At 51.1% G+C, this 57,671-nt stretch carries 44 protein-coding genes (1 of these 44 running past the window's edge); 17 read left to right on the forward strand and 27 right to left on the reverse strand.

Annotation, left to right across the window (positions count from 1 at the left end; genetic code table 11):
• From ABLV12_RS12605 to galF, 16 genes are all read right to left on the reverse strand, one after another.
• The coding region (locus tag ABLV12_RS12605) for a sugar phosphate nucleotidyltransferase (protein WP_348867072.1) at positions 1-350 on the reverse strand (350 nt) is incomplete at its 3' end.
• Between the two features lie 213 nt (positions 351-563).
• The gene (gndA, locus tag ABLV12_RS12610) at positions 564-1,970 is read right to left on the reverse strand and encodes an NADP-dependent phosphogluconate dehydrogenase (RefSeq protein WP_023321280.1); all 1,407 of its coding nucleotides are present in this window, start codon (positions 1,968-1,970) and stop codon (positions 564-566) included.
• A 414-nt stretch (positions 1,971-2,384) separates the two neighbouring features.
• A complete protein-coding gene (locus ABLV12_RS12615; protein WP_049102270.1) occupies positions 2,385-3,644 on the reverse strand; it encodes an oligosaccharide flippase family protein in 1,260 nt (419 codons plus the stop codon).
• 288 nt (positions 3,645-3,932) lie between these two features.
• The gene (locus tag ABLV12_RS12620) at positions 3,933-5,081 is read right to left on the reverse strand and encodes a glycosyltransferase family 4 protein (protein WP_196551266.1); all 1,149 of its coding nucleotides are present in this window, start codon (positions 5,079-5,081) and stop codon (positions 3,933-3,935) included.
• Positions 5,082-5,315: 234 nt separating this feature from the next.
• Positions 5,316-6,566, reverse strand: coding sequence for a hypothetical protein (locus ABLV12_RS12625; RefSeq protein ID WP_049102272.1), 1,251 nt, complete (start codon positions 6,564-6,566; stop codon positions 5,316-5,318).
• 39 nt (positions 6,567-6,605) lie between these two features.
• Positions 6,606-7,733, reverse strand: a complete 1,128-nt coding sequence (locus tag ABLV12_RS12630; protein WP_032728457.1) for a glycosyltransferase family 4 protein — start codon at positions 7,731-7,733, stop codon at positions 6,606-6,608.
• Entirely contained in the window at positions 7,730-8,593 is an 864-nt protein-coding gene (locus ABLV12_RS12635; protein ID WP_032728459.1) for a glycosyltransferase, read from the reverse strand. Before ABLV12_RS12635 ends, ABLV12_RS12630 begins: the two co-directional genes overlap by 4 nt.
• On the reverse strand, positions 8,586-9,104 hold the full coding sequence (locus ABLV12_RS12640) for a serine acetyltransferase (RefSeq protein ID WP_049102274.1): 519 nt from the start codon (positions 9,102-9,104) through the stop codon (positions 8,586-8,588). Before ABLV12_RS12640 ends, ABLV12_RS12635 begins: the two co-directional genes overlap by 8 nt.
• Positions 9,097-10,329, reverse strand: a complete 1,233-nt coding sequence (locus ABLV12_RS12645; protein ID WP_348867075.1) for an O-antigen ligase family protein — start codon at positions 10,327-10,329, stop codon at positions 9,097-9,099. The genes ABLV12_RS12640 and ABLV12_RS12645 overlap by 8 nt, the downstream gene beginning before the upstream one ends.
• Before the next feature lie 46 nt (positions 10,330-10,375).
• Positions 10,376-11,803: an undecaprenyl-phosphate galactose phosphotransferase WbaP gene (gene wbaP / locus ABLV12_RS12650; protein WP_348867076.1), complete on the reverse strand. Its 1,428-nt coding sequence runs from the start codon at positions 11,801-11,803 to the stop codon at positions 10,376-10,378.
• Between the two features lie 80 nt (positions 11,804-11,883).
• Positions 11,884-14,049 (reverse strand): polysaccharide biosynthesis tyrosine autokinase, encoded by a 2,166-nt coding sequence (locus tag ABLV12_RS12655; protein WP_032728465.1) that lies wholly within the window; start codon positions 14,047-14,049, stop codon positions 11,884-11,886.
• 17 nt (positions 14,050-14,066) lie between these two features.
• Positions 14,067-14,501, reverse strand: a complete 435-nt coding sequence (locus ABLV12_RS12660) for a protein tyrosine phosphatase (protein ID WP_071996427.1) — start codon at positions 14,499-14,501, stop codon at positions 14,067-14,069.
• Positions 14,501-15,640, reverse strand: coding sequence for a polysaccharide export protein (locus tag ABLV12_RS12665; RefSeq protein ID WP_032728467.1), 1,140 nt, complete (start codon positions 15,638-15,640; stop codon positions 14,501-14,503). Before ABLV12_RS12665 ends, ABLV12_RS12660 begins: the two co-directional genes overlap by 1 nt.
• Before the next feature lie 73 nt (positions 15,641-15,713).
• Positions 15,714-17,153 (reverse strand): capsule assembly Wzi family protein, encoded by a 1,440-nt coding sequence (locus ABLV12_RS12670; protein WP_196551262.1) that lies wholly within the window; start codon positions 17,151-17,153, stop codon positions 15,714-15,716.
• Positions 17,154-18,157: 1,004 nt separating this feature from the next.
• Entirely contained in the window at positions 18,158-18,787 is a 630-nt protein-coding gene (locus ABLV12_RS12675; protein ID WP_032728473.1) for a phosphatase PAP2 family protein, read from the reverse strand.
• A gap of 459 nt (positions 18,788-19,246) precedes the next feature.
• The gene (galF, locus tag ABLV12_RS12680) at positions 19,247-20,143 is read right to left on the reverse strand and encodes a UTP--glucose-1-phosphate uridylyltransferase GalF (protein WP_016809217.1); all 897 of its coding nucleotides are present in this window, start codon (positions 20,141-20,143) and stop codon (positions 19,247-19,249) included.
• A gap of 986 nt (positions 20,144-21,129) precedes the next feature.
• On the opposite strand from galF, the gene ABLV12_RS12685 reads away from it, so the two are divergent.
• Complete coding sequence (locus tag ABLV12_RS12685) at positions 21,130-22,716, forward strand: TerC family protein (RefSeq protein ID WP_160887805.1); 1,587 nt, start codon at positions 21,130-21,132, stop codon at positions 22,714-22,716.
• Positions 22,717-22,890: 174 nt separating this feature from the next.
• Here ABLV12_RS12685 and asmA read toward each other — a convergent pair whose 3' ends face one another.
• The 4 genes from asmA to alkA form a co-directional block, all read right to left on the reverse strand.
• Complete coding sequence (asmA, locus tag ABLV12_RS12690; RefSeq protein WP_335270562.1) at positions 22,891-24,738, reverse strand: outer membrane assembly protein AsmA; 1,848 nt, start codon at positions 24,736-24,738, stop codon at positions 22,891-22,893.
• 27 nt (positions 24,739-24,765) lie between these two features.
• A complete protein-coding gene (dcd, locus tag ABLV12_RS12695) occupies positions 24,766-25,347 on the reverse strand; it encodes a dCTP deaminase (RefSeq protein ID WP_004103714.1) in 582 nt (193 codons plus the stop codon).
• A gap of 90 nt (positions 25,348-25,437) precedes the next feature.
• Entirely contained in the window at positions 25,438-26,079 is a 642-nt protein-coding gene (udk, locus tag ABLV12_RS12700) for a uridine kinase (RefSeq protein WP_004103715.1), read from the reverse strand.
• A 114-nt stretch (positions 26,080-26,193) separates the two neighbouring features.
• Positions 26,194-27,042, reverse strand: a complete 849-nt coding sequence (gene alkA, locus ABLV12_RS12705; RefSeq protein ID WP_348867094.1) for a DNA-3-methyladenine glycosylase 2 — start codon at positions 27,040-27,042, stop codon at positions 26,194-26,196.
• 135 nt (positions 27,043-27,177) lie between these two features.
• Between alkA and yegD the strand changes: the two genes are divergently transcribed.
• The gene (gene yegD, locus ABLV12_RS12710; protein WP_348867078.1) at positions 27,178-28,530 is read left to right on the forward strand and encodes a molecular chaperone; all 1,353 of its coding nucleotides are present in this window, start codon (positions 27,178-27,180) and stop codon (positions 28,528-28,530) included.
• Positions 28,531-28,622: 92 nt separating this feature from the next.
• Here the strand turns inward: yegD and ABLV12_RS12715 are convergent, their stop codons facing one another.
• Positions 28,623-29,909: a citrate synthase gene (locus ABLV12_RS12715; protein WP_004113987.1), complete on the reverse strand. Its 1,287-nt coding sequence runs from the start codon at positions 29,907-29,909 to the stop codon at positions 28,623-28,625.
• 888 nt (positions 29,910-30,797) lie between these two features.
• Here ABLV12_RS12715 and ABLV12_RS12720 point away from each other — a divergent pair.
• The 4 genes from ABLV12_RS12720 to ABLV12_RS12735 all read left to right on the forward strand — a co-directional run bounded on the left by ABLV12_RS12720 (position 30,798) and on the right by ABLV12_RS12735 (position 34,606).
• On the forward strand, positions 30,798-32,690 hold the full coding sequence (locus ABLV12_RS12720; RefSeq protein WP_348867079.1) for a sensor histidine kinase: 1,893 nt from the start codon (positions 30,798-30,800) through the stop codon (positions 32,688-32,690).
• The gene (locus ABLV12_RS12725; protein WP_004103720.1) at positions 32,687-33,385 is read left to right on the forward strand and encodes a response regulator transcription factor; all 699 of its coding nucleotides are present in this window, start codon (positions 32,687-32,689) and stop codon (positions 33,383-33,385) included. Before ABLV12_RS12720 ends, ABLV12_RS12725 begins: the two co-directional genes overlap by 4 nt.
• A gap of 356 nt (positions 33,386-33,741) precedes the next feature.
• Positions 33,742-33,882 (forward strand): small membrane protein, encoded by a 141-nt coding sequence (locus ABLV12_RS12730; protein ID WP_004200439.1) that lies wholly within the window; start codon positions 33,742-33,744, stop codon positions 33,880-33,882.
• 106 nt (positions 33,883-33,988) lie between these two features.
• Positions 33,989-34,606: a positive transcription regulator gene (locus tag ABLV12_RS12735; RefSeq protein WP_004103721.1), complete on the forward strand. Its 618-nt coding sequence runs from the start codon at positions 33,989-33,991 to the stop codon at positions 34,604-34,606.
• 298 nt (positions 34,607-34,904) lie between these two features.
• Here the strand turns inward: ABLV12_RS12735 and ABLV12_RS12740 are convergent, their stop codons facing one another.
• Together ABLV12_RS12740 and ABLV12_RS12745 are read right to left on the reverse strand one after the other, a co-directional pair.
• On the reverse strand, positions 34,905-36,179 hold the full coding sequence (locus ABLV12_RS12740) for a dicarboxylate/amino acid:cation symporter (protein ID WP_004113990.1): 1,275 nt from the start codon (positions 36,177-36,179) through the stop codon (positions 34,905-34,907).
• A gap of 226 nt (positions 36,180-36,405) precedes the next feature.
• Positions 36,406-37,524: a succinylglutamate desuccinylase/aspartoacylase family protein gene (locus tag ABLV12_RS12745; RefSeq protein WP_016809223.1), complete on the reverse strand. Its 1,119-nt coding sequence runs from the start codon at positions 37,522-37,524 to the stop codon at positions 36,406-36,408.
• A gap of 14 nt (positions 37,525-37,538) precedes the next feature.
• Between ABLV12_RS12745 and ABLV12_RS12750 the strand changes: the two genes are divergently transcribed.
• Positions 37,539-37,994, forward strand: a complete 456-nt coding sequence (locus ABLV12_RS12750) for an Lrp/AsnC family transcriptional regulator (RefSeq protein ID WP_064372571.1) — start codon at positions 37,539-37,541, stop codon at positions 37,992-37,994.
• Here the strand turns inward: ABLV12_RS12750 and ABLV12_RS12755 are convergent, their stop codons facing one another.
• The 4 genes from ABLV12_RS12755 to ABLV12_RS12770 form a co-directional block, all read right to left on the reverse strand.
• A complete protein-coding gene (locus tag ABLV12_RS12755) occupies positions 37,995-38,720 on the reverse strand; it encodes an ABC transporter permease subunit (protein WP_004103727.1) in 726 nt (241 codons plus the stop codon).
• Entirely contained in the window at positions 38,717-39,409 is a 693-nt protein-coding gene (locus ABLV12_RS12760; RefSeq protein ID WP_004103729.1) for an ABC transporter permease subunit, read from the reverse strand. Before ABLV12_RS12760 ends, ABLV12_RS12755 begins: the two co-directional genes overlap by 4 nt.
• 64 nt (positions 39,410-39,473) lie before the next feature.
• Positions 39,474-40,247: an ABC transporter substrate-binding protein gene (locus ABLV12_RS12765; protein ID WP_016809226.1), complete on the reverse strand. Its 774-nt coding sequence runs from the start codon at positions 40,245-40,247 to the stop codon at positions 39,474-39,476.
• Positions 40,248-40,275: 28 nt separating this feature from the next.
• A complete protein-coding gene (locus tag ABLV12_RS12770) occupies positions 40,276-41,037 on the reverse strand; it encodes an amidinotransferase (RefSeq protein WP_348867081.1) in 762 nt (253 codons plus the stop codon).
• A gap of 383 nt (positions 41,038-41,420) precedes the next feature.
• Between ABLV12_RS12770 and ABLV12_RS12775 the strand changes: the two genes are divergently transcribed.
• The 10 genes from ABLV12_RS12775 to yegQ form a co-directional block, all read left to right on the forward strand.
• On the forward strand, positions 41,421-42,674 hold the full coding sequence (locus ABLV12_RS12775) for an MdtA/MuxA family multidrug efflux RND transporter periplasmic adaptor subunit (protein WP_032745151.1): 1,254 nt from the start codon (positions 41,421-41,423) through the stop codon (positions 42,672-42,674).
• Positions 42,674-45,796: an MdtB/MuxB family multidrug efflux RND transporter permease subunit gene (locus ABLV12_RS12780; protein WP_004103737.1), complete on the forward strand. Its 3,123-nt coding sequence runs from the start codon at positions 42,674-42,676 to the stop codon at positions 45,794-45,796. The genes ABLV12_RS12775 and ABLV12_RS12780 overlap by 1 nt, the downstream gene beginning before the upstream one ends.
• A complete protein-coding gene (gene mdtC / locus ABLV12_RS12785) occupies positions 45,797-48,874 on the forward strand; it encodes a multidrug efflux RND transporter permease subunit MdtC (protein WP_004114006.1) in 3,078 nt (1,025 codons plus the stop codon).
• Between the two features lies 1 nt (position 48,875).
• Positions 48,876-50,291, forward strand: a complete 1,416-nt coding sequence (locus ABLV12_RS12790; RefSeq protein WP_325906140.1) for an MFS transporter — start codon at positions 48,876-48,878, stop codon at positions 50,289-50,291.
• Entirely contained in the window at positions 50,288-51,817 is a 1,530-nt protein-coding gene (gene baeS / locus ABLV12_RS12795; protein WP_348867083.1) for a two-component system sensor histidine kinase BaeS, read from the forward strand. The genes ABLV12_RS12790 and baeS overlap by 4 nt, the downstream gene beginning before the upstream one ends.
• Entirely contained in the window at positions 51,814-52,536 is a 723-nt protein-coding gene (gene baeR, locus ABLV12_RS12800) for a two-component system response regulator BaeR (protein WP_004103744.1), read from the forward strand. Before baeS ends, baeR begins: the two co-directional genes overlap by 4 nt.
• Positions 52,537-52,734: 198 nt before the next feature.
• Positions 52,735-53,931: a cytoplasmic protein gene (locus tag ABLV12_RS12805; RefSeq protein ID WP_348867084.1), complete on the forward strand. Its 1,197-nt coding sequence runs from the start codon at positions 52,735-52,737 to the stop codon at positions 53,929-53,931.
• Entirely contained in the window at positions 53,931-54,647 is a 717-nt protein-coding gene (locus tag ABLV12_RS12810; protein WP_004103748.1) for a DUF1266 domain-containing protein, read from the forward strand. Before ABLV12_RS12805 ends, ABLV12_RS12810 begins: the two co-directional genes overlap by 1 nt.
• 11 nt (positions 54,648-54,658) lie before the next feature.
• The gene (locus tag ABLV12_RS12815; RefSeq protein ID WP_201506118.1) at positions 54,659-56,770 is read left to right on the forward strand and encodes a DUF4034 domain-containing protein; all 2,112 of its coding nucleotides are present in this window, start codon (positions 54,659-54,661) and stop codon (positions 56,768-56,770) included.
• Between the two features lie 115 nt (positions 56,771-56,885).
• Positions 56,886-57,671, forward strand: partial view of a tRNA 5-hydroxyuridine modification protein YegQ gene (gene yegQ, locus ABLV12_RS12820; protein ID WP_004114016.1) — the 5' portion only. It continues 576 nt past the right edge of the window; 786 of the gene's 1,362 nt are visible here — the first part of the coding sequence; it begins with the start codon at positions 56,886-56,888; its stop codon lies beyond the right edge, outside the window.

The raw sequence follows: 57,671 nt of genomic DNA on the forward strand, positions 1-57,671 counted from the left end.
TTGATGATGTGGTCCGCTGCCAGGACAAGCATCAGCGGGTCATCGCCATTCTGCGTGGCCTGCAGCGCCGCGAGGGCGATGGCCGGTGCCGTGTTGCGGCCCACCGGCTCAAGGATGATATTTTTCGACAGTTTACCGAGCTGTCTCAGCTGTTCAGCCACCAGGAAGCGGTGCTCTTCATTGCAGATAACCATAGGCTCATGGGTATCCAGACCGGAGAGGCGCGAGATGGTTTCCTGCAACATGGAGTTCTGCCCGTACAGTCGGAGAAACTGTTTTGGATAGAGTTCACGGGACATCGGCCACAGGCGGCTACCGGTGCCACCCGCCATAATCACAGGAAGTAACATGATAAAATCCTTAATAAAATGAAATATTAAATATGACGTTATGGAAGTAATGACTTCTTCTTTTGCAAATTATGACAAAATTGCAAAAGAAGAAAGATTAAAAACATTTTGGATGGAATATAAATCTTATATTTTCTAATAAAAACTGAAATTAGATTCCGTGTTACGCAATTAAAAAACAACCTGGCTCTTGCCAGGCTGTTTTATCACGAATTAATCAAGCCATTCAGTATGGAATACGCCTTCTTTATCAGTACGCTTATATGTATGCGCGCCAAAATAATCACGCTGCGCCTGAATCAGGTTAGCAGGCAGTACAGCGGAACGATAGCTATCGTAGTAGGCAATAGCCGCAGAGAAGGTTGGAACCGGAATACCATTCTGCACAGCGTAGGCAACCACATCGCGAAGCGCTTGCTGATAATCATCGGCGATCTGCTTGAAGTAAGGCGCCAGCAGCAGGTTGGCAATACCCGCATTCTGCTCATAGGCATCAGTGATCTTTTGCAGGAACTGAGCACGGATGATGCAGCCTGCACGGAAGATTTTAGCAATCTCGCCGTAGTTCAGATCCCAGTGGTATTCATCAGACGCAGCACGGAGCTGGGAGAAACCTTGAGCGTAAGAGACGATTTTGCCCAGATAGAGAGCGCGACGAACTTTCTCAATGAACTCTGCTTTATCACCAGCAGTCTTCGCTTGCGGCCCGGTAAGAACTTTAGAAGCAGCAACACGCTGGTCTTTCAGGGAGGAGATATAGCGAGCAAAGACTGACTCAGTGATAAGCGATAGCGGTTCGCCCAGATCCAGAGAACTCTGGCTTGTCCATTTACCGGTACCTTTGTTTGCTGCTTCATCAAGGATCACGTCAACCAGGTATTTACCCTCTTCATCCTTTTTGGTGAAGATGTCTTTGGTGATGTCAATCAGATAGCTGCTCAGCTCACCTTCATTCCATTCAGTGAAAGTTTGTGCAAGCTCTTCATTAGAAAGCGCCAGGCCACCTTTCAGTAAAGCGTAGGCTTCAGCAATAAGCTGCATATCGCCGTATTCAATACCGTTGTGAACCATTTTGACATAATGACCAGCACCATCCGCACCGATATAGGTTACGCACGGCTCACCGTCTTCTGCAACTGCGGCAATCTGCTTGAGAATTGGCGCAACCAGCTCATAAGCTTCTTTCTGACCACCAGGCATGATAGAAGGGCCTTTAAGCGCGCCCTCTTCACCGCCGGACACACCGGTGCCAATGAAGTTAAAGCCTTCTGCAGAAAGTTCGCGATTGCGACGAATAGTATCCTGGAAGAAGGTGTTACCACCATCAATGATGATGTCACCCTTATCCAGGTAAGGCTTCAGAGAGTCGATGGCACTGTCAGTGCCTGCACCCGCCTTCACCATTAACAGGATACGGCGTGGAGTCTCGAGTGATTCAACAAACTCTTGCACAGTATAATGTGGGACCAGTTTCTTGCCGGGGTTCTCGGCAATTACTTCTTCAGTCTTTTCACGGGAGCGGTTGAAAACGGAGACGGTATAACCGCGGCTCTCGATGTTGAGCGCAAGGTTACGCCCCATCACTGCCATACCGACAACACCGATCTGTTGCTTGGACATTACATACTCCTGTCAGGTGTGGTAACAGCGACATATGCGTCGCTGTTTAAAGCATATTACATGAAGCATACATTAAGGTATAGAAATTATGCAATCAAGATGAAGCAACTAATAATAGTTAAATAATCTCCGCCTATGACTCAATATAATTAAAACATCCATATCAAGAATTAATATAGTATTTAATAACAAGGGTAAAGTAGTACACCCGGTGCTAATAATATATTTTTATACTAAGCCGTGGAAAAGGTAAAGCGCTCCGGGCAATTAATGCTTGAAAACCTCTAAATACTTAAGATTAATAGAAGGTCGTGCTGAATGAGAATAATTAAAGAAGCAACGCTCCATAAAATTTGCAGGTCAAATTCCATGCAGTGATAGTTACCTACAAGTTTTAATAGCTCTATTCAAGATTCATTTCAGTGAGGCGATTTTCTTTAAATTAAAAGCTCCTTTGTGTACTTTAAAGATAATACCATTATTGAAAAAATAATTCATTACAGTTAAAGACAGAAACTCAACAATTAAAACACTATAAGCAGCACCATACACACCAAAGAAATATACCATAACTGTTGAAATAGGTATACTCAACGCCAACACAATGAAAGTCTTCTTCGATAAATATTTATAGCCAGACAACTTTACAATATATCTATTGGATATAAAACCCATTGCAGTTATAACAGTCGATATACATAATATGATTATAATGCCGTACGAATTAATGTATTGCTCCCCATAAAGCAATAAAATCACTGTTTTACCAAAAAAATAGAAAAAAAGTGGAAACACTGACAAGATAATAAAGACAAATGATAGTAGACCTGATGTTTTATCTAAGGCTTTCAATTCGTCCTTTTCAGAATATATCTTAGAAAGAAAAGATATTGCAAGAGCATTACCTATGAAAACCCATGCAGTTCCAAGCGTTAGAGCAACAGAATAAATACCAAGTTCATAGCTACCATTAAAATATGAAAGAGTAAACTGATTGACTCTCGAGTAAAGAGTCATCGATACTGTAGATATTACTAAGGGTATCCCGGTTGTAAAAAGATACTTGTTATAACGCCATTTATGTTTTGCTTTAACTACATAAACTCTTGGCGTATATATGAGCCGTATTAAAAAAGGAATTAAAGTTGTTAGAATTATTGGTATAGCTAAAAAATATACAGGCCACTCAAAAAAAGCAATAATATAACGTAATATTAAACCAAAGATTAAACCTACAACGTTAGCAATAGTGTTGAACTTCGAATTTAGAGTTGCGTCATTGTATATAGTGAAAACGTCCATAGACGTAAAAAAACATGCGATACATACAGAGATCAAGAATACATAATTGATAAAATCACTTTTATCATAAAAAAAACATAGTACAATGAAAGACAATATTAAATATAACCCACCACGTATCAGAAAAGTTGAGTAAATTAATTTCAGACCAGATAAAACCTTCTCTGACACTCGCTTAAAAATAATGTTATCGCATCCTAGCTGAGCTATTACTTGAATAACTTGGAATATAGCAATAGCTAAAGCTAGTTGACCAAATCGAAAAGGACCGATGTATTTCGCAACAAATGAAGTAACAAAAAACAAGCCAAATAATGTTACTATTTTTTCAGACATCATCCAAGCCGCGTTAATAATACTATTTTTTTTCATTGAGATCCTTCTTAAATAAATATAAATACGTCGACCATAAATTGGGCTCACATAACAGTTAAACAATCTTGCAGACTTAAATACCTAAAACTATATTAATTAATTGAATCGAGCCCAAATATTACATATAGAACGTTTCAACATAAAGGCTTATTGGCTTTAGACACTACCAGCAAATTACATTAAGAAAGACACCTCAAGTATTGCATATAAAAACTATCAATAGCATTTATATTAACCCACATAAGAATAATAAAATTATAGAGTTAGGATAATTTGAATTATGAGTTACTGCTCCCTTCTCAATTTGAATAAATCGTACTTGCCATTAATATAATTTGATATTTCCCCATTAAATCTTTCGACTGAAAATTTCTCTGCATTAAACCTACAATCATGATGATGAAAATTTTCGACATTATTATCAAAAGTATTAACTGCCTTAATTATATCTGCAACAGTTTGTTCATGGAAAAATAATCCAGTTGGTTTTTCAACGCCGAGAGGACGAATTGTTTCCAGCGCACCACCTTTACCATAAGCAATAACTGGAGTCCCGCAGGCTTGAGCCTCTACAGGTATAATACCAAAATCCTCTTCTGCAGCGAAAATAAAAGCTTTAGCATTACGCATATATTCCTGCATAACAGCATCAGATTGATACCCTAATATTTCAACATTTGCTTTAGCTTTATTTTTTATTTTTTGCATTTCTGGACCGTCACCAATAACAATAAGTTTTCGATTGGGCATTTCAGAAAAAGCTTCTACAATCAAATCAATTCTTTTATAAGGTACCATACGAGATGCAGTAAAATAATAATCATCTTTATTTATATTTAGCTTAAATTTATTCACATCGACAGGAGGATAAATCACATCAGCCTCTCGGCCATATACTTTTTTTATACGTCGAGCAATGAATTGGGAATTTGCAATAAAATGATCTACACCATTAGCTGTCCGGCAATCCCACAATCTTATTTTATGTAAAAGCACACGTGCGATGAATGATTTAATGCCCTTATCTAGACCTGCCTCTCTTAAATACTGATGTTGTAAATCCCATGCATAACGAATTGGGGAATGTACGTAGCTTATATGCAATTGATCAGGGCCGGTCAATATTCCTTTGGCCACTGCGTGACTGCTAGAAAGAATAATATCGTGTTTTGAGACATCTAATTGTTCTATCGCAAGCGGCATAAATGGTAAATATCGTTGGTAGTTACTTTTTGCTTTAGGTAATTTTTGAATAAATGTTGTTGTAGCTTGTTTATTCATGAACCGAGTTCGCGACTCATCGGAAAGAAAGTCAATAACAGAATAAAGATCGGCCTGCGGAAACAATTTTATAAACTCAGCAATAACTTTTTCCGAGCCTGCATAAGTTACTAACCAATCAGCAACAAGTCCTACGCTAATATTTTGTGACATAAACACCTCTATAAATAATCTTCTATAAAAAAATAACTTTTATTTTATAAGTTTGTTGTCTAGCACTTTTCCAACATGCTGCTATTTTAAGAAAATCCACTCCTATCAATAGCCATATAACAATTAGAGTTTCGAACATAAATCAAGAAAAGCAGCAGGTGATTTTAAACCTAAAGCAATTCATTGCGATCGGTATAGTAAGCGACTTTATTAATAAGAAGAATTGAAAGTTAATTAAAGATTTACTCTAATAAAAAAAACATTCATGAGCTCATCCCAATCTTCAGGAGAGTTATCTTTATCAATAAATATTCGAGTAACACCTTTTTCATATGAGTAATGTGACTGATACTGCTTACCCTTTGATGAAATTAAGGTTACATCTCGCGGTTCTTTTTTTGTTACAAGAGAAAAATTCAATTTATCATAGCTATTTACACTATTTATTAGCACAGCTATAATTACTCGTCTTTCACTAATTTTCACCCCAAAATAATAATCATCTGAATCTAATGAACTTTTCATATTACTTTTTACTTCTTGATTTGCCAAATCACCAGAAGCATACAAGTCATTTAATAAAACAAGCTCATTACCATTTTCTGTAAGAACTGTAGTTCTGTTTTTTAAAGTTGTAGTTAAGCCATACTGTTTTTGTTCACGACTGGCCCATGCAGGATACCAAAATAACTTATAAGTATCCGATGAAGTCCAATTATGGCTAAGTGCCCAACTCATTATTCTAAGATAAGATGATAACAAATTTTGAGGCTTTGATGAGAATCCTAATTCAGTTTGCCAAATACCTTCCACTCTATTTGTTCTGAGATATTTATCATATAACTTAATATATGATTTATGATCTCTATAATGAAAATCAATTATATCAGTGTATTTTATTGCATCTAATTTATCCAAAACATAATCAAATTCATTTAAAGTATTGGATAAAGGCCACCCACCAAATACTACCTTACCATTATTTTCTCGTATGATTTTTGCTGCAGGAATATAGATTTTATTTACAAAATCCTCATTATTTCCTAACCAAAATTTAGCCTTCAACGTAGGCTCATTCCAGACTTGGAAAAAAGTGATATTATATGGATGCGCACGATAACGTTTTACCGTAGATGCAACAAAATCATTCCAAGAAGAAGAATCAAGAGGTGGTGACCCAATTTTACCTTTTACACTTTTGTTCCAATCGGGAACATATGCCAGTATTGGCAAGACATCGTATCCTAACTTCTTTGCAGCAATAATTTCATCATCATATTTTGCGTAATTATAATGTCCCTTCACCGATTCAATGTCACTCCATGGAACATCGATTCTAATAATACTTATCCCTTGTTTTTTCGAAAGTTCTGCAGAAGAAATGCCATTAGAGCCATTTAGATCGCTAAATGTTACTGCAGATGCTTGCTTGCTTAAATAAAGTGCCTGTAATATAAAAAACAACAGGACTGAGAATCTTGCCATCTGCTTTCCACCTTTGAACTTTGAATTGATCTCTAAGAATTATTCAATATATACTTTCCGGATGTTTTCTTTATATACATCGTAAGAAAAATCATTTGGATTACTTAATTTATTCATTCCTCTCATTATAGCCGCCTGTGTAATAACTTGAGAAAGATCATTACCCTCAAAATCAAATTTATAGTAATATAATGACTCTTCAGCCATCTCAGCTAAACCTCCATAATTAGGAACAATGATAGGTAAGCCAGCAGCGGCAGCTTCAACAATTGAAACAGGAGCATTTTCAAGCCATATAGAAGGCAAAACAAATATGTGGTATTTTGATATTTCTGTGATAAGAGTACCTCTATCAATAAAACCGTGAAAAATAACTTCTAAATCTTTTCTACACTTGAGGGACTTAATTGCATCTGCTGATTCACCTGCCCCATAAATATGGAAATGAATTACTTGTTTGGTTTCTTTATTTATCTTTTTTATAAATTCTACCAATCCTTTTTCAGGAGTCAATCGTCCCACATATACGATATGAATACAATCATCTTTTAATAAAGGTTGCCTCTCAACATCAGCTATAAAAACAGGATTCCTTATAACCTTTATTGGCTTAGCAATGTCATAATTTAATAAGGTAGTCTTCATAAAATGACTTGGTGAAATGATCAGATCAATCACTTCCGTTAAATTTAAAAATTTGTAGCATAACAGATGTTGCATGACTTTAAGGAACGAATGTGCATATGATCGATGGTCAAACTTTCTGAAAATATTCAATTTTTTTTTATTATAATCAAAGTTATATCTTTTATTATTTCTAAAATATTGAAAACCACTATTGGGACAAATTATATGGAAGTCATGAGCTGTAAATATGACTTTAATTTTGAAATTTCTTCTATATTTTTTTAAGGCATATAAAATAGATGGGGACAAGTAATGATAATAGTTATGCAAATGAACAACATCCGGTTTAAAATCATTCAGCTTTTGAAGGAATTTAACGTAGTAATCCCTAGAGAATATGTAGGAAGTGATAGATGTTTTCTCTTGTGAGATAAATATATCGTTATGGTATCCAAGTTCTTCAGAAACTTTTATTGTATCTCGCAGTACAGCCTCAGCGCCACCACCTTCATAACTATCAGAAACATGCAACACTTTCATTTTGAGACCTTGTAAATTTTTTCTTTTATGTCGGGAAATTTTTTCTTTAGTTTATATTTACAAACTAAAGCTAATATAGAAAGGCTAAAATTGTTAAATAAGTCGACAAGACTTATATCAACATTTCTATTAATTTTATCTTGTACAAAAAGATTTCTGAGGTTTTCTTTGGATAGAATATCCTTATGTTTTTCAATAAATAATCGATAGCCAACTTGTGCTTTTGAAGAGTTACTTATTCTCCCTTCTTCATGATCAATATTCCATTGATAATTATATTTTTCTATCCTATATCCATTACCGATTTTATGTGTAAGATTAACCCATGCATCATAGTCCTGCCATGCAGGCAAGGTTTCATCGAAACCTCCACTTTCTTTTAAAGAGCTAGTCTTTGTAAAGACTTGATTTCCGACGACGTTCCTCGATAGCAAAGTGTCAAGCGTAATAATGCGTTCATCTATCTTCTGTTTGAACAAGCCGCTAGATGTTTTAGTTATATGTCCAGCACTTAAATATGCATACTTATCTAGATAGGGTGAGCTGACGAAGTCATAAAGTCTTGAAGGGAGAAATTCATCATCATCATCTAATCCTGTTATATAATCTCCATCTGCAATGTTTATTAGCTTGTTTCTGGAATAACAAGCTCCCATTGGGTATGGGTTTTCGATGTATATAAAATCAGAAAATTTTGGTTTGTATGCCTTTATTATCTGTTGATAAGGTACAGATGAACCATCATTACACACCAAAACTTGAAAGTTGTTGTATGTTTGAGCTAATAATGAATCTAACGCCCTTGCTAACATTATCGGACGATTATGGGTAGGAATATAAATACTAACGGTTTTATGCATTTCTCTTCCTTAACACTATGCCACGATGAGCTGAAATTATTGAACATGCTTCAACATTAAAATCTACGTAGCTCATAGCACCTATAACTGAATCCTCACCAATAGTTATTTCGCCTATTACACATGCATATGCCCCAAATTCAACATTATCTTTGATAACAGGACATTTTGTCTCATACCCAGTTTTACTATTATATTTATTACCGATAGTGACTCCATGTCTCAGAACAATGCCGCTGCCTAATACTGCCCCAGGATTTATAATTATTGCCGTAGGGTGGAAAATTTTAATTCCCCATCCGATTTTTGTTTTAGGTTTTATTTCCACGCCCCATAAACACTCAACAATAATATAATATAACATTACAAAAATAAAGAATGTATATTTCAGAGGGTTTCTTGATCGACTAAAGAATAAAGAAGATAATCTGTACAAAAATATTATCACCCTGCTCTTTAATACAGGCTGAGTTCTAATTTCCCTCAAAAACATATTAGTCCATTCAATCATTTATTTTCCTTCTTCCAAAAAATTTCAGATAACATATTCCAAATAATATAAAGAATGGTATCATTTGTGATGGGGTTGTTATACGGTGCTCAGTCGCAGACGAAAATATGCAAGTCCAAAAAGCCAAGCTTAAGGCCATAAATATACCAGGCTCAACATCTTTTAAAGCAATTATTTTTTTATTAATCTCATTAAACAACAGAACAAAAAGGGCATACCCCACAATTCCTAATTCAGCCAAAATTGTAAAAGTTGAATTATGTGCGTGAGCTTCAGAATGTCTGACAACCGCACCATCTTTAATTGAAAACAAATGAGGAATTACATTTACATATCTATAATATAAATCATCATAACTACCAAATCCCAGCCCTACGATTGGCGAGTGAATAAAATTATCAACAGCGCGTGGCCACAAATAGTATAGCCGGTCAATAAAAGTTCCTACCCTTTGAAAGTTAATCGCTTGTGCAGCAGTGGATACTGTATAATTTGCATTTTCGGACATAATTTTACCCATTGATACCCAAGTTGGGTATGTTTCATATACAACAAAAAACTGAATGAGTAAAAAAACTGCAAAAATAACAAGAGGCTTCTTAAATTTTATTAGGGAATATCCAAAGGCAGCCATTATAGCCAGAATACTCCCCCTGGAATTTGTCATATATAAGAAAAAGACAAACATGAGAGCATAAAATAAATATAGCTTATTTTTTGTATGTAGAAATATCCCTAGTGCCATTGCTCCTATTACTGAATAAAACCCTCCTGCGGCATTGTGCGATAAAAAGAAAAAGTGATGTACAGTTGCACCGCCTTCTTCAGGCACTTCTTTTGGCATAATAAGGAAGGCAATGAACGAAGCTATTGAAAATATTACAAAGGATCGTTTGAGCCATTTATCAATATTGATATCAATATGTAATGGTAAAAATATAAACACTAACAATATTAAATAGCTAATTATAAAGTTCCCATCTTTTCTATAGAAATCGAATTCGAAGAAAGAATTAGGGTTGTATATAATTGTGGATGCAATTACATATACATATAGTAATAGTAAATAAAATTCAATTTTTTTAAATTTTAAAATCTCCGTTCTGTAAAAAATACCTATTACTGAAATAGGCGCTAGTAATAGCACTAAAACACTAATCGGTACATAGTTTGTTACAGAAAAAATTAGCGATAGTAGTATTATAAATTTTGAAAGTGTCCTCACATAAATTTCCTTTAACGCAAATCAATCATAACCTAAATCATTTGGTTCAATAAGCACCATCTTTCTTAAGTACAACACTGATAGTTTTAAATAAGATAGCAATGTCATTCCACATTGACCAGTTTTTAACATACCAGGCATCTAAATAGACGCGAGTATCATAATCAACATCACTACGGCCACTAACTTGCCACAATCCGGTCATACCAGGTTTACTTAACAGATAATAATCTACTTCATCATTGTATCGTTCAAGCTCAGCTGTGATGATTGGACGAGGGCCCACCAGACTCATCTCCCCTTTCAATACATTGAACAACTGAGGTAATTCATCAAGGCTAGTTCGACGTAAAAACTGTCCTATCTTTGTAATACGGGGATCATCCTTCAATTTAAATGTGGCTTCCCATTCAGCTTTTGCGCTGGAATCATTCGCCAATAATTTTTCAAGAACCTCTTTTGAGTTGACGACCATTGAGCGAAATTTTAAACATTTAAATGGTTTGCCACCTTTGCCTACCCGCTCATGCCCATAAATGGCAGAGCCGCCATCTTTTTTAACTTTCTGACAGATATAGAGCAACACAGGTGAGAGTATTATAATAATCGATACAGACCCAATAATATCAAATGCGCGTTTGAGAGCACGTGATGACCATTTAGCTAAGTTTTGTTGCACTCTAAAAATCATTACTTCATGGCTAAATATAAATGACATATCTGTACTATCTAATGGCATCCCGCGCAATGTTGGTATCACTGATACATAGCGATACCCGCGGATCATAAACTCACGGAGCCAATTGTTACGTATGTCACTTTGATGATTCTCTACAGCAACTATAAATTGAGTATTCTTATTAACAGTAGCTAACCAAGTCTTATCAACGTTTACTACTCGTATTCCATCAATAGTATGGTCAAAATTATTGCCGTCCTCTATGTTAACAAAACCTACGACCTTCAAACCCAAGTTATTTTCGCTATTAATTGCTTTATACGCCTCTTGAGCATTTTTACCGCTACCTATTATCCATGTATCACGCATCCATAAACCTAAAGAATGTAAAATATACTTTATTGACATGCGGAACAATGGTACTAATGCAGCAGCAAACACCCAGGTCATTAACCAGACATAACGTGAAAAATACCACTTTGCAAAAGCAATAACTGCGACTTCAATAACAGCAAATATAACAAGTGTACGCAAAATCTCTTTCAGTTCAAACCAGAATGTTTTACGGTAAAAATAGTGACGTAACCTAATTCCATACCAAGCAACGCAGCAGACACCTAACAACCAATGTAAACCAATCCACCCTTCAATTTGGTCTTCTGGAACTCTTTGCTGGAAATGCTCCAGTGTTAATGATAGTACACCTAAGGCTAAATATAGAGATAGTGTTAAGCTAAAGAAATCTACTACTGCAAGCGCAATGCTGCAGCTAACATTTCTTGCCAAATGCGTCATAATTTCCTCGCAAGTACGCGTAAATAACAAACAAAGCATAGTGGGACTCTATCTTAAGTAGAGTCCCATGTTTTGTTAGTCTATTTTTTATCAGAATAAGAATAGCCGTAATGGTTATAACCATACCCATAATAACTACTAGCTTTCTTTACAACACCGTTAAGTATGCAGCCTTTGACTGCTACTCCACTTTGATCAAAACGTCTCATACTCACATCAATTTCTTTTACAGTATTTTTTTCATAGCGGGCAACTAAGAGACAAGTTCCAGCATATCGACCAATAATGGCAGCATCTGTTACTGCTAAAATTGGAGGCGTATCTATTATAACTAAATCATATTTCTGTGAAGCCCAATTTAATAATTGTTCAAACCGTGGATGCATAAGCAATTCGGCTGGATTCGGAGGTATTTGTCCACGGCCAATGTAATCAAACTCACCACCTACGACTTTATCAATAACCATCTCAGCAGCTATTTGTCCTGATAAAAACTCAGATAAACCCTTATCGTTTTTATGACCGAACATTTTGTGGGCATACCCCTTACGAAGGTCTGCATCAATGAATAAAACTTTTTTCCCAGTGATTGCTATTGTGGCGGCTAAATTACTGCTAATAAAAGTTTTACCTGCGCTTGGACTAGCACCTGATATCATCAGTACATTGTTTTTTGCTTCCATCATCGCAAAATGTAAACTAGTGCGCAAACCACGAATAGCTTCAACAGCTAAATCTGCCGGGTTATCAACTGCCAATAATGTATCTGACTGATTTTTTCGAAGTTTGCCTGATTGGCGTAAATTTTTGGCGAGCCATTCAGATATTGGAATACTAGCATATACATTTATTCCAATTTCTTCGAGTTGCTCTGGTGATTCTATACCACGACGGAGGAAAACCTGCAACAATACTAATGCAATTGATACAAATAGGCCAAAAACAAAACCAATTATAATAACGAGAGCTTTTTTCGGTCTAACCGGCGTAGGATCCGTTACAGCATTATCAATAATTCTCACGTTACCAATAGCACTAGATTTAGCAATGTTCAGTTCTTGCTGCCGGTTTAGCAATTGCAAGTACACAGCACGACCAGATTCAACATCTCGACTTAATCGCAGCACTTCCTGCTGCGTTGATGGCATACTACTTACTCTCTTATTGAGTTTAGATTTTTCTTCTTGAAGTGTCTGACGTTTTTCCATTAACGCCTTATATGTAGGATGCTCCTTTGTATAAAGTTGTGAAACTTCGGCCTCACGGAATGTTAGTTCATTTAGTTGATTATCAACGTTAACTATTTGGTCAAGAACTGATTTAGCTTCCATGTTCAAGTCAACTGAATCTTTCTGCTTACGGTAAGCGTTTAACTTGTCTTCTGCTAAATCTAACTCGGCACGAACTTTGGGCAATTGTTGATTTAGAAACTCTAAACTTTTAGCATCTTGCGCAGCTTGCCTAGCAATATTTTGCGCAAGATAATTCTGACTGATACTATCCAAAATATGAGATATTCTCTTTGGATTATCTCCGGTCAGCGTCAAAGTCAACATCCCTGTATCTTTGCCCAAATCGGCAACGCTTAGGGCCCCCAAAAGATCCGAGATAGCCTTTAAGCGCGGTAATTGCGTAATAATAAATTGATCGCCTGGCTTAGCATCAATCTCGTTAACCAATAATGAAATGCCGTTTTCATTTACCAGCACCCCTACTGTTCCATTGAGTTGAATACCATCGATATCGATCGAATAATTATTTTTATCTTTTACTGTTAATAATATGCTTGGTGAATTGTTACTAATATCATCACTACCAGGCAAATATAGACGAGAAATGTCAATATTACCAGTTTTCTCCCCCATTAACCTTGCTATACCACGGCCAACAATAGGAAAGTATTTTTGTTTGATTTGAATTTGTAGGTTCAAATCATCTATTGTTTTCCCAAGAATCATTCGAGATTGTAGTAAAGCTGTTTCAGGTGCTGATTGGGGTTGGCCATCTGGTAAAACTTGACTTAGACTACTTAGTATAGCATTCCCTTGTCTCTGTTCTATTTGAATTAACGCGTCCGTCTGGTAGACTGGAGTCGCTAATAATGCATAGAGTAATGCAAATAAGGTAAAAACCGATGTTATAGATATGATGAGTTTGCGGTGATCGATTAATTCACCAACAACGCGCCCTAAATCTATTTCATCCGATTCTGGCATCGTCGATTTCTTAGATGTGACTGAAGTCATGCAATATTTCCTGAAATTTATTCACCTAATTTGTCAGCCCAACGCTTGCTTGCTTGCTCAAGCAATTGGTATACCGAGTCAAATGCTTCATCACTCATGCGGTACGGGTCTGGGATTTCTTTACTATCAAGCCAGTGTCCAAATAACATAGTTTTACCTCGTGCTTCAGGTGCTATCCGGCTAATTTGTTCTAGATGAGTATATTCCATGACGAGTAAAAGATCATACTGTCGCGCTAGCGCGGAGGTAAATTTTGCACCTCTATGTCCGTCGAGCGAAAGCCCATATTTTTCGGCGACTCGAATGGCGGATTCGTCTGCTGCATGATTAACTAACGCGCCTACCCCTGCAGAATCAATCCTTTTACTCGGTAGTAGTCGTCTTAATAAACGTTCGCCAATTGGGGAACGGCAGATATTCCCCGTACAAATAACTAAAATTGAATCAAACATTAGTTAGGCCATCTCTTAATATATCGCACTGTTTCAGTCATATCATGAACACCGGATATGGTGGGCACGAGCTGGGATATAACTCGATTCCAGCGTACAAGAGGAGCAGTTGTTACATATACAATGTCGTAAGGTTGTAACTGAAATTCAGTGCCAAGAACCATTGCTGAAGCATCTTGTGCATTTAACTGATAGATGTCTGCAATTTTTCCTTTCTTATCACCTTTTAACTGACGGACAACGAATATACCTGTAGCATCACTCATCTCCTGAGAAATGCCTTCAGCATTACCCAGCGCTTCTGCAAGAGTCATACCACTGCGATCCATCTTAAGCGTACTCTGTTTACCTACCTCTCCCATAACAAATACTTTGAGATCATCATTACGCGGAATAAATAGTATATCGCCAGGGTATAATAAATGATTCTGAGTAAGATCGCCTTTCTGCATCAGCGCATACAAGGAAATCTTTGTATCTTTACCATTATGAGTCAGAACAACATTTCGCCAGTCAGCATCAGCTGCTAGCCCCCCAGCCGCATTAATAGCATCCATCACAGTTAAAGGGATATTTGTAATCGCTTGTTTTCCTGAGTTTGTAACTTCTCCTGTCACATAAACTTTTTGTGAACGGAAAGCAGCTATGCTGACATCAACTTGAGGGCTTTCAATATATGTTGTTAAACGATTTGCAATATCTTGGCGAACCTGACTTAAAGTCTTTCCAGCTACCTGAACTTTACCTATGTAAGGATAAAAAATTGTCCCGTCAGAATTCACCCAGTTACCAGTGTCACTCGCGCTACGATATTGACCAGCGGGCGTTGTCAACTCCGGGTGATCCCATACCGTAACCATGAGCACATCGCCCACCCCAATGCGATATTCATAGCTTTTTAACAAGCTGTCTAGCTGAGGATTTGAACGTGCAATAACTGGTTCGGGGCGAAGTTGATCTATCAGCCCTGGAGTCATCGGATAAACATTCACCAGTTTATCCAAATCGTAGTCGCTATCCGGTAACTCAACTACATTTTTACGCAGACTATTTAACCCCTGTCCCGGCAAAATGGTACAGCCTGATAAAAAGCCTATCGCTATTGCCAATGCCGAAAATCTAACAATTTTTTTCTTCATAATGTCACATCATCAGTAAACCAAAAGTTTCTAATCCCCAAACAACAGTCTAATTCCAGAAGCTGTGTTAAGGCTATAAATTAAAAGGAATTTCAATTGCGGCGCTTACGCCTACATCATCGCTATCATTATGGTTCGCATCGGTATACCAGAGAGAGGTGTTCAGTCGTACCGATTTGTACACATCGCCACCCCAGCCCAGTTGCACACCTTTTAATGTATCCGAGCGAGGAAACGCCTTGTTGATTGACTGATTTTCTGGATTAACCTTCGCATACGCTAAACGCGCGCTCCAGCGCTGATTATCCTCTGTCACCAGTTCGACTTTACCCGCTAAGAGTTGACCATCGCCTCCCATAGCATCGCCGAGTGAGTAACCTTGCTGATAGTAACCATCTTTATAGATATGGTGCGTATAGCTATAGTTGGTTCGGCTCATATTGGTTCTGGTATCGTGAGCTTCCAGATACCAGTTGATGGCATGTTTACCCCAACCGTGGTGGCCTTCGACTCCACCAAGGAACATATTCGCTGAAGGTAAAAAGCCGGACTCATCTTCGCCAATCATTTGACCGTATAAGCTGATCGGCAGGCCCAGCGTAGGTTCCAGTTTCAACTTAAAGTCAAATCCAGCAAGCTGGTTGCCTGGTTCATTGGGATCATTTGCTTCGGTATTATCTTTACCCGTCAGGCCGTCCCAAAAATTACTTAACGACTCCGGTCTCCCCTCCCCACCCCACTGCATAATGCGCGATGCGCCCAGTTCAAGGGACTGGAAAGGAGAAAACGTCAGACGCCCGCCGATAATTTTGGTATGCGGAACGGCGGTATATTGATTCATCTGGCTGGCGGAGATCTGATACTGCCATGGGCCGATCCAGCGCAGCCACCAGGTTTCTGGCGCGGCCTGTTCAGCACGCTGCATCAAAAAGCCGGTCATCGGACGGGCAGCATCACCGCGAATCAGGCTGCCTTCGTAGCCTGGCCCCCACCACTGCGGCATCTGTCCAAAGGAAAGCCACTGGTTCCAGAACTTAACCGCCCCGTAGGCGCCGTTAGCATTAAAACGTGAACCATTGCTGATGCGTTCGTCGCCCTCAACGTTTCCCTGCAGGTGAACATCCCACCACTCGCCGCTGTTATTGAAAGCTAACGATAAAGAGCTGTCAGCAGGCTGATTCTGACCAAATCCCTGCGGGGTACCGGGCTTATCCGTTGAGGTATAGCCGCTGACCCGAAAATCAGCTTTCAAAGAATCGAGGCGCTGGTTGATTCGCGCCAGGACCACCTGTTCGGATGAATAAGAGGGCTTTGCTTTCTTTAGTGCCCGATTAATCTCTTCCTGACTTAACGGCCAGGTCGACAGGCTGAGGTGAATAACGCCGCGGTCGGAGAGCCACGCCAGATCGTTGCGCAGTTCGTTGTCGTTCATTACCAACCCGGAGGCATAGGCAAGTGAGCTAGCAGAAGTAAGCAGCCCTAGTGCGAGTGCGATTCGCGCGATTTTTATCATTGTACAAGATCCATTTTAAGCCCCGTTTCCGCAAGCTGGCGCGACAAGGGGAACACTGATAGATGCAGCGCCCTCTGACGCCAACCTTTGGTATGTTCGATCTGCAGATTATGACCGGAGAAAACGGAAGCATGTGTTATGAATCACATACCAACAGACGTTTTCATCATACGGCTCTACCTGCAGTACTCAATGTATGCGAAATTGTTATTGAAGGCCATTCCATCGCGCATCATACCCGCAGTTTCCTCTTGTCAGCCCTGCAGAACCTTCTCTGAGGTGGCGACAAACTCGCAATTATATACAGGTTATGAAGATAATCACCTGGATGAAGGCCACTTTAGGAATTTCGGTCGCATGAAATGAGATGTGATATGCAGAAAATGCCAGCCCGCAGGTACGCTACCGCCCTTGGCTTAACAGCTACCAATGCACTGTACTTCTTTCCATATAATTTCAACCGCCGGATTCAAGTGAATCGGCGATTAATCCATCAAAGCAATCAATTTCGCGGCCATAAGTTTACGAGATTCTGCCCTCAATTGGGAGTCTAATCTCGAATTATTAGCGACGTCGCGAACGGCATGAACCATAACGACGATAACGTTATTGTTTGACACTAAACGTCTAAAACGGCGATCGGCACCAGACAGCAACTTAATCTCAACATTATGATTTCACTAACTTTTTACCACAAAAACAGTGTTGGTTTAGTTTCCAATTAATTATGGTTAGTCAACTACAAAATTTAATAGTAAAAAGGATTATGCCAGTGTGTTGTTATCATTAATAAATTCGATATTTAGCCAGAGAACTTATTTAGGAAACATCCTGGCTGATTATCATTATGCTAATTATTGCGCAGAATGCCGTATCACCAATTTATTTCATGAATATGAAATAGTGCTTATGAAGGCTTTTTCACCCTATCATTTCATACTGACTATATTGTGAACACATCACGCGCCTGTCTGAATTCATGACCTTTCCCAGTCGCCTCTGCTTCAGTAAAAGCGCTTGTGCAGATCGGCCCGGGTAAAAGGTTTCTCCAGCGGGCCAAGCTTCACTGCGATATCACCCAGAAGCGATTGCGTTGGCGCCTTAGCGCCGGTATTCAACAGCAGCGCCGGGATGATGACCACGCTTGCCAGCCCTCCCCATGATAACTGCGCTGTATGAGTGCCGCGGGTGCGCGGGTGCAGCAGCAGAAACAATGCGCTGCCTGCGGTTCCCAGCAGTAAACCGGCAATCACTTCAGACGTTGAATGAGCGTGGATCACCAGGCGGGAATAGCCGACCAAACCGGCTAATGCATAACCAAATACGACAGAAGCAATACGAAGAGCTGGTGTAGCACGCGCGCACAGCAGCCATAAGAGAATTGGCCAGAAAGCTGAAGATAATGCGGTGTGCCCGCTAAAGCCGGTGAAGTCCAGCTCGCGAATCCCAATACCCCAACCCATAAATGCCAGTTTTGATGCGCAGACAATGGCGCCAGTGATGCCGAACAGCAGCGCCCAGTGCCAGGCGACCTGCTTTGAATCTTTGCGCAGAAAAAGAACGATAAACAACACGGCCGCACTGGGTAACAGTACGGTGCTATCGCCAAAAAAAGTGACAACCTGCCAGTTCATTTACCTTTCATCCTTTGACGATCTCTCCAGTCCGTAACGTCATTTCCGCGACATTTATGTGGGCATACACAATCAGTCACTTCACATTTATATGCATGCATGACCGTTGTTTAATGCGCAAACATGATCTCAGTCAAGTTTTATTTTTGTCTGACAACTTGACTCAGGGCTATTTACATAAGAAAAATCTTAGTAAGTAATTATCAGCAAAGATGAAATTTTGCTAGTCACACCATTTCACCATGCGACATGTTATTCGACTACCAGAAGTCTCCGAACCTTTACCGCACTTTTCAACGATACAATATAACAAAGCAAAATCTAACCCTTTGTTTTTCTACACAAGCCTTAAAGCGTGACGTATTGTATTAAAAAGAGTAAACGGTCCCGAATCCCAGAGTTCATCATCAGATCATGCGAACCGCTTACCCTCGTACGCTTAGGTTGCTGATGGCAAAATTACGCTAACAGCTTCTTAATGCTCTCGCGGAATTTTGCGCCTTCTTTATGGTTACGCAGACCATAATTAACAAAGGCCTGCATATAGCCCATTTTTTTCCCGCAGTCGTAGCTCTCGCCAGTCATCAACATCGCATCAACCGACTGCTTTTTCGCCAGTTCAGCGATGGCGTCGGTTAACTGAATACGGCCCCATGCGCCGGGTTCAGTACGCTCCAGCTCCGGCCAAATATCAGCAGAAAGCACATAGCGCCCTACTGCCATCAGGTCTGAATCCAGCGTTTGCGGTTCATCAGGTTTTTCGATGAACTCGACGATGCGCGCCACCTGACCCGCCGTTTCCAGCGCGTCTTTGGTCTGAATGACCGAGTACTCGGAAAGATCGCCTTCCATACGTTTTGCCAGAACCTGACTACGACCTGTTTCATTGAAACGCGCGACCATAGCGGCAAGGTTATAGCGCAGCGGATCGGCGCTGGCATCATCAAGGATGATATCCGGCAGCACCACCACAAACGGGTTATCGCCAATCAGCGGGCGCGCGCAAAGAATGGAGTGACCTAAACCCAGCTGCTGACCCTGGCGCACGTTCATAATCGTTACGCCTGGCGGGCAAATAGCCTGTACCTCGGCCAGAAGCTGACGTTTGACGCGCTGCTCCAGCAGCGCTTCCAGTTCATAGGAGGTGTCGAAATGGTTTTCTACCGCATTCTTGGATGAATGGGTAACCAGCACAATTTCCTTGATGCCAGCAGCTACAATTTCATCAACAATGTACTGCACCATAGGCTTGTCGACGATCGGCAGCATCTCTTTCGGAATGGCCTTGGTGGCGGGCAACATGTGCATCCCTAGTCCTGCTACCGGTATAACTGCTTTCAAACTCACCATTTTCATATCCACCCGTATGGTTATTAATCTTTAGTTCCTGTCAGATTGTATGTATCACTGGCATTTATCCATGATGATACACGCTTGATACCTGCCATACTGTCCGTCAAATTCTGAAATTACATGCTGAATTTAAGAATACACGTAAAATCTACAGACCAATAGGTCGATTTAAGAAAATTCTCAAACGCAACTTTACAGACATTATTACTCATACTTACAAAGACTTATGCCAGCTATCTATTAGCTATTAACCATAAGACGGCGTAATGACATTCATCGCTGGTCCATCATTTCCCATTTGATACCTTGTTATCTTTCAACAAGAGTTGACACAGAACAAGTGACTGCAAAAAATCATAAAATTAGCCAAAATAATCGCTTATATTGAATATAAAATTATTTCGCACACAAAAACGGCTAAATTTCAGCGAAACAGGCCATATCCTTGACTTCAACCCCAGTGGCGGCCATCCCCATATAGATCCAGCCTATGCTGCAGGCGATTAATAGTCTTCACTATGGCTTTTTTTGTTCTGCATCACATATAACCCTCACAATATCGTCCAGCAAAAATTGATCTGCCGCAAGCCACGACATTAAGTAGTATAAAAATCTAAATTCCAGGAAAGCGCTGTTATATACATCAAATCTATTGATAGAGTTTTCCATTGCCCGTGTGCTCAATCCAGGTTTTCTGCGCCGATATTCTGCGCGGCCGCTTCGCTTACATCCATAAAACCTGGCTTTTCATCCGGCAGATGCTGGCGGTTGTTATTGATGAAAATTCGCACCAGAGCAAATAAGTAGAACCCTATAAGCTTATGGTTAAATAAGGTTATATTCTGAACAACTGATTATATTAATAGCGGGACTCATCGGCGCGCGGATTTTGACCGCGGGCAAATCGCCGCAGAAAATATTGCATTTTAACTATAGCTTATCCATGATCTGTACATGGCACTCTTAGGTTGTAAAGGTTTTAACTAAATATGGAATGGATTGCCGACCCCTCGATCTGGGCCGGGCTCATAACGCTTGTCGTTATTGAGCTGGTACTTGGTATTGATAATCTGGTCTTTATCGCCATTCTCGCGGAAAAACTTCCTCCCGCTCAGCGAGACCGCGCGCGCGTCACCGGCCTGCTGCTGGCAATGGTAATGCGTCTGCTGCTGCTGGCGTCAATCTCCTGGCTGGTGACGCTCACCAAACCGCTGATTACCTGGCACGATCTGAGCTTTAGCGCTCGCGATCTGATCATGCTGTTTGGCGGTTTATTCCTGCTTTTCAAAGCCACCGTTGAGCTTAATGAACGGCTGGAGGGGAAGGACAGCAATAATCCCACTCAGCGCAAAGGCGCGAAATTCTGGGGAGTGGTCGCGCAAATCGTGGTGCTGGACGCCATCTTCTCCCTCGACTCGGTTATTACCGCGGTCGGCATGGTTGACCATCTGGCGGTGATGATGGCGGCGGTAATTATTGCCATTAGCCTGATGCTGATGGCCAGTAAAGCCCTGACCCGCTTCGTTAACAGTCATCCAACCATCGTCATTCTCTGTCTCAGCTTCCTGCTGATGATTGGTTTTAGCCTGATTGCCGAAGGCTTCGGCTTTCCTATTCCGAAAGGCTACCTGTACGCAGCGATTGGCTTCTCGGTCATGATCGAGTCCTTTAATCAGCTGGCGATTTTTAACCGCCATCGTTTTCTTTCGGCCAACTTGACGCTGCGTCAGAGAACCACTGAAGCGGTAATGAGTCTGTTGAGCGGCCGCAAGGACAATAGCGAGCTGGATAGCGATACCGCCTCGCTGGTTGCCGACCGTGACGATAACCCGCTGTTTAATCCTCAGGAACGGCGGATGATTGAGCGGGTTCTCAATCTCAATCAGCGCACCGTCAGCAGCATAATGACCTCGCGCCATGATATTGAACATATTGACCTCAGCGCTCCGGAAGAAGAGATTCGCGCCTTACTCGACAAAAATCAGCATACCCGCCTGGTGGTAACCGGCGGCAATGATGATGAAGATATGCTCGGCGTCGTGCACGTGATCGATCTTCTGCAACAATCGCTGCGTAATGAACCGCTCGATCTGCAGGCCCTGCTCCGTCAGCCGCTGGTGTTCCCGGAAACGCTGCCGCTGCTTCCTGCGCTGGAGCAGTTCCGTAAAGCCCGAACCCATTTTGCCTTTGTGGTCGATGAGTTCGGTTCCGTAGAGGGGATAGTAACGCTCAGCGACGTGATGGAGACCATCGCCGGTAATCTGCCAAATGAAGTGGAAGAGATAGATGCTCGCCATGATATTCACAAAAACAGTGACGATAGCTGGACGGTTAATGGACATATGCCGCTGGAAGATTTGGTCCAGTACGTGCCCCTGCCGCTGGATGACAAGCGGGAATACCATACCGTCGCCGGTCTGCTGATGGAGTATCTGCAGCATGTTCCGCAGGAAGGTGAAGAGGTGAATATTGACGGTTACGTTCTGCGCACGCTGCAGGTAGAGAGCCATCGCGTGCAAAAAGTACTGATTGTGCCGCCGGCGCAGGAAGAAGATGAACTGGACTATGAAGTGTAGCGCCTTCATATGTGAAGTTTAAAAAGCCGGGCGAAAGGTAACGTAACAAAACGGTGGCTGATAGTGCGCTGAAATTAAAGCCGGGTGGCGGCTGGCGCCTTACCCGGCCGACAAAGAGTGATACCTTCCCCGAACGTGACGCGAATCCTCAATACCCCGTGACCGCTGCCAGACTCATAGTTTGTCGAGCAGCTTTTTCACATCCTTACCATCCTGGGTATCTTTATTGCGTTCGACCCATTCATTAAGCCGCTTTTTAGCTTCATCCTGCAGCTGCTTACGCAGTATCTGATCCACCTGCAGGCTGTAGCTCAGCGTCTGCCAGTTGCCATAAATACGCAGAGGGATCGCGGTCTGTTTGAGACGGTCAATGAGCTTGCTCTCACCCTTCCAGCCGCCCAGAACCCGAACGTTGAAGCGCATATCGCACTCTTCTTTCAGCAGGTTAAGCTCGCCCTGACCGGTCAATGCCATGAGTTCAGACTGCCCCTGCAGACCCTTTAAGGTAACCAGTCCGTTATTCAGCTGCAGCTCGGTACTGACGTCGTCGAGTCGGGTCGCGTTATCGTAATTTTCCTGGGCCTGAACGTTAGTACTGCGCTCGACGGCCTGCTGCACCAGCTGCTGGAAGTTAAGTCCTTCCGTGCGCGTATCCTTCATCTGAATTTGCGCCTGCCCCTGCCAGCTGCGGCGGAATTCATCAGCATCAATCTTGTCGCCGGAAAATTCGCCGGTCAGCGAAAGCTTGCCGGTGAGGTTAATCGAGTAATCAAACGCTTGCAGAATCGTGCCTATCTCAACGTTGTCGAGCTGAGGCTTAAACGAGGCATGCGGCGTCTCGCCGCGCGCGTCCAGCGAGCCGGGAAGCGAAAGCTGTCCGCCGTCCAGGTTCCCCTGCATTTGGTTAATGGTCAACAGCCCCTGCTGGTTGCTGATATCGCTTTTAACCTGAGTAAAATTCATGCCCCGCCACTGCAGCTGGTCCGCCGCCAGGGTCATCCGCGCGTTAAAACCGCGCAGTGAGCTGTAATCCCGCTGAAAATCGTTATCGGCAATCACCGGGCGGAGCTGCCGGGTCTGGCTTTGGCCTTGCTGGTTGACGCCATTATTGCTGGCTGCAGCGCCACGCGAAAGCAGGTTATCAAGATTCAGCGTGCCCGCATGAAGGTTAAGCGTCCAGTCAGGCCGATCGCCCAGCACAACGCTGCCGCTGCCGGTAATCGTGCTGCCGTTTGCCGTTACGTTCAGGTTATCGAAGCTGAGCTTTTTGGCATCTTCCAGCCAGCTCGCCTGCAGGCTGGCCTGGCCGCTCATCCCTTCCGGCGGGAGTTCTGCTCCGCGAAGCTGCCAGTTGAGCTGTGAAAAATCAGCCTTCAAAGAGTGAGGATAGTCGCCGCCCTGCACCTGGGCGGAGAAGGAGAGCGCCAAATCCCGCTGGTCGCGGTTCACCCGACCAGAAAAATCGACCGTCGCGCGATGGCTGTCATCCTGCTCCATCTGCAGACGGATATCGCGCACCGTAACCTGTTCGCCATCTTCATGCTGGAAGAAGAGCACGCTGTCGGCAATCTGCAGTTTTTCGACATCATACGACCAGCCGCGATCCTCCGGCACCTGAGGCAGCGTGTTGTCGTGCGGGACAACCGGCGCGCTCTGGCTACGTACGGCTTCGGTTTTTGAGGTCAGTTGGATCACCGCGCCTTTCAGCATCACCTGCTTGACCTGCAGCTGATGAGAAAGCAGCGGCAGCAGCCCGACGTCGAGGCGCATATTATCCGCGCGGATAACCGGCTCCTCCGCGCCCGGCGCGGTCAGCTTCATGCGGCCTGAAAGAATGCTGAGCTGCGGCCAGACGTGCCAGCGCAGCGGACCATCGAGTTCGAGCTGATAGCCGCTGCGATCCGCTACCTCTTTCACCATATAGGCGCGAAAATCGTTGGGGTTGACCAGCAATACCAGCGCGGTAAGACCGGCGACAACAACCGCCAGTAAGATCATCAGCGTGGTCAGAATTCGTCTCATGGCATCCTCAGCAAACCGCTAAAATTATCAATCCTTGTCGATTCGACTCGCTACCGCGCCCTGCTGATCGCGATATTTCGCGTCTTCGCGGCGGTTATAAGGACGTAGAGCCGGCCCGGATAAAGGCTCAAAGCTTAACGCCCCGATAAGCATCCCTGGACGCAGCGCCAGCGGCAGCTTACCTGAATTATAGAACTCAAGAACGATACAGCCGGACCAGCCCGGATCGATACGGTGTGCGGTCACGTGCACCATCAAGCCCAGACGCGCCAGCGAAGAGCGCCCGTCAAGCCAGCCGACCAGATCCGGTGGCAGAGTGACTGATTCATAGGTTACCGCCAGCGCCAGTTCGCCCGGATGCAAAAAGAACGCTTCGCCATCCGGCAGAACAATCTCTTCACTCATCACCCGGTCCAGCGCCGCGCTGACTTCCGCCTTGGGGCCGCTCAGGTCAATAAATCCCGCCGTGTGGCCGCGGAAAGTGCGAAACTTATTTCCCAGCCGAACATCGACCGTCGCGCCGTTAATGCGCTCAATGGGCGGGCGCGGATTAATGGCCAGCCGGCCCTCATCCAACCAGGCTTCTATATCTCGATCGCACAGACGCATGAACGTTCTCCTTTAAGGCATTGCGCCCCTACGCCTTCCGGGGATAAGGGCAAATTGGCTTCTCTTTGCACGTTACACAATTCGTTGGTGTTATTCAAAGAACTGACTGATTTTGGCCTTCAGTATATCGATGGCGATACGGTTCTTACCGCCGCGAGGCACAATAATATCGGCATACTGTTTGGAAGGATCGATAAATTGCAGGAACATCGGGCGCACCGTTTTCTGGTACTGCGCCATCACCGAATCCATTGACCGCCCGCGCTCGTTAACGTCGCGCTTGATGCGGCGCATCAGGCAGATATCCAGCGGGGTATCGACGAATATGGAGAAGCTGAGTTCGTTGCGCAGGCGGGCATCGGTCAGCAGCAGAATCCCTTCCAGAATGATGACTTTCTTCGGTTCAATGTGAATGGTTTCCGGCATACGGGTATGCTCAACGTAGCTATACACCGGCAGCTCTATCGGCTGGCCGTTTCTTAACATCTGTAAATGCTGAAACAGCAGACTATGATCCATGGAGCTCGGATGGTCATAGTTGGTTTTTACCCGCTCTTCCATCGACAGATGACCTTGATCCTTGTAATAGCTGTCTTCCGGAATAACGCCGATATGTTCATCGCCGACCTGTTCACGTAATTCACGATAAAGCGTACTGGCGATAAGGCTTTTGCCCGAAGCCGATGCGCCGGCGATGCCTATAATGACGCACTGATGAGACGTATCAGTCATAAATTTTTGCGACCTGATTAACCTGGGAATGTAGGAAGGGTGGCGGTTGACCGCCAAACGCCGCAATTATAGGGATTTCAGCGCGTCGATACCAGTGCTAAGCGCCGCTCGGGTCTATTCCGGCTCCGGCGACCAGCCTTCCGTATACCATATATGGAGTAAAGCGTAAGAGCGCCAGGGGTGCCAGCGGCTGGCATAGCGCGCAATACGGGTCGGCGTCATACCTGGGAAACGCTGTTTAATCAGATAATCATCCGGCAGAAAGATATCCGGCGCCTGCCAGCCGCGCAGCGCGAAATAGTTGGCCGTCCAGCGGCCTATGCCGGGCAGCGTCTGCAGCTGCTTCATGCCGGCGTCGATATTATCCGGCGCCACCAGCGGAAGATCGCCGCTGATGGCCGCCCGCGCCAGGTGTACCAGCGCCTCCGCGCGCCGCAGGGGCATGCCCAGCGCCTTTAGCGCCAGCGGGTCGGCCTGCGCCAGCCGCTGCGCGCCGGGAAACAGGTAAAAACCCGGCGCGTCGGCCAGCGGTTCTCCGAAGGCGGCCACCACTTTCCCGGTGAGCTTTGCCGCCATCGCCACGCTGACCAGTTGACCCAGCACCGCGCGTACCGCTTGCTCAAACGGGTCGAGAGAGCCCGGCAAACGCAGCCCCGGCCTCGGCTGCGCGAGCGCCCCCAGCGTCAAGGCAACCTGCTGCGGGTCACAGGATAAGTCCAACAATCTCCCCACCCGCATCAGGCACTCGTCCGCCACCGGCTGCAGTCCGGCGGAAAGCGTCACCCGCATGCCCTGCGCGCCCTCATCCGGCATCACCGTAATCAGCCCGGCGCAGCCATTAAGGGCAAAGCTGCGGCGATAGCCATCGTCGCCGAAGGTTTCAATCCCCTGCACCGCACGAGCGCCAAGAAAGCTGAACATCCAATGCCAGTCGTAGGGGGGATTCCAGGGTAGCAGCGTCATCATTTCTCCTTTTTAGCGTTTCAATCATAGCGGCTCCGCGCCGGACGCGCCTTGCTTTTAAATTCCAGTTGTCGCAGTGCCGTCGATCCGCTAAAGTCGCCCCCCTTCTTCACCGGCATGGGGATTTTGCAGGCTATGTATATTGGTTTTGACTACGGTACCGCTAACTGTTCGGTCGCGGTGATGCGCGAAAATACACCGCAGCTGCTGACGCTGGAAAACGGCAGTTCACTGCTGCCGTCCATGCTTTGCGCGCCGACCCGCGAAGCGGTCAGCGAGTGGCTCTACCGCCATCATGACGTCCCGCCCAACGGTGATGAAAACCAGGCGCTGCTGCGCCGCGCGATAAGCTTCAATCGTGAGGAAGATATCGATGTACTCAGCAACAGCGTGCAGTTTGGCCTCGCTTCGCTGCATCAGTACGTTGACGATCCGGAAGAAGTTTACTTCGTGAAGTCGCCGAAATCGTTCCTCGGCGCCAGCGGGCTCAAGCCGCAGCAGGTTGCGCTGTTTGAAGATTTAGTCTGCGCCATGATGCTGCATATCAAACTCCAGGCGCAAACGCAGCTGCCGGACGCCATCGACCAGGCGGTTATCGGACGGCCGATTAACTTCCAGGGGCTGGGCGGCGATGACGCCAACGCCCAGGCGCAGGGAATTCTTGAGCGAGCGGCAAAGCGCGCGGGCTTTCGCGACGTCGTATTTCAGTTTGAGCCGGTCGCCGCCGGTCTGGATTTCGAAGCGACGCTGAGCGAAGAAAAACGCGTGCTGGTCGTCGATATCGGCGGCGGGACCACCGACTGTTCACTGCTGTTGATGGGGCCGCAGTGGCGGGAAAAAGCCGATCGCCAGCAAAGCCTGCTCGGCCATAGCGGCTGCCGCGTCGGCGGTAACGACCTGGATATCGCCCTGGCCTTTAAATGCCTGATGCCGCTGCTGGGGATGGGCGGCGATACGGAAAAAGGTATCGCGCTGCCGATTCTGCCGTGGTGGAATGCGGTGGCGATTAACGACGTTCCGGCGCAGACCGATTTTTACAGCGCCGCCAATGGTCGTCTGCTTAACGATTTGCTGCACAGCGCCCGCGATAGCGAGAAGGTCGCGCTGCTGCTGAAGGTGTGGCGTCAGCGTCTTAGCTACCGTCTGGTGCGTAGCGCGGAAGAGAGTAAAATCGCCCTTTCCGCGCAGCCGACCGTGACAACCGATCTGCCGTTTATCAGCGATGAGCTGGCCACGGCTATCAGCCAGCAGGGGCTGGAAGCCGCGCTGGATCAGCCGTTAACCCGCATTATGGAGCAGGTTCAGCTGGCGCTGGATAACAGCAATGAGCAGCCGGATGTGATTTACCTGACCGGCGGCAGCGCTCGCTCGCCGTTGATTAAAAAAGCGCTGGCAGCCCATCTGCCGGGTATTCCGGTTGCCGGCGGCGATGATTTTGGCTCGGTCACCGCCGGTCTGGCCCGCTGGGCGCAGGTGGTATTTCGTTAACCATCCGTTCCCGGACTACGGGACGCAGTGAGTTTGTTGCCCGGCTTAGCGCAGCGCGAGCCGGGTTCACTCCCCCCGATTGCCGCCTCCTCTCAGCGCCCTTCGCGCCGCGAAACGTAATCCCGCCTCTTTTCACCGGTATAAATCTGCCGCGGGCGATAAATATTCAGCGGCGCTTCGTGCATTTCGTTCCAGTGCGCCACCCAGCCGAGCGTTCTGCCAACGGCGGTGATCACCACAAACATGGATGAAGGCAGCCCCATCGCTTTGAGGATCACCGCTGTATAGAAATCAACGCTCGGCGACAGGCCATTTTCCACGAAGTACGGGTCGGTCAGCGCCACCTCTTCGAGGGCCATCGCTACCTGCAATGGCATATCGCACATCCCCAGTTCCTCCAGCACCCGATGACAGGTTTCGCGCAAAATGGCGGCTCGCGGGTCGAGGTTACGGTAGCGAGAGTTACCGAATCCGAGACGACGTAACGCCTGCGGGTCGCGTTTCGCTTTGCTCAGGAACGCAGGGATTTGATCAACGGTTTTAATCTCCTCCAGCATCCGCATACTGGCTTCATTAGCCCCGCCGTGGGTCGGCCCCCACAGCGAAGCGAGCCCTGCGGCGATACAGGCAAACAGGTTCGCCCCGGAAGAGCCCGCCGCCCGAACGGTGGTGGTTGATGCGCACTGGCCATGATCGGCGTGCAGCACCAGGATCTGGTTCATCGCCTGTTCAATCACCGGATTCAGCTGGTACGGTTCCGCCGGGATGGCAAACAGCATATGCAGGAAATTGCCCGCATAAGAGAGATCGTTGCGTGGATACTGCGCCGGTTGCTCAATAGAGAACTTGTAGCTCATCGCCGCCAGCGTCGGCATTTTCGACAGCAGGCGGGTGGCGGCCAGAGCCCGGTGCTCCGGGTTTTCAACGTCCAGCACATCATGATAAAACGCCGCCAGCGTGCCGACCAGGGCGCACATTAAGGCCATCGGATGCGAGTCGCGGCGGAAGCTGCCGCACATCCGCGCAATCTGCTCGTGCACCAGGCTATGGCGGGTAATCGTATTTTTGAACACCTGATAGCTGGCTTCATCAGGCGCATCGCCCTGCAGCAGAATCCAGGCCACTTCAAGAAAGTCACACTGGCGAGCCAGCTGATCGACCGGATAGCCGCGGTGCAGCAGAACGCTGTTCTCGGTATCGATCCAGGAGATAGCCGACGTGCAGCCGGCGGTATTAGCAAAGCCGGGGTCGAAACTGCACAGGCCTGAAGACGCCAGCGGACGGATATCCATGCCGAGGTGGCCCAGCGTTCCCGCCACCGTACCCAAAGGAATAGACTGCTGTTCATCCAAAGAAAGCGTTAGCGATTTCGTCGTCATCCTGTAAGGTCCCCTTCCACAACGAGTCAATGATTAACCTGGTCATTTCTCCAGGCGGAATAACCAACATAACCACAGTCGACCGCTGATTCTTTGATATAAATAACCAAAACATTGATAAACGACGGCTATTATTCATACTTAAGGAACGTCAGGGCGATTTTTCAACCGCATAAAATACGCATCTCTTGAAATTAGCTGCATCTAAATTCTGACATTCCGCCTGTGAATCATATTTTTACTTCATCAATGAGCAATATATAACCATATTTGTCTAATTTTTTGCGCCTGCAGGATTCGCGTCTCTAGACTTTGCGGCCCTGATTGTCTGAATGCGTTATTTATCACGGGTGCCCCGGCGGGCGTTGACGCCCCCGTGCGATCGCTGCCCCCTCGGCCCTGGCGACAGGTAGGGTTTATTACCATCATTTCTCCCGACATTCGTTAAAGCTTAATATAAGCACCTGCTTTTATATGCGCTGATTAAATAATCTATTGCTAATGGTATATAACTCCATGCACCTTCACGGCAGCATCATAAATCCCTATGCGCTGTTTGAATTTTCCACTTGCTTATTATGACTCGCCCTCATACGTTAACATTGATTGCGAATCTTCTTACGGCAGGTCTGGCCAGTTACCCGGCTTGCAGATAACGCTGGAATAATATCTTCGGCACCAGCAGAATGCTGCGTTGTCCAGCCCTGTAATTTTATTTCCCGGATTCCGGAGAGTTGTCTGTGCCAGCCGCAGAGCCCCGGCGCGTTTATACCGTACGGATTGATTAGTCCATGCCGCAAGGGGGCGTAATTGAATCGTTTGTGCGCTTTTTTTGATGTTCTTCGCAGGCACCGTGGACCGCATTTCTGGGCATGGTGCAGCATCCTTATGGCCCTGCAGATGGGTACGCCGGCGCGCGCGGAAGTCCGTCAGCTGGGAATCGATATTCCCGTTGACTGGTACGCCGACGCCAGCGGCCAGATGTCCCTCGACGCCTTTCTTGCGCTACCGCAAGAGGCGCTAAAAACGGCGTCGCTGATCCCGTCGTTTGGGTATTCAAAAAAAACTTTCTGGCTGCGCACGTCACTCCCGGCGGCTTATTTTTCCGGCGAGCAGCGCTGGCTGCAGCTTGGCCCACCGTTTATCGATCGTTTAACCGTCTATTATCGCCCCTACGGCAGCGATAGCCCGTGGAAACCAAAAGAGTTTGGCGACCATGCCCCAGCCCGCGATAGCGACCTCGACTACCGCGAAAGCGTGCTGATTTTAGCGCCCCCGCCCACGGCGGCAGGCTACGAGATGGTCTTCCGTCTGCAGAGCAGCAGCACCCTGATCCTGCTGGCGACGCTCTCATCGCCGCAGGAATTCGTCCGTTCGGCCACCCTCGATACCGCTTTCTGGAGTTTCTATTTCGGTCTGGCGGTCATTGCCAGCGGCATCGCCCTGTGGCTTGCCGTTGCGCTGCGCCGACGTCTGCTGTGGGGGATCTGCCTGTTTTCGCTGAACTATCCGCTCGTCGCGGCCCTGCATGGCTACCCGGAATGGTTATTCGGCGACGCCCTTCTGCCGGTTCAGGATTACATGATTAGCTGCCTGTCGCTGGTAAGCTGTGCCACCGCGCTGTGGCTACATAGCGAGGTCTTCGATCTGAAGAAGAACATGCCGCGGCTGCATCAACTGCTGCTGGCGGCGATCGGCTTAAACATTGCGCTGCAAATCAGCATCCCGCTGGGATTTTACGGCCGGGCAATGCAAATTGAAGCGGGGATATTTTTTATCGCCTCCCCGGTGCTATTGATCACCTCATGGATGCTGTGGCGGCGTAAAGCGGTTGATATGAATACGCTGCTGCTCGGGCTGCTGCCGCCGGTTTACGTGGTGTCAGCCGGGCTGGCCCTGCTCTCGGTACACGGCGTGATTCCGTTTCATAACAGGGTTTATTCCACCTGGCAGTATGCGCTGATCATCCATATCGTCACCGTCCTGATCATCGCCGTACTGCGGGTGCGGGCGGAAAACCGTACCCTGATGCGCAAGCAGCAGCTGGCGAGAGAGTTACAAATTGAACGCGAGGCCAGCTTCCACCAGCGCCAGTTTATGGGGATGGTGGCGCATGAGTTCAGAACGCCGCTGGCCATCCTCGAGGCGGCGCTGGAAAATCTGCGCCTGTGCCCCACTGTGTCCACGCAGAGCGCGCGCCTCGATCGTATGCAGCGAGCGACCACCCGCCTGGTGCAGCTCACCGATAATTGCCTCGCCGATGCCCGGCTTTCCTCCAGAGACCTGCACGCCGACCGGCAGAATGCGGAGCTGCTGCCGGTTATCTATATCGCCGCCACGGTAGTGGATCTGTCGCTGAATCATTATTTACATGTCATCTGCGAAGGGCAAACTGTCGGGCCGCAATCGCCTTCGCCGGTGCTGTTTATTGATAGCGGGCTGCTGTGTATTGCGATCGCTAATCTGCTCGATAATTCAGTCAAATATTCGGCATCAGGTGAAATAAGAATCGAGATTTATCGCCTGCAAAAAGGGTTTGAAATACGCATTGGCGATCGCGGCCCCGGCATCGCGCCTGAACAGGTTGAGCATATTTTTGAGCGCTATCGACGCGGCGAAACCCATACGACCACGCCAGCCGGCACCGGCCTGGGTCTGTACGTCGCCCGACAAATCATACAGGCCCACGGGGGGGAGCTGTGCCTGGCGAAGAATACCGCTGACGGGTGCGAATTTGCGCTCACACTGCCGCTGGATGGACAGCAGAAGGACAAATCATGACATTACGCGTCGCTATCGTTGAAGATAGCGCTGATTTACTCGACGAACTGCTGGCCTTTTTACGCCATCGCGGCTTCGATGCATGGGGCGTGCGCAGCGCTGAAGCCTTCTGGCGGCAGCTGCATCGCGATCCGGTTGATATCGTGCTCATCGACATCGGTTTACCGGGAGAAGACGGATTTAGCGTGCTGGATTATCTGCATGAAATTGGCCATTTCGGACTGGTCGTCATCACCGCCAGAGGCCATGAGCAGGATCGCCTGCAGGCGTTGAACGCCGGCGCCGACCTGTATCTCATCAAGCCGGTCAACTTTTCCGACCTCGCGGAGAGCATTCACGCGCTTGGCGCCCGTCTCCGCCAGCAATCCGCGCCCCAGCCCACCGCGCCGACGATATCAGCGGAACGGTCAGCCTCTTCCACCTGGATATTACAAAGCGAACAGTTAATTGCGCCATCGGGGCTGATCCTGCCGCTAACGCAGCAGGAGTACCGTCTGCTGGAACTGTTAATGCGCAACCGCAATGAAGTGTGCAGCAAAGTTGACCTGCACGCCTCTCTGTTCACCGATGAAGGCGAACCGGAACTGCACCGGATCGATGTCGTCGTCAGCCGCTTGCGCCACAAGGCCCGCCTTCAGGGCATGGCCCTGCCGATTCGCGCTATTTTTGGCAAAGGTCTGGCGTTTCTTTCCTGATATTTGCCGACCCGGCCTCAGCAGGCATTGCATCTTTGCGGCGGCGTCATGGCGGATAGTTTTTCATTCCTCCGCCTCTTGATCACTTTTTTTCAGTTTTTGAGAGGAATGAGAGAAATGAGACTGACAGCATATTAAGAATTTTCTTACATTGACATGGCATCGGGAGCGTACCGATTCAAAGCGTCCTCAGGCTAACCGGCTGTGGCCAGATTCAGCACAGCCTGAACGCTGGCCGCCCGCTGTACGCTGTCCGTTCGCCTGTGCCGGCACGGTTTAAAGAAGAGAATAAGAATATTCTCGTGCCTGGGATGTACATTTTTAACACCTGAAAATTTAATTAAAGGATATCCATCATGGCCATGCAAACATGGTTAGCCTTATTACTGTGCATATTTTGCCTCTGCGTTTCGGTATATAGCCTTATTTCATATATCCGCGACAGGAGAAAACAGAAATTTCCGTTTTCAGCCAAGCACTCTTCGCGCAGAAAATAACTCAGGCGACACCAATAATAAATTATCTGCACAGTAACAATCACCGCATACGCCCGGAGGATTGATCGCTACATGGCGTTATGTTGATTTACAGGGAACTAGCGCCATGAAAAAAATAAACATCGCAATCAATACCAGCAACACTTTTCTGCGGCAATCGCTGGCTTCCATGGTCAATGAGCTGACCCGCCGCGACGGTCATCTGCACGTCAGCTTTTCGTATAAGAAAAATGATTTTTTTGATAAGGATATTATTATCGCCGAGGTTCTCCCCGGTGAAATCTACCTGTGTAATACCAGTCTAAAAAATCGCAAATCAGATAGCTCAGTTATTATACTGCACAGCTACGACCAGCTCCCGGAGCAGGAACTGATTGTTAACTGCCTGAAAGGGGTTATTTTCGTGTCGATAAAATTAGTTAATATTGACAGGATGTTGGCCATCCTTGCTCAGGAGCTAAGAAAGTGCGAAGGTCTGGTTCTGGCCCGGCGGGCCGACTCGGCGATAGTCTGCAGCAACTGCCCGCACAAAATGCTGTCAAAATCGCAGGTTGCCGTCGCCTCCGGAATTATTCATGGCTTTGATATCAGTAAAATCTCCGCCCTGCACAAAGTCACGCCCAAAACCATCACCTGGCACAAAAGTAAAATCATGGAAAAATATCGCCTCAATAACCATTATGACTTTTTCCAGTTTATTAATTTGTTAAAAGAGCGCTGGTAAACCCGCGAATATGCCGGAACTGAGTAACACTATGCGCGATAAAATTAGGAATTTGACGGCTTGTAAGGGTCGGGAATCCGAAAAAATATCAGTGAGATGAAAAATATCTACTCTGGTGTTACGCGCAGCAGTAACATGATCCGGTTCCTTGATATGAAAATACCGTAGCGTGTTTTTAGCCATAAGAAAAACGTCTTTATCGAGGAATCTGTTACTTCGTCACATTGCCCCTTGCGTGCCTGTTAGGGGCCTCTTTTTTATGACGAAGCGCGCCCCCGTCAGAGAGGGCGCACGACGATCAGGCCTCGACCTGCTGAGCCGCGGCTTCTTCTTCCGCGACCTCTTCCTGCAACAGACCTTCATTTTTTGACAGCATCGCCGTCGCGATCCCATTCCCCAGCACGTTAATCGCGGAACGCCCCATATCGAGAAAATGGTCAATACCCATCAGCAGCAAAATACCCGCCACCGGGATATTGAAGCTCGGGATGGTCGCGGCCAGCACCACCAGCGCCGAGCGCGGCACCCCGGCGATTCCCTTTGATGCCAGCATCAGGGTCAGCATCATCACGGTGATCTCGCTAAAGCTCAGATGAATATTGTAGGCCTGAGCGATAAACATCGCGGCAAACGAGCAGTACACCATCGAGCCGACGAGGTTAAAGGAGTAGCCGATGGGCAGCACGAACGACGCGATATTACGCGAGCAGCCGAACTCCACGAGGCGCTCAAGGGTCTTCGGATAGGCAGCTTCTGAGCTGCTGGTGGTAAACGCCACCAGTACCGGATCTTTCAGCATATTAAGCAGGCGAAAAACCTCTTTTTTCAGCACCATATATCCCACCGCCAGCAGCACCATGCTGGTCAGCAGCACTGCAACGTAGTAACCGCCGATGAACGAAGCATAGTTAAGCAGGATCCCCAGCCCCTGCGAGGCGATAACCGAAGAGATGGCGGCAAAAATCGCCAGCGGTGCCACGTACATCACGTACCCGGTGACCTTCAGCATAATATGGGAAACCACGTTCAGGGCCGCCACCAGCGGAGCGTTGAATTTTTCCCCCAGCGACGCTCCGGCAATGCCGAAGAACATCGAGAACACCACGATTTGCAGAATTTCGTTGTTGGCCATCGCTTCGGTAATACTGGTCGGAATAGTATGCGTCAGAAAGCCTTTCAGGCTCATCCCGCTCACCGCCAGGCCGGTATCTACCGACTCTTTCGGAATTGCCAGATTCAACCCGGCGCCGGGGTGCTCAAGGGTAACAATCACCAACCCAACCAGAATGGAGAGAATCGAAGAGGTAACAAACCACACCATGGCTTTACCGCCGACCCGCCCAATGGTAGCCGTTTCGCCAAGCCGCATAATGCCGACGGTGAGCGTACTGAAGACTAATGGCGCAATCACCATTTTAATCAGGCGCAGGAACACGTCGGTCAGCAGCGTAATATTTTCAGACCATGCGGTTATGGTTGTTTGCGCGGCGTATGCGTGAATGGCCGCGCCGGAGAGGATCCCCAACAGCATAAAGATAACGATGAACAGCGTGAGTTTGTTTGCACTTGCCACAAAAATTAACCCCTGATTTATTTAACGTGTTGTTATCAATGTGCATATATTTTATTTATTGGAGCACACCAAACATTCATCACATAAATTGAATAAAAGCAGACGGGGTTACAACTCTTTTTTTAGTTTTTATAGTAAAAGTTGATGTGCTCGTTGACGTGCATCAAGCAAGTTCATTCCGCCACGGCCGACGGCGGGCAAAAATACGCTCAGGGATGCTGTCCGCTTACATCGCCAGCCCGCCGCCGCCGCTGAATGGCTGCTCGCCGGCGATTTTCATTATTTCCGCCCCCAGCGTGACAAACGGCGCCCGCCGGCTGGCATAAATCAGCCCGCCCGATGTCGGCCGCACCGCTTTGACCATATCGGTCAGCGGGTCGATGATTTCCGCGACGACATCGTCGGCGCTGACCCATTCGCCCGGCTGTTTTAGCGGCACCAGGATGCCGGTCGCCGGCGCGGTGACAATCTCTCCGGCAGCAAACGGCAGCATCACCGTTTCCTGCTGCGGCACCGCAGGCTTGTCGCCCGCCAGCACGCCGCGGTACTGCAGATAACGGTAAATACGTTCGGCGTCGTCGCAGGCGGTAGCGTGATTCACCTCGTGCTGGCCGCGCAGCTCCACGGTCACCGCCATACAGCCGGGCTGCTGCGGGCCCCACGCCGGGTTTAGCGCGCTCAAACGCTGCCACGGCAGGCCGCAGGCCTCATCAAACGAGTTGCCCCCGCTCTCCTGGGACAGCAGCACGGCGCCAATACCGAGAAAAGCCGCCAGTACGTTCGCCTCGCGTTGCCAGGCCGGATCGGCGTAAAGGTGCAAAATCGCCTGGTCATCGCAATGGAGATCGAGCACCAGATCGGCATCGCAGGCGAGGCTCAGCAGATGTTGACGCAGGGCCTGAACCTCGCTTGCCACGGGAAGCGCCGCCAGCGCCTTCTGCATGGCATCGCGCACCTGCTGGAGATATTCGGCGCGCGTGGCGGGCGATTCCGCGGGTAGCCAGGGCTGCGCCAGCGCCGCCAGATCGGGAAAGTCGCGGTTGAAATTGCGCCCGCTCGCCAGATCGAAACGGCCAATGCCGCTGTTAAGCAGCAGCTGAGCCAGCCCCGGCGGATTGGCTACCGGCACCATAATAATTTCACCGCGCAGCTCGCCCCGTCGTTCCGCCTGGCTGAGTAATCTTTTAAGATAATGCAGAACCAGCATGCCCGGAATTTCATCGGCGTGCAGCCCCGCCTGCAGATAGACTTTCTCGCCGGCGCCGGGCGCGCCGAAATGAAAATGGCTTAATTGCCGCTGCCCACCGAGCGCATGTTGAGGTAATGTATCGTGTTTAATTTTCATTGGACATCCCATCTGTGGAAAAGAAAACCCGGCTTGACCGTATCGATCATAAGATCCTTGAAATCCTGCGCCGGGATGGCCGCATTTCTTATCAGAAGCTCTCGGAGCAGGTAAATCTCACCGCGCGTCCATGTCTGGAACGCGTGCGCGGCCTCGAGCGTGACGGCATCATTCGCGGCTACAGCGCCATTATCGAACTGCCCGAGCCGGAGCATGCGTTTGTGGTGCAGGCGCAAATCGCCCTGGCCGACCACGGCCGCTCGCAGCCGGTATTTGAACAGGAGATGCGCCAGACGCCCGAAGTGCTGGACTGCTGGCTGGTGAGCGGCAGCTTCGACTTTCTGGTACGCATCGGCTGTCGCAGCATGACGCACTATTGCCAGCTGGCGGATAGCTGGCTGACCAGTAAAAAGTTTCACGTTGATAAAATCGTTACCCTGACCGAACTACAGGCGATTAAGCGCTCCTGATTAGCCGCGGCGGATAAACGCCAGCCAGCGCCGTTCGGCGCGGGAAAAGGCGAAAATCAGCAGAAAGGTGCACAGGAGATAGAGCGCCGCGGCCATCAGAAACGGAATAAACGGCGACCAGGTCATGGCGTAGAACGCGCGGGCCACGCCGGTAATATCCAGCAGGGTTACCGTGCTGGCCAGCGAGGTGGCATGGAGCAAAAAGACCATTTCATTATTCAGCGCCGGGATCCCGCGTCTGAGCGTCGCGGGCAGCACCAGACGACGAATAATCTGCCATTTCCCCATCCCATAGGCTTCTCCGGCAACCCACTCCTGACGGGGAAAGGTCAGCATCATCCCCGCCAGCAGCTCCGCAACGTAAGCGGAGGTGTTCAGCACCAGCGCCAGCGTGGCGCAGAAAGTCGCATCGCGAAACAGCAGCCAGAACGGCTGCTCGTTCATCCAACCCGTCTGCACGATATCGAACTGCGACAGGCCGTAGTAAATCAGCATCAGTTGCAGATAGAGCGGCGTGCTGCGGAAAAAATACGTAAAACCACGGATGGGCAGCGCCAGCGCGCGCGGGCCGTACACCTGCCCCACCGCCAACGCAATCGCCAGCGCCATCCCGGGAACGATGGAGAGCAAAAACAGCTCCGCCGTTATCGCCAGCCCGCTGGCGGCACCGTTGCCGTCGCTCCAGATAAAGCTCGGGATCGCATCGAGAAAGGTTTGCAGATTCATAGCGCGGCCCCCGCCGTGGAAGAACGCAGCGCATAACGCTTCGCCAGGCGGCTAAACAACCAGCTGGAGAGCGCGGTAATGACCATATAAATCAGGGAAACCAGGAAATAGAAGAGGAACGGTTTCTGCGTGGCGCGCCCGGCCTGCTCGGCCAGCCATACCATGTCCTCCAGGCCCAGGATCGACACCAGCGCCGACGCTTTCATCAGCCCCAGCCAGTTATTATTGATCCCGGGAATCGCGAAGCTCAGCATCTGCGGCAGCATCACTCGGCGAAATACCGTCCACGGGCGCATTCCGTAGGCCTGCGCGGCTTCGGTTTGCCCGCGATCGACGGTCAGAAATGCGCCGCGAAAGGTCTCGGTGTAATAGGCGCCGAACACAAAGCCAATCGCCAGCACGCCGGAAAAAAAGGTATTGAAGCGCACCGGCCCCAGCCCCACCGCTGCCAGCAGCAGGTTAACCAGCATCTCGCCGCCGAAAAACAGCAGTAGCATAATCACCAGCTCGGGAATACCGCGTACCAGGGTAGTGTAGGCGGTGGAAAACAGGCGCAGCCACGGCGGGCCAAAGAGTTTAACCAGCGAGTTGATCAGGCCCAGCAGCAGCGCGACCAGCAATGAGCAGAGCATCACGCACAGCGAAAGCGCCGCGCCGCGTAACAGTAAGGGTAAATAGTCTGCGACCATGTTCAGCCTTCCACGGGTGCCGTAAAGGGGCGCAAGCCAGCGCCTGCGCCCTCGCCTTCACGGCTTATTTGCCATAAATATCAATGCTAAAGTATTTTTTCTGGATAGCGTCGTAGGTGCCATCGGCGCGAATAGCCTTGATAGCGCCGTTCAGGGCATCCCGCAGCGCCGGATTATCTTTATTGACCGCAATCCCCACATCGGAAGAGATGCCGCCGTCCTGAATGACCGGACCGGCAAAAGCGAATTTCTGCCCGCGCGGGGTATCAATAAAGCCGGTCGCCGCCTGGATATTATCCTGCAAAGCGGCGTCAATACGTCCGGAGAGCAGGTCGAGGTAGACGTTATCCTGATTCGCGTAGCTGACGATCTTCACGCCGTGGTTGGCCCAGTTAGCCTTCGCAAACGCTTCATGGGTGGAACCGGTCTGGACGCCGACGGTCTTGCCTTTCAGGCTGGCGACCTCAGGCAGCAGCGGGCTACCTTTGCGCGCCACCAGCTGCGCTGCGCTGCGGTAGTAGCGGTCGGTAAAGTCCACTTCCTTTTTACGCGCATCGGTCATATTGAGCGAAGCGATAATGGCATCGAACTTATGCGCGTTGAGAGCGGCAATCATGCTTTCGAACGGCTGCTTAACGAAAACGCATTTGGCTTTTAGCTGGGTGCACAGCGCGTTGGCGATATCAATATCAAAACCGGTAATTTCACCGCTGGGGGCCAGTACGTCAAACGGCGGATAGCCGCCATCGACGCCAAAGCTAATGGTATCAAACTGCTGGGCGGCCAGCGGCGCGCTGAGCGCCATGCAGGCCAGTAGTGCGGCAAGGCGTAGTTTCATTTCGATCTCCCCGGTGTCGGCGCAAAAATTAAAAACGCAGTGAGAGGCAGGTCAGGCCGCCATCCATTTTCTTAAATTCGCTGGTGTCGAGCTGCACGACAGGCATTCCCAGCTTGCTGATTTCGCCCAGGGTACAGGGGTAGCCCTGCGGCGTAATTAAGGTATCGTTGATCCACAGCGTATTTCCGGCGTAGGCCTCTTCCTCCGGGATCACGATACGGTTGAAGCCGCTAAACGCCGGATGGTTAACGTAGCCTTCCGTCAGCAGCAGCGTATTGCGGCCCACATAGTTGACGATCGATTTCAGATGCAGACCGGCGCTCACTTCAATCGCCGTCACCGTGTAGCCGTGCGGCTCAACGGCGGCGGCAAATTCGCGGATCCCCTGCTCATCGGTACGCCCCGTCAGGCCGATAAAAAATCGTTGGCCCACCAGCAGCACGTCGCCGCCGTCCATATGTCCGCTTTCGCTCATCTGCACCAGTGGACGAAACCCCGCCAGCACCGGCGCAATGGTATCGACTTCGCCCTGACGGCTCGGCGCGCCCGGATGAGTAATCACCGCCAGTTCCGGCATGACCACCGCGGTATCTTCAACAAAGTGCGCATCGGGATATTCCGCCGCGGCAGGAAGCACGGTGACCTTCAGACCGAGCTGCAGAAGGGTCTCTACATAGGCGAGAAACTGGCGCGTGGTGGCGGCGATATCCGGCGCGCCCAGTTGGGCGGTAGTTTGTCCTGCGCCGCAGGTGGCGGCCGGTAGACGGGCGATAGCTTGGGTAAAATGCATAAAGAACCCTCTGATAGTGGTCGCATTGCTTAAAGCAAAATCTTGAGTGAATTTGATTATTAAACAGATGCGCCTGCCAATCAGGCTGAATCACGCCCCGGGGCCGCTTATTCACGCTGTATATCAGCCTGGCTGCGACGCATTCCGCTGTGACCCTTAAGAAACAGCGAATGACCGGCGATAATTAACCGGGTTCCTCGCCCGGCTAAGCAAAATCGTTAAGCGAATTTTGCGCCTAACTATTCATCGTAACCGGCTCAAGGAAAAGCGTTTTTTCCAGACGTTTCTGGACAGTCTTTTCATAATTCCTCCATTTTTAAGCGGCGTTCGCTGACTAAACTAGTATCATTCCGTGAAACGTTTCAGGATGAGATAGCAAATTAATGAAAGGTAGCAATAAAAGCCGTTGGGCAGCCGTGCTGGTGGTAGCGATCGTCGCGGGCGCCGCGTACTGGTTCTGGCAGGGTCGCGAAGCGGCAAATAGCGGCGCGCCGACGGCGACAGGCGCGCGTCAGCAGGGCCCCGGAGGCGGACGGCCCGGTCGTTTTGGCGCCGCCCTCGCGCCGGTACAGGCGGCAACCGCGACCAGCGAAGCGGTGCCGCGCTACCTTTCCGGCCTCGGCACCGTGACGGCGGCGAATACCGTCACCGTGCGCAGCCGCGTCGACGGCCAGCTTCTGGCGATCCACTTTACCGAAGGCCAGCAGGTCAAAGCGGGCGATCTGCTCGCGGAAATCGATCCCAGCCAGTTTAAAGTCGCCCTCGCCCAGGCCGAGGGGCAACTGGCCAAAGATCGGGCGACCCTCGCCAACGCCCGCCGCGATCTGGCGCGCTACCAGCAGCTGGTGAAAACCAATCTGGTGTCGCGCCAGGAGCTGGATACCCAGCAGTCGCTGGTCAGCGAAACCCAGGGCACGATTAAGGCGGACGAAGCCGCTGTCGCCAGCGCCCAGCTCCAGCTGAACTGGAGCCGCATCACCGCGCCGATTGACGGCCGGGTCGGCTTAAAACAGGTGGATATCGGCAACCAGATCTCCAGCGGCGACACCACCGGCATTGTGGTACTGACGCAAACCCACCCTATTGATGTGGTCTTTACGCTGCCGGAAAACCAAATCGCCACCGTCATACAGGCGCAAAAGGCGGGGAAAAAGCTGGCGGTCGAAGCCTGGGACCGCACCAATAAACAGAAAATCAGCGAAGGCTCGCTGCTGAGCCTCGATAACCAGATTGACGCCACCACCGGCACCATCAAGCTGAAAGCGCGCTTTACAAACCTTGATGACGCCCTGTTCCCCAATCAATTCGTCAACGCCCGTATGCTGGTCGATACCGAGCAAAACGCGGTAGTGATCCCAACCGCCGCGCTGCAAATGGGTAACGAAGGTCATTTCGTCTGGGTACTGAACGACGAGAATAAGGTCAGCAAGCACACCGTCACGCCGGGTATTCAGGACAGTCTTAAAGTGGTGATCAACGCCGGTCTCTCCGCCGGCGATCGCGTGGTCACTGACGGGATCGATCGTCTGACGGAAGGCGCAAAAGTTGAGGTCGTCGAAGCCCACGATGCGGCAACCGCCGCCGAGCCGGAAAAAGCCACCAGCCGCGAATACGGTAAAAAAGGAGCGCGCTCCTGATGCAAGTGTTACCGCCGAGCAGTACGGGCGGCCCTTCCCGTCTGTTTATCATGCGCCCGGTCGCCACGACGCTGTTAATGGTGGCCATCATGCTGGCCGGGATTATCGGCTATCGATTCTTACCGGTTTCGGCGCTGCCGGAAGTGGACTACCCGACGATTCAGGTGGTAACCCTCTATCCCGGCGCCAGCCCGGACGTGATGACCTCATCCGTGACGGCCCCGCTGGAGCGCCAGTTTGGCCAGATGTCCGGCCTCAAGCAGATGTCCTCCCAGAGCTCCGGCGGCGCGTCGGTGGTCACGCTCCAGTTCCAGCTCACGCTGCCGCTGGACGTCGCGGAACAGGAAGTACAGGCGGCCATCAACGCTGCCACCAACCTGCTGCCTTCTGACCTGCCTAACCCGCCGGTCTACAGCAAAGTTAACCCCGCCGATCCGCCGATTATGACCCTCGCGGTCACCTCTTCCGCCGTGCCGATGACCCAGGTCGAGGATATGGTCGAGACCCGCGTGGCGCAGAAGATCTCCCAGGTTTCCGGCGTCGGGCTGGTCACCCTCGCGGGCGGCCAGCGCCCGGCGGTACGCGTCAAGCTCAACGCCCAGGCCATCGCCGCGCTCGGGCTGACCAGCGAAACGGTGCGCACCGCGATAACCAGCGCCAACGTCAACTCGGCGAAAGGGAGCCTTGACGGCCCGGCGCGGGCGGTGACCCTCTCCGCCAACGATCAGATGCAGTCGGCAGAAGATTATCGCCGCCTGATTATCGCCTGGCAGAACGGCGCGCCGATTCGCCTCGGCGACGTCGCCACCGTGGAACAGGGCGCGGAAAACAGCTGGCTCGGGGCATGGGCGAACAATCAGCGGGCGATCGTCATGAACGTCCAGCGCCAGCCGGGGGCCAATATTATCTCTACCGCCGACAGCATCCGCCAGATGCTGCCGCAGCTGACCGAAAGCCTGCCGAAATCAGTCAAAGTACAGGTGCTTTCCGACCGCACTACCAACATCCGGGCGTCGGTTAGCGACACTCAGTTCGAGCTGATGCTGGCTATCGCCCTGGTGGTGATGATTATTTACGTCTTTCTGCGCAACGTCCCGGCGACGATTATTCCCGGCATCGCCGTGCCGCTATCGCTGGTCGGCACCTTTGCGGTAATGGTGTTTCTCGATTTCTCGATTAACAACCTGACGCTGATGGCCCTGACCATCGCCACCGGCTTTGTGGTCGATGACGCCATCGTGGTGATCGAAAACATCTCGCGCTATATCGAGAAAGGCGAAAAGCCGCTGGCCGCCGCCCTGAAAGGGGCCGGAGAGATTGGCTTTACCATTATCTCGTTGACCTTCTCGCTGATTGCGGTGCTGATCCCGCTGCTGTTTATGGGCGATATCGTGGGCCGCCTGTTCCGCGAGTTTGCCATTACCCTGGCGGTGGCGATCCTGATCTCCGCGGTGGTGTCGCTGACCCTGACGCCGATGATGTGCGCCCGCATGCTGAGCCACGAGTCGCTGCGCAAGCAGAACCGCTTCTCGCGCGCCAGCGAGCGTTTCTTTGAGCGGGTGATCGCCGTCTATGGCCGCTGGCTGAGCCGGGTATTGAATCATCCCTGGCTGACACTGAGCGTGGCCCTCGGTACCCTGGTGCTGTCGATTATGCTGTGGGTGTTTATTCCGAAGGGCTTTTTCCCGATTCAGGACAACGGCATCATTCAGGGTACGCTGCAGGCGCCGCAGTCGGCGTCGTTCGCCAACATGGCCGAGCGCCAGCAGCAGGTGTCGGCGGCGATACTCAAAGATCCGGCGGTGGAAAGCCTGACCTCCTACGTCGGGGTTGACGGCACCAACCCGGCGCTCAACAGCGCCCGCCTGCAAATCAACCTTAAGCCGCTGGACGAGCGCGACGATCGCGTGCAGACGGTGATCGGCCGCCTGCAGAACGCGGTGAGCGGGATTCCCGGCATTGAGCTTTACCTTCAGCCCACGCAGGATCTGACCATTGACACCACCGTCAGCCGCACTCAGTACCAGTTCACCCTGCAGGCGAACTCGCTGGATGCGCTCAGCAACTGGGTCCCTCAGCTGCTGACCCGGCTGCAGGCGCTGCCGCAGCTCTCCGACGTCAGCAGCGACTGGCAGGACAAGGGCCTGGCGGCGTATATCAACGTTGACCGCGATAGCGCCAGCCGCCTCGGCATCAGTATGGCGGACGTCGATAATGCGCTGTATAACGCCTTCGGCCAGCGTTTAATCTCCACCATCTATACCCAGGCGAATCAGTACCGCGTGGTGCTGGAGCATGATACCCAAGCCACGCCGGGGCTGGCGGCGCTGGATAATATTCGCCTGACCAGCAGCGACGGCGGGATTGTGCCGCTGAAATCCATCGCCAGCGTCGAGGAGCGTTTTGCCCCGCTATCCATAAACCATCTCGATCAGTTCCCGGTCACCACCATCTCATTTAACGTGCCGGATAACTATTCGCTGGGCGATGCGGTCGATGCCATCCTTGGCGCCGAACAGGCGCTGGAATTCCCGAGCGATATCCGCACCCAGTTCCAGGGCAGCTCTCTGGCTTTCCAGTCGGCGCTGGGCAGCACCGTCTGGCTGGTGGTCGCTGCGGTAGTGGCGATGTATATCGTCCTCGGGGTACTGTATGAAAGCTTTATTCACCCGATAACGATTCTCTCCACCCTGCCGACGGCGGGCGTGGGCGCGCTGCTGGCGCTGTGGCTGGCGGGGAGCGAACTGGACGTTATCGCGATTATCGGCATCATTTTGCTGATCGGCATCGTCAAGAAAAACGCCATCATGATGATCGACTTCGCGCTGGCCGCCGAACGCGAACAGGGCATGCCGCCGCGCGAGGCTATCTACCAGGCCTGTCTGCTGCGCTTTCGTCCCATCCTGATGACCACCCTCGCCGCCCTGCTCGGCGCGCTGCCGCTGATGCTCAGCACCGGCGTCGGCGCGGAGCTGCGCCGTCCGCTGGGGATTGGCATGGTCGGCGGTCTGATGCTCAGCCAGGTGCTGACCCTGTTCACTACCCCGGTGATCTATCTGCTGTTCGACCGACTGTCGCTGTATATGAAGAGCCGATTCCCGCGGCGTGAAGAGGAGGCGTAGGTGAAGTTTTTCGCGCTCTTCATTTACCGTCCGGTGGCGACGATTCTGATTTCGCTCGCTATTACTCTCTGCGGCATCCTCGGTTTTCGCCTGCTGCCGGTAGCGCCGTTGCCGCAGGTGGACTTCCCGGTTATCATGGTCAGCGCCTCGCTTCCCGGCGCGTCGCCGGAGACCATGGCCTCTTCGGTGGCGACGCCGCTGGAGCGCTCTTTGGGGCGGATTGCCGGGGTCAATGAGATGACCTCCTCCAGCTCGCTCGGCAGTACGCGCATCATTCTTGAGTTCAACTTTGACCGCGATATCAACGGCGCGGCCCGCGACGTGCAGGCGGCGATTAACGCTGCGCAAAGCCTGCTGCCGAGCGGTATGCCGAGCCGTCCGACCTATCGCAAAGCCAACCCGTCAGACGCGCCGATCATGATCCTCACCCTCACCTCGGACACCTGGTCCCAAGGTGAGCTGTACGACTTCGCCTCAACCCAACTGGCGCAGACCATTGCCCAGATTGACGGCGTCGGCGACGTCGACGTCGGCGGCAGTTCGCTGCCCGCTGTGCGCGTCGACCTCAACCCGCAGGCGCTGTTTAACCAGGGCGTGTCGCTCGACGCGGTGCGCACCGCCATCAGCAACGCCAACGTGCGTAAACCGCAGGGGGCGCTGGAAGATGCCACCCACCGCTGGCAGGTGGCGACCAACGACGAGCTGAAAACCGCTGCCGAATACCAGCCGCTGATCGTGCACTACAACAACGGCGCGGCGGTGCGCCTCGGCGACGTCGCCAACGTCACCGATTCGGTGCAGGACGTGCGCAACGCCGGGATGACTAACGCCAAACCGGCGATTTTGCTGATGATCCGTAAGCTGCCGGAGGCCAATATCATTGAGACGGTGGACAGCATTCGCGCCCGTCTGCCGGAGCTACAGCGCACCATCCCGGCCTCTGTCGATCTGCAAATCGCCCAGGACCGTTCGCCGACCATCCGCGCCTCGCTGGAGGAAGTTGAGCAAACGCTGGTGATCTCGGTGGCGCTGGTGATCCTCGTGGTCTTCCTCTTCCTCCGCTCGGGGCGCGCGACGCTGATCCCGGCGGTGGCGGTTCCGGTTTCGCTGATCGGCACCTTCGCCGCCATGTACCTGTGCGGCTTCAGCCTTAACAACCTGTCGCTGATGGCGCTGACCATCGCTACCGGCTTCGTGGTTGATGACGCCATCGTGGTGCTGGAAAACATTTCCCGCCATCTCGAAGCGGGCATGAAGCCGCTGCAGGCGGCGCTGCAGGGGAGCCGGGAAGTCGGATTTACCGTTCTGTCGATGAGCCTGTCGCTGGTGGCGGTATTCCTGCCGCTGCTGCTGATGGGCGGCCTGCCGGGAAGGCTGCTGCGCGAATTCGCCGTTACTCTGTCGGTGGCGATCGGCATCTCGCTGGCGGTCTCCCTGACCCTGACGCCGATGATGTGCGGCTGGCTGCTGAAAAGCGGCAAGCCGCACGAGCCGACGCGCAAGCGCGGTGTTGGCCGCCTGCTGGTGGCGATTCAGGGCGGATACGGTAAGTCGCTGAAGTGGGTACTGAAGCATAGCCGCTTAACCGGCCTGGTGCTGCTTGGCACCATCGCGCTGAGCGTCTGGCTCTATATTTCGATTCCTAAAACCTTCTTCCCGGAGCAGGACACCGGGGTGCTGATGGGCGGGATCCAGGCCGATCAGAGCATCTCGTTCCAGGCGATGCGCGGCAAGCTGGAGGACTTTATGAAGATCATTCGTGAAGATCCGGCGGTGGACAACGTCACCGGTTTTACCGGCGGCTCGCGGGTCAACAGCGGGATGATGTTTATCACCCTGAAGTCGCGCGATGAGCGCCATGAAACGGCGCAGCAGATTATCGATCGGCTGCGGAAGAAGCTGGCCAAAGAGCCGGGGGCCAACCTGTTCCTGATGGCGGTACAGGATATCCGCGTCGGCGGCCGTCAGGCCAACGCCAGCTACCAGTACACGCTGCTGTCGGACGACCTTGCGGCGCTGCGGGAGTGGGAACCCAAAATCCGCAAAACGCTGGCGGCGCTGCCGGAGCTGGCGGATGTCAACTCCGACAGCCAGAATAACGGCGCCGAGATGGACCTGATCTACGACCGCGATACCATGTCGCGACTCGGCATCAGCGTGCAGGACGCCAATAATCTGCTAAATAACGCCTTCGGTCAGCGGCAGATCTCAACCATCTACCAGCCGCTGAACCAGTATAAAGTGGTGATGCAGGTCGACCCGGTCTACACCCAGGACGTCAGCGCCCTCGATAAAATGTTTGTGATCAACAGCGAAGACAAGCCGATCCCGCTATCCTATTTCGCCAAATGGCAGCCGGCCAACGCCCCGCTGTCGGTGAACCATCAGGGGCTGTCGGCGGCATCGACCGTGTCGTTTAACCTGCCTACCGGCAAATCGCTGTCAGAAGCCAGCGACGCCATTAACCGGGCGATGACCCAGCTTGGCGTGCCGTCCAGCGTCCGCGGGTCGTTCGCCGGGACCGCGCAGGTGTTCCAGGAGACCATGAACTCGCAGGTGATCCTGATTCTGGCGGCTATCGCCACGGTCTATATCGTGCTGGGGATCCTCTATGAGAGCTACGTTCATCCGCTAACCATTCTGTCGACTATTCCGTCCGCGGGCGTCGGCGCGCTGCTGGCGCTGGAGCTTTTCGATGCCCCGTTCAGCCTAATCGCGCTTATCGGGATTATGCTATTAATTGGCATTGTGAAGAAAAACGCCATCATGATGGTCGACTTTGCCCTGGAAGCGCAGCGCAACGGCAACCTGCCGCCGGAAGAGGCAATCTTCCAGGCCTGTCTGCTGCGCTTCCGGCCGATAATGATGACCACCCTGGCGGCGCTGTTCGGCGCGCTGCCGCTGGTTATCTCTGGCGGCGATGGCGCCGAGCTGCGCCAGCCCTTGGGGATCACCATTGTCGGCGGTCTGGTAATGAGTCAGCTGTTGACCCTGTATACCACGCCGGTGGTCTATCTGTTCTTCGACCGTCTGCGGCTGCGTTTTTCGCGAAAAGTCCATCAACCGGTAAGCGAATAACATGACAGATCTTCCTTCCAGCGTACGCTGGCAGCTGTGGATAGTGGCCTTTGGCTTTTTTATGCAGGCGCTGGATACCACCATCGTTAACACCGCCCTCCCCTCAATGGCGCAAAGTCTTGGGGAGAGCCCGCTGCATATGCATATGGTTATCGTCTCCTACGTGCTGACGGTGGCGGTGATGCTGCCCGCCAGCGGCTGGCTGGCGGATCGTGTCGGAGTAAGAAATATCTTTTTTAGCGCCATCGTGCTGTTCACCGCCGGCTCCCTGTTCTGCGCGCAGGCCACCACGCTCGATCAGCTGATTCTGGCCCGGGTGCTGCAGGGCGTCGGCGGCGCAATGATGGTTCCCGTAGGCCGCCTGACGGTAATGAAAATTGTCCCGCGCAGCCAATATATGGCGGCGATGACCTTCGTCACCCTGCCCGGCCAGGTGGGGCCGCTGCTCGGCCCGGCGCTCGGCGGGATGCTGGTGGAGTACGCCTCCTGGCACTGGATCTTTCTGATCAATATTCCGGTTGGCATCATCGGCGCCATCGCCACACTGTGGCTGATGCCCAACTACACTCTGCAAACCCGGCGCTTTGATATCCTCGGCTTTATTTTGCTGGCCGCCGGCATGGCAACGCTCACCCTGGCGCTCGACGGCAAAAAGGGGCTCGGAATCTCCCCCCTGTGGCTGACGGCGCTGGTGGCCATCGGCGCGGCGTCAATTCTGTGCTATCTGTGGCACGCGCGCGGCAACCGCAACGCGCTGTTCAGCCTGAAGCTGTTTAACAACCGCACCTTTTCTCTCGGCCTTGGCGGCAGCTTCGCCGGGCGCATCGGCAGCGGCATGCTGCCGTTCATGACCCCGGTGTTTTTACAGATTGGCCTCGGCTTTTCGCCGTTCCACGCCGGGCTGATGATGATCCCTATGGTGCTTGGCAGCATGGGAATGAAGCGCATTGTGGTTCAGGTGGTCAACCGCTTCGGCTATCGCCGGGTGCTGGTGACTTCAACGATCGGCCTCGCGCTGGTCAGCCTGCTATTTATGGGCGTCGCGCTCGCGGGCTGGTACTGGCTGCTGCCGGTGGTCCTGTTTCTGCAGGGAATGATTAACTCCAGCCGCTTCTCCTCAATGAATACCCTGACCCTGAAAGACCTGCCCGACGATCTGGCCAGCAGCGGCAACAGCATGCTATCGATGGTCATGCAGCTGTCGATGAGTATCGGCGTCACTATCGCCGGGATGCTACTCGGTCTCTACGGCCAGCAGCATATCGGCGTCGATGCGGCGACCGCTCATCAGGTGTTTCTTTATACCTACTTAAGCATGGCGGTGGTTATTGCGCTGCCGGCACTCATTTTTTCCCGCGTACCGGACGACACCACGATGAATACCGTGATTCGTCGCCGTAAAAGGAGTGAGTCTTGAAGTTCTGGCGTCCCGGCATTACCGGCAAGCTGTTTATCGCGATTCTTGCCACCTGCATCGTGCTGCTAATCAGCATGCACTGGGCGGTGCGTATTAGCTTTGAACGCGGCTTTATCGACTATATCAAGCGCGGCAACGAACAGCGCCTGACCATGCTCGGCGATGCCCTGAGCGAACAGTATGCCCAGCACGGCAGCTGGAAGTTCCTGCGCAACAACGACCGCTTTATTTTCCAGCTGCTGAAAACCTTTGAGCGCGACAATGACGATCGCTCGCCGCCGGGTCGCGGCATGGGTCCGATGGACGAACCGCGTCCGGGCCCCGGCCCCGGAGAGATGCCGCCGGATGCCGCGCCGGACCGCCCCCTTGATGGCCCGCGCGGCGATCGTGGCGATCGCGGTCCCGGTCCTGATATGCCTCCGCACGGCTGGCGCACGATGTTCTGGGTGGTCGATCAGAAAGGGCGCGTACTGGTGGGCCCGCGCGAGCGCGTCCCGACAGACGGTACCCGGCGCAGCATTATGGTTAACGGCGTCGAGGTTGGCGCGGTCATTGCCTCGCCGGTTGAGCGCCTGACGCGCAATACCGATATCAACTTCGACCGTCAGCAGAAACGCACCAGCTGGCTGATTGTCGCCCTCGCTACGCTGCTGGCGGCGCTGGCCACCTTCCCGCTGGCGCGCGGTCTGCTCGCCCCGGTTAAACGGCTGGTTGAGGGGACTCATCGTCTGGCGGCCGGCGATTTCTCCACCCGGGTCACCGCCACCAGCAGCGATGAACTGGGGCGCCTGGCGAAAGATTTCAACCAGCTAGCCAGTACCCTTGAACGCAATCAGCAAATGCGCCGCGACCTGATGGCCGATATTTCTCATGAACTGCGCACGCCGCTGGCGGTGCTGCGCGGCGAGCTGGAGGCGATTCAGGATGGCATCAGGAAATTTACCCCGGATTCCATCGCCTCCCTACAGGCGGAGGTCGCCACCCTCACCAAACTGGTCGAGGATTTGCACCAGCTTTCCATGTCCGATGAAGGCGCCCTCACCTACCAGAAAAGCTCGGTGGATATTATTAATCTGCTGGAGGTCGCCGCCGGCGCGTTTCGCGAGCGCTTCGCCAGCCGTGGACTGTCGATTGGCGTTTCGCTGCCGGAAAGCGCGGCGATTTTCGGCGACCGGGATCGCCTGATGCAGCTGTTCAACAACCTGCTGGAAAACAGCCTGCGCTATACCGATAGCGGCGGCGGCCTGCAGATTAGCGCCAGCCAGAGCGGCCAGATGCTGATTCTCGACTTTGCCGATAGCGCGCCCGGCGTCACCGACGAACAGCTGGAGCGGCTGGTTGAGCGCTTTTATCGTACCGAAGGGTCGCGTAATCGTGCCAGCGGCGGCTCTGGTCTGGGGCTGGCAATTTGCCTTAACATCGTGGCTGCCCACGGCGGCACTTTACGTGCCGGCCATTCGCCTTTGGGCGGGGTTAGCATTAAAGTAGAGTTACCTCTGGAACGTAATTTATCGAGAGACGTATGACTGAATTACCTGTTGATGAAAACACGCCGCGCATTCTTATCGTGGAAGATGAGCCCAAACTGGGCCAATTGCTGATCGATTATCTTCAGGCGGCGGGTTATGCGCCGACGCTGATCAATCACGGCGATCGGGTTCTACCGTACGTTCGCCAGACGCCGCCGCATCTGATCCTGCTGGATCTGATGCTGCCCGGTACCGACGGACTCACTCTGTGCCGGGAAATCCGCCGTTTCTCTGAAGTTCCGGTGGTGATGGTAACCGCCAAAATCGAGGAGATCGACCGCCTGCTGGGGTTAGAAATCGGCGCCGATGACTATATCTGTAAGCCCTATAGCCCGCGTGAAGTGGTGGCCCGCGTGAAGACCATTCTTCGCCGCTGCAAGCCGCAGCGCGATCTGCAGGCGCTGGATGCCGAAAGCCCGCTGATTGTCGACGAGGGCCGCTTCCAGGCTTCCTGGCGCAACAAGCTGCTGGACCTCACGCCCGCCGAGTTCCGGCTGCTGAAGACCCTCTCTCAGGAGCCGGGTAAAGTCTTCTCCCGTGAACAGCTGCTCAATCATCTGTACGACGATTACCGCGTGGTCACCGATCGCACCATTGACAGCCATATCAAAAACCTGCGCCGCAAGCTGGAATCGCTGGACGCCGAGCAGTCGTTTATCCGCGCCGTTTACGGCGTTGGATATCGCTGGGAAGCCGACGCCTGCCGCCTGGCGTAACCGCACAGCCCCGGCTCAGCGCCGGGGCTGGCATTTTCTGTTATCCGCTCCCCCAAATAAGCCCCTCAGCGGCGCTTCAGGAAAAAACTGCGCCCTTCGGGTCATAATCTGAGAATACCGGCAATAATAAGAAATACGTCACCGGCATGATATATTGCAGGCGGATATTCTCTAATATTCAACTGCGCAAGGAATGCCATGAGTAATATTCATAGAAAATATAATCCACGAAATATAATTAACGCTCCTGATGTAAAATCGGCCATTATTTCTCGCAGCGAACAGCGCAACGACGGTAATCGTATTCAACGCTGGCTAAGCAACCATTTTTTTCGCTGGGCTATCGGTAATTTCCCCCACGTTTATCCTGTACGCTCCGCCGCCGATTATGCGGTTTACTTTGGCGCGGAGAAGGCGATCCCCGCGTGGTTGATATCCGGGCTGGGCGGCGGCGCCTTTTACTATCTTAATCCACAGCATCCGCAGCTGCTGGCGACGGAAAGGGAGTTACTGGAGTTCCTGTCGCGGCTGGAAGGCACGCGGCTGGAAAGCAAACTTCAGCGCATTAACTGTTTCACCGTCCTGGACATGAGCGAGGCCGAGCACCAGAAAATGCAGCGCCTGCGCGAACGAGGCTGGTCCCCCTCCAGCGACGACGCCGTTAAGCCGCTGATGAAGGTCACTGCTGGCCAGTGGGTCGCCTTCGATGCCGCCAGCCTGGCCTTGCGTAGTGAAATGGCCTATGAATCCTGGCATATGCAGCACTGCGTCGGCCAGTTCGAGGATAAAGGGTCACTCTCCGGCGGCTACGGCGAGTACTACGCCCGGCAAATTGAACAAGGCGCATTTCGCCTTCTGAGCCTGCGCGACGAAAATAATATTCCCCACGTCACCCTGAGCCTGAGGATAAATAATGACAGCATGAGTATCGATCAAATTAAAGGTAAGCAGAACCAGCATCCTGTTAAAAAATATGCCGCCGACGTTTTGGCTTTATTACATTATCTGCAACCACGTCCCGAGCGCCACGCCGATTGTGAAGGTATGGGGATCGTCTATGAAGCGACGCCGCAATTTGCTGGCTGGAAATTTATCACCGATGTGGTTGATTTTGATTTTTTACTCAACGTTCTGCATAACAATTTTCACTTAATGACGCACTTCCCTCACCCACCGGTGGCGCTACAGTGGCTGCTTCTGCACAGCGCTCCGGAGGCGTTGCGCTATCTTCGGACGATCGATCCCAACGTGGCGACCGCGGCGGAAATGCTGTTCTCACAGCATGAATGGCACCCTACGCTTGCCGGGAAAAACACCTGCAGCCAGCCTTTTGAAATTGAGAGCCTGACGCTACAAACCACGCGCTACCGACCCCACACCGGAGAGAGTCCTTGATGCTGCTGATAGCCTTGTTTACCACCGCTTATTACCTGCGCTTACGCGCCAAAAAAAAGAATAAACAGCTGGTTGCCGCCCGCATCGCCGAGGAAAAAGAAAAGGACCGTCTTAACGATCTGCGCCGCGATAGCCGAAGACGCCAGTGGGCGCTGGCGTTAGCCGATCTCCTCTCGCACCGCAATGGCCTGCCGACAAAAGGCGTACAGCTGGCGTTGAAACTTGATGATGACCAGCGCCGCCACCTGACGCAGCAGGTAAAAAAAGAACTGGGCTTGCATCAGCACCTCGACGGCGCGGCGTTACGCCAGCAGATCGCCGAGATCCTGCGCTGCTGGCCGGCGGGCATGGGCAACTCGCCGCGCACGTTTTACCACCACCTGGCGGCCCAGGGCCGGGTTCGCGACGCGCTGGCGTTCGACTGCATGCGCACCGCCTTTCTGACGCGCTGTATCGCCGGGCTCGGCTGGTGCGACGAAAATCAGGCCTGGCTGGTTCTCCTGTTAAACGCCCAGCGGGCGCAGGATTGTTTTGCTTCGTGGGAAGATTACGCCACCGCCTACGTCCGCGCCCGCCGGGTACGGCTGGCGTTAATGGATACGCCAACGGCGGTTGCCGGACGCGATGTGCAGGAGGTGGCCTGTTACCTGAAAGCCTCCTTCAGCCGCTGGAAAACGCTGCCGTGGAATGACTTCAAAATTTTCGACCCGGTTTAAAAGGAGTATATATGGAAAAGGATGACCCACTGCTCACCGCCATGTTTGAGATGTGCAACCGTAAAAATCCCCTCAATGACGGACAGCGCGAGTGGTCTATCGCGGATCTTCCCGGCCTGTTGCGCGAAGGATGTTATGACGAGCTCGAGGCGCGCTATAGCCGGGCGCTGGCGGAAAGCCTGACCAGCCGCGAGGCGGAAAAACGTTACTTCCTCGCCTGGACGCAGATGTGCAACCATTTTTACGATATGGATGCGCTGGTCGAGGCCGGGCCTGCTGGGTTAGCGCCGATCAAAAACTGGCAGCGCGCCCGCCCGCGCTCCAGCTATGCCTGGCTTGCTGAGGCCCAGTACTGGAACCACCGCGCGTGGCTCTATCGCAGCTACGGCTGGGCGCAGGATACCACCCGCGCCATGTGGATCTGCGCCAGCGCCTGCAATGAGCGGATGGTCATTGCCGCTCTCTACGCCATCGACCTCGAACCACGCCAGTGGATGGCGGCGTCCCTGACCAGCACTAACTCTAAGGTCTTCGGCCAGCCCGACTGGCTGGCTGAGTTCCTTGCCGGCGCTGAGGTTGCAGGACAACCGCTGATGCAGGAACTGGCTGAGTATCACCGCCGCTCATCGCAGGAAGTGGAGGCGCTGATGGCCCATTCCGGCCTGTCGTTTGCCGACGCGGTATGCCCGGATCTGCCTCGTCCGCAGGTACTGCCTGCGTGCGATGGCGACGCCGGGCAACGCTACTGGCTCGCCGTTTGTCTGGCGATTTTCCCGACGGCATTTTACGCGCTGGATGAGTATATTCCGTTTCGTATGCCGCGCTGGGGAGGATCGCATCAGGAGATCCGCGAATTTCTGGCATCAACGGTATGCGATCATCTTACCGCCGCCGAGCGGGAGCATCTGGAACTTTTAATCTGGTGGGATGACCATCGCGATCTGCGTATCAATGAAGTGGATTCACCGACCGAGCGGGAGCATATTATCGCCAAAGCCGAAGAGATTGCCCGGCGGGCGCACATGGCGCAGTCTCGCCACCATGCGCTGGAGTGGCTGCTGCTCTGCTATAGCGATTTAGACGATAAAGACGCGCTCTGGCTCACCTTGCAGCGTTCGGTCATGGAAAAAGTGAAGCTCAACAATTACTACACCGCGTGGGCGTTAAAGTTTGCGCTGCGCGATTTCCCGGACAGCGAGTGGATTTACAATTTCATCTGCCAGAATGCGCAACAAACCGAATACGGCGTGCCGAAAATCTATCGCGGCTACTTCCAGTACGCGGGGCTATTTGGCTTTGAAAAAGATGAAGCGCAGGGCGCCGTCTGGCTCGATAGCGTCGCCGACATTGAATACGACCATAACTGGCGGGCGGCGATAAAAGATTTTCGCTGGCTCGGTTACCCCGAATATCTCCTGCCTCTGGCCCACCTTGGCGCCCGGAGAAACATCCCCAGCGCGCTTAATCAGCTCGGGGTGGAATCTCATGCCAGAGATAACGGAGGCTTGTTGCCGTACGATCCCGCCATCGCCTTCGGTTACTGCCAGCAAGCGGCCGAGATTTTACGCCAGCACGTCGCGCAGCGCGACGCAGATAATAAATATCGCTTGATCGCCAACGGCGGCGATGACGGCTATGAACAGGATCTGCAGGAGATCCATTTCCGCATGGCCAACTGCAGCGAACGTCTGATCAACCAGGCTCCGCCGGCGGAAAAGCGCGCCGCTTACGAAAAAAACCTTCTCGATAATCTCTATCTGGCCTCCCGCTATGGCGATAAGCGGGCCTGGGAACTCTTTCTGCTTAATATCGCCGGCGTAAAAGATTTAGCGCTGGCGCACTCACATTTGCAACAGGTGCAGGAAGCGGCAAATAAAGGTTCGCCGGAGGCCATGGTGGCGCTGTCGCAGCTGTACGGTAACAAACGGGATAAAGCGCTTTATAATATGAAACAGAGCGCGCGCTGGGCGCATTTTTTCATCACCTTGTACCCTGAACATGAATTATTCATGGATCTGGATGCTCTCCATTTCGATTCTTTCTGGAAACGCTGGCGCTTTGCCTGGTACACCTCACGTATTCCGGATTCCGAGCTGCCGGGGCAGCTCAACTCCATGGTGTAAGGTGGTTTACTCCCCTGCCCCACAGCGCTACAATGCCCGCCCTTAATGTGGGGGCACTCCCCAACTCGCCGCACCGGGTGCGGCGAATCTGACCTGTCATCAGAACGAGAAAATCATGTTTAAACCGGAACTCCTTTCCCCGGCGGGAACGCTGAAAAATATGCGTTACGCTTTCGCCTATGGCGCAGATGCCGTTTATGCGGGCCAACCCCGCTACTCCCTGCGCGTGCGTAACAACGAATTCAATCACGAAAATCTGCAGCTCGGCATTAACGAAGCCCACGCGTTGGGTAAAAAATTCTATGTGGTGGTTAACATTGCCCCGCATAACGCCAAGCTGAAAACGTTTATTCGCGATCTGAAGCCGGTGGTGGAAATGGGGCCGGATGCGCTGATCATGTCCGATCCGGGCTTAATTATGCTGGTGCGCGAACATTTTCCCGACATGGATATTCATCTGTCGGTGCAGGCCAACGCCGTGAACTGGGCGACGGTCAAGTTCTGGCAGCAAATGGGGCTGACCCGCGTCATTCTCTCCCGCGAGCTGTCGCTGGATGAAATCGCCGAAATTCGCAGCCAGGTGCCGGAGATGGAAATTGAAATCTTCGTTCACGGCGCGCTGTGCATGGCCTACTCTGGCCGCTGCCTGCTCTCGGGCTATATCAACAAACGCGATCCGAACCAGGGCACCTGCACCAACGCCTGCCGCTGGGAGTACAACGTGCAGGAAGGTAAAGAAGACGACGTCGGTAATATCGTGCATAAGCACGAACCGATCCCGGTGCAGAACGTCGAGCCGACGCTGGGCATCGGCGCGCCGACTGACCAGGTGTTTATGATTGAAGAGGCCAAACGTCCGGGCGAATACATGACCGCGTTTGAAGACGAACACGGCACCTAT

It is taken from the genome of Klebsiella sp. CN_Kp100 (genome assembly GCF_040065315.1).
Classification (GTDB): Bacteria; Pseudomonadota; Gammaproteobacteria; order Enterobacterales; family Enterobacteriaceae; genus Klebsiella; species Klebsiella oxytoca.

Coding starts and splice junctions, on each gene's coding strand:
- baeR (WP_004103744.1), top strand. CDS start 51,814: ATGACTGAATTACCTGTTGATGAAAACACGCCGCGCATTCTTATCGTG.
- yegD (WP_348867078.1), top strand. CDS start 27,178: ATGTATATTGGTTTTGACTACGGTACCGCTAACTGTTCGGTCGCGGTG.
- udk (WP_004103715.1), bottom strand. CDS start 26,079: ATGACTGATACGTCTCATCAGTGCGTCATTATAGGCATCGCCGGCGCA.
- ABLV12_RS12745 (WP_016809223.1), bottom strand. CDS start 37,524: ATGAAAATTAAACACGATACATTACCTCAACATGCGCTCGGTGGGCAG.
- ABLV12_RS12715 (WP_004113987.1), bottom strand. CDS start 29,909: ATGACGACGAAATCGCTAACGCTTTCTTTGGATGAACAGCAGTCTATT.
- gndA (WP_023321280.1), bottom strand. CDS start 1,970: ATGTCCAAGCAACAGATCGGTGTTGTCGGTATGGCAGTGATGGGGCGT.
- dcd (WP_004103714.1), bottom strand. CDS start 25,347: ATGCGTCTGTGCGATCGAGATATAGAAGCCTGGTTGGATGAGGGCCGG.
- ABLV12_RS12790 (WP_325906140.1), top strand. CDS start 48,876: ATGACAGATCTTCCTTCCAGCGTACGCTGGCAGCTGTGGATAGTGGCC.
- ABLV12_RS12815 (WP_201506118.1), top strand. CDS start 54,659: ATGGAAAAGGATGACCCACTGCTCACCGCCATGTTTGAGATGTGCAAC.
- ABLV12_RS12720 (WP_348867079.1), top strand. CDS start 30,798: ATGGCCCTGCAGATGGGTACGCCGGCGCGCGCGGAAGTCCGTCAGCTG.
- ABLV12_RS12620 (WP_196551266.1), bottom strand. CDS start 5,081: ATGTCACAAAATATTAGCGTAGGACTTGTTGCTGATTGGTTAGTAACT.
- alkA (WP_348867094.1), bottom strand. CDS start 27,042: ATGACGCTGCTACCCTGGAATCCCCCCTACGACTGGCATTGGATGTTC.
- ABLV12_RS12640 (WP_049102274.1), bottom strand. CDS start 9,104: ATGATTGAATGGACTAATATGTTTTTGAGGGAAATTAGAACTCAGCCT.
- ABLV12_RS12805 (WP_348867084.1), top strand. CDS start 52,735: ATGAGTAATATTCATAGAAAATATAATCCACGAAATATAATTAACGCT.
- ABLV12_RS12675 (WP_032728473.1), bottom strand. CDS start 18,787: ATGAACTGGCAGGTTGTCACTTTTTTTGGCGATAGCACCGTACTGTTA.
- ABLV12_RS12625 (WP_049102272.1), bottom strand. CDS start 6,566: ATGGCAAGATTCTCAGTCCTGTTGTTTTTTATATTACAGGCACTTTAT.
- ABLV12_RS12780 (WP_004103737.1), top strand. CDS start 42,674: ATGCAAGTGTTACCGCCGAGCAGTACGGGCGGCCCTTCCCGTCTGTTT.
- ABLV12_RS12685 (WP_160887805.1), top strand. CDS start 21,130: ATGGAATGGATTGCCGACCCCTCGATCTGGGCCGGGCTCATAACGCTT.
- ABLV12_RS12810 (WP_004103748.1), top strand. CDS start 53,931: ATGCTGCTGATAGCCTTGTTTACCACCGCTTATTACCTGCGCTTACGC.
- ABLV12_RS12775 (WP_032745151.1), top strand. CDS start 41,421: ATGAAAGGTAGCAATAAAAGCCGTTGGGCAGCCGTGCTGGTGGTAGCG.
- galF (WP_016809217.1), bottom strand. CDS start 20,143: ATGAAAATGGTGAGTTTGAAAGCAGTTATACCGGTAGCAGGACTAGGG.
- ABLV12_RS12655 (WP_032728465.1), bottom strand. CDS start 14,049: ATGACTTCAGTCACATCTAAGAAATCGACGATGCCAGAATCGGATGAA.
- ABLV12_RS12615 (WP_049102270.1), bottom strand. CDS start 3,644: ATGAAAAAAAATAGTATTATTAACGCGGCTTGGATGATGTCTGAAAAA.
- ABLV12_RS12730 (WP_004200439.1), top strand. CDS start 33,742: ATGGCCATGCAAACATGGTTAGCCTTATTACTGTGCATATTTTGCCTC.
- ABLV12_RS12725 (WP_004103720.1), top strand. CDS start 32,687: ATGACATTACGCGTCGCTATCGTTGAAGATAGCGCTGATTTACTCGAC.
- ABLV12_RS12770 (WP_348867081.1), bottom strand. CDS start 41,037: ATGCATTTTACCCAAGCTATCGCCCGTCTACCGGCCGCCACCTGCGGC.
- ABLV12_RS12670 (WP_196551262.1), bottom strand. CDS start 17,153: ATGATAAAAATCGCGCGAATCGCACTCGCACTAGGGCTGCTTACTTCT.
- asmA (WP_335270562.1), bottom strand. CDS start 24,738: ATGAGACGAATTCTGACCACGCTGATGATCTTACTGGCGGTTGTTGTC.
- ABLV12_RS12660 (WP_071996427.1), bottom strand. CDS start 14,501: ATGTTTGATTCAATTTTAGTTATTTGTACGGGGAATATCTGCCGTTCC.
- ABLV12_RS12665 (WP_032728467.1), bottom strand. CDS start 15,640: ATGAAGAAAAAAATTGTTAGATTTTCGGCATTGGCAATAGCGATAGGC.
- ABLV12_RS12630 (WP_032728457.1), bottom strand. CDS start 7,733: ATGAAAGTGTTGCATGTTTCTGATAGTTATGAAGGTGGTGGCGCTGAG.
- ABLV12_RS12635 (WP_032728459.1), bottom strand. CDS start 8,593: ATGCATAAAACCGTTAGTATTTATATTCCTACCCATAATCGTCCGATA.
- ABLV12_RS12760 (WP_004103729.1), bottom strand. CDS start 39,409: ATGGTCGCAGACTATTTACCCTTACTGTTACGCGGCGCGGCGCTTTCG.
- ABLV12_RS12755 (WP_004103727.1), bottom strand. CDS start 38,720: ATGAATCTGCAAACCTTTCTCGATGCGATCCCGAGCTTTATCTGGAGC.
- ABLV12_RS12735 (WP_004103721.1), top strand. CDS start 33,989: ATGAAAAAAATAAACATCGCAATCAATACCAGCAACACTTTTCTGCGG.
- ABLV12_RS12765 (WP_016809226.1), bottom strand. CDS start 40,247: ATGAAACTACGCCTTGCCGCACTACTGGCCTGCATGGCGCTCAGCGCG.
- wbaP (WP_348867076.1), bottom strand. CDS start 11,803: ATGACGCATTTGGCAAGAAATGTTAGCTGCAGCATTGCGCTTGCAGTA.